At 64.6% G+C, this 56,173-nt stretch carries 54 protein-coding genes and 1 pseudogene (1 of these 55 only partly in view); 32 read left to right on the top strand and 23 right to left on the bottom strand.

Annotated elements, in window-relative coordinates:
• Nucleotides 1–25 precede the first annotated feature (25 nt).
• Nucleotides 26–613 (bottom strand): nitroreductase family protein, encoded by a 588-nt coding sequence (locus tag ACUXST_RS05225; RefSeq protein ID WP_458388872.1) that lies wholly within the window; start codon nt 611–613, stop codon nt 26–28.
• Between the two features lie 109 nt (nt 614–722).
• On the opposite strand from ACUXST_RS05225, the gene ACUXST_RS05220 reads away from it, so the two are divergent.
• The 6 genes and pseudogenes from ACUXST_RS05220 (at nt 723) to folP (ending at nt 8,264) form a co-directional block, all read left to right on the top strand.
• Nucleotides 723–2,528 (top strand): peptide MFS transporter, encoded by a 1,806-nt coding sequence (locus tag ACUXST_RS05220; RefSeq protein WP_458388871.1) that lies wholly within the window; start codon nt 723–725, stop codon nt 2,526–2,528.
• Between the two features lie 32 nt (nt 2,529–2,560).
• Nucleotides 2,561–3,901: a phosphoglucosamine mutase gene (gene glmM, locus ACUXST_RS05215; protein WP_458388870.1), complete on the top strand. Its 1,341-nt coding sequence runs from the start codon at nt 2,561–2,563 to the stop codon at nt 3,899–3,901.
• 43 nt (nt 3,902–3,944) lie between these two features.
• Nucleotides 3,945–5,165, top strand: coding sequence for a bifunctional hydroxymethylpyrimidine kinase/phosphomethylpyrimidine kinase (gene thiD, locus ACUXST_RS05210; RefSeq protein ID WP_458388869.1), 1,221 nt, complete (start codon nt 3,945–3,947; stop codon nt 5,163–5,165).
• A 59-nt stretch (nt 5,166–5,224) separates the two neighbouring features.
• Nucleotides 5,225–5,806: pseudogene (locus ACUXST_RS05205) on the top strand (ribonuclease HII); the annotation flags it as partial.
• A gap of 248 nt (nt 5,807–6,054) precedes the next feature.
• A complete protein-coding gene (locus ACUXST_RS05200; RefSeq protein ID WP_458388868.1) occupies nt 6,055–7,182 on the top strand; it encodes a DNA methyltransferase in 1,128 nt (375 codons plus the stop codon).
• 8 nt (nt 7,183–7,190) lie between these two features.
• Nucleotides 7,191–8,264: a dihydropteroate synthase gene (gene folP, locus ACUXST_RS05195; protein ID WP_458388867.1), complete on the top strand. Its 1,074-nt coding sequence runs from the start codon at nt 7,191–7,193 to the stop codon at nt 8,262–8,264.
• 4 nt (nt 8,265–8,268) lie between these two features.
• Here folP and ACUXST_RS05190 read toward each other — a convergent pair whose 3' ends face one another.
• Together ACUXST_RS05190 and ACUXST_RS05185 are read right to left on the bottom strand one after the other, a co-directional pair.
• Nucleotides 8,269–9,030: a phosphodiester glycosidase family protein gene (locus ACUXST_RS05190; protein WP_458389019.1), complete on the bottom strand. Its 762-nt coding sequence runs from the start codon at nt 9,028–9,030 to the stop codon at nt 8,269–8,271.
• 250 nt (nt 9,031–9,280) lie between these two features.
• Entirely contained in the window at nt 9,281–10,717 is a 1,437-nt protein-coding gene (locus tag ACUXST_RS05185; protein ID WP_458388866.1) for a sigma-54-dependent transcriptional regulator, read from the bottom strand.
• A gap of 136 nt (nt 10,718–10,853) precedes the next feature.
• Between ACUXST_RS05185 and ACUXST_RS05180 the strand changes: the two genes are divergently transcribed.
• From ACUXST_RS05180 to ACUXST_RS05170, 3 genes are read left to right on the top strand one after another with little or no spacing between them, the layout of a single operon-like run.
• The gene (locus tag ACUXST_RS05180; protein WP_458388865.1) at nt 10,854–10,997 is read left to right on the top strand and encodes a hypothetical protein; all 144 of its coding nucleotides are present in this window, start codon (nt 10,854–10,856) and stop codon (nt 10,995–10,997) included.
• A 5-nt stretch (nt 10,998–11,002) separates the two neighbouring features.
• On the top strand, nt 11,003–12,139 hold the full coding sequence (locus ACUXST_RS05175; RefSeq protein WP_458388864.1) for a Re/Si-specific NAD(P)(+) transhydrogenase subunit alpha: 1,137 nt from the start codon (nt 11,003–11,005) through the stop codon (nt 12,137–12,139).
• Between the two features lie 3 nt (nt 12,140–12,142).
• The gene (locus ACUXST_RS05170; protein WP_458388863.1) at nt 12,143–13,264 is read left to right on the top strand and encodes an NAD(P)/FAD-dependent oxidoreductase; all 1,122 of its coding nucleotides are present in this window, start codon (nt 12,143–12,145) and stop codon (nt 13,262–13,264) included.
• 24 nt (nt 13,265–13,288) lie between these two features.
• Here ACUXST_RS05170 and ACUXST_RS05165 read toward each other — a convergent pair whose 3' ends face one another.
• Nucleotides 13,289–13,705: a secondary thiamine-phosphate synthase enzyme YjbQ gene (locus tag ACUXST_RS05165; protein WP_458389018.1), complete on the bottom strand. Its 417-nt coding sequence runs from the start codon at nt 13,703–13,705 to the stop codon at nt 13,289–13,291.
• 488 nt (nt 13,706–14,193) lie between these two features.
• The gene (locus ACUXST_RS05160; protein ID WP_458388862.1) at nt 14,194–16,485 is read right to left on the bottom strand and encodes an EAL domain-containing protein; all 2,292 of its coding nucleotides are present in this window, start codon (nt 16,483–16,485) and stop codon (nt 14,194–14,196) included.
• A 228-nt stretch (nt 16,486–16,713) separates the two neighbouring features.
• On the opposite strand from ACUXST_RS05160, the gene ACUXST_RS05155 reads away from it, so the two are divergent.
• From ACUXST_RS05155 to ACUXST_RS05095, 13 genes are all read left to right on the top strand, one after another.
• A complete protein-coding gene (locus tag ACUXST_RS05155) occupies nt 16,714–17,004 on the top strand; it encodes an NAD(P) transhydrogenase subunit alpha (RefSeq protein ID WP_458388861.1) in 291 nt (96 codons plus the stop codon).
• Nucleotides 16,997–18,508, top strand: a complete 1,512-nt coding sequence (locus ACUXST_RS05150; protein WP_458388860.1) for an NAD(P)(+) transhydrogenase (Re/Si-specific) subunit beta — start codon at nt 16,997–16,999, stop codon at nt 18,506–18,508. Before ACUXST_RS05155 ends, ACUXST_RS05150 begins: the two co-directional genes overlap by 8 nt.
• A 97-nt stretch (nt 18,509–18,605) precedes the next feature.
• A complete protein-coding gene (locus ACUXST_RS05145; RefSeq protein WP_458388859.1) occupies nt 18,606–19,367 on the top strand; it encodes an aspartate/glutamate racemase family protein in 762 nt (253 codons plus the stop codon).
• Between the two features lie 44 nt (nt 19,368–19,411).
• On the top strand, nt 19,412–21,358 hold the full coding sequence (gene uvrC / locus ACUXST_RS05140) for an excinuclease ABC subunit UvrC (RefSeq protein WP_458388858.1): 1,947 nt from the start codon (nt 19,412–19,414) through the stop codon (nt 21,356–21,358).
• Nucleotides 21,355–22,092, top strand: coding sequence for a DNA repair protein RecO (recO, locus tag ACUXST_RS05135; RefSeq protein WP_458388857.1), 738 nt, complete (start codon nt 21,355–21,357; stop codon nt 22,090–22,092). Before uvrC ends, recO begins: the two co-directional genes overlap by 4 nt.
• A 29-nt stretch (nt 22,093–22,121) precedes the next feature.
• On the top strand, nt 22,122–22,502 hold the full coding sequence (gene apaG / locus ACUXST_RS05130) for a Co2+/Mg2+ efflux protein ApaG (protein ID WP_458389017.1): 381 nt from the start codon (nt 22,122–22,124) through the stop codon (nt 22,500–22,502).
• Nucleotides 22,503–23,633: a glycosyltransferase family 4 protein gene (locus ACUXST_RS05125; RefSeq protein WP_458389016.1), complete on the top strand. Its 1,131-nt coding sequence runs from the start codon at nt 22,503–22,505 to the stop codon at nt 23,631–23,633.
• A 7-nt stretch (nt 23,634–23,640) separates the two neighbouring features.
• Complete coding sequence (locus tag ACUXST_RS05120) at nt 23,641–24,420, top strand: metallophosphoesterase family protein (RefSeq protein ID WP_458388856.1); 780 nt, start codon at nt 23,641–23,643, stop codon at nt 24,418–24,420.
• A gap of 77 nt (nt 24,421–24,497) precedes the next feature.
• Nucleotides 24,498–25,205, top strand: coding sequence for a polysaccharide biosynthesis/export family protein (locus ACUXST_RS05115; protein ID WP_458388855.1), 708 nt, complete (start codon nt 24,498–24,500; stop codon nt 25,203–25,205).
• Between the two features lie 31 nt (nt 25,206–25,236).
• Nucleotides 25,237–27,459 carry a GumC family protein gene (locus ACUXST_RS05110; protein WP_458388854.1) on the top strand — a complete coding sequence of 741 codons (2,223 nt, stop codon included), beginning with the start codon at nt 25,237–25,239 and terminating at the stop codon, nt 27,457–27,459.
• Between the two features lie 82 nt (nt 27,460–27,541).
• Entirely contained in the window at nt 27,542–28,651 is a 1,110-nt protein-coding gene (locus ACUXST_RS05105) for a hypothetical protein (protein WP_458388853.1), read from the top strand.
• Nucleotides 28,644–30,017 (top strand): O-antigen ligase family protein, encoded by a 1,374-nt coding sequence (locus tag ACUXST_RS05100; RefSeq protein ID WP_458388852.1) that lies wholly within the window; start codon nt 28,644–28,646, stop codon nt 30,015–30,017. The genes ACUXST_RS05105 and ACUXST_RS05100 overlap by 8 nt, the downstream gene beginning before the upstream one ends.
• Nucleotides 30,018–30,044: 27 nt before the next feature.
• Nucleotides 30,045–30,461, top strand: a complete 417-nt coding sequence (locus ACUXST_RS05095; RefSeq protein ID WP_458388851.1) for a hypothetical protein — start codon at nt 30,045–30,047, stop codon at nt 30,459–30,461.
• Here ACUXST_RS05095 and ACUXST_RS05090 read toward each other — a convergent pair.
• From ACUXST_RS05090 to ACUXST_RS05065, 6 genes are all read right to left on the bottom strand, one after another.
• Entirely contained in the window at nt 30,415–31,461 is a 1,047-nt protein-coding gene (locus ACUXST_RS05090) for a nucleotidyltransferase domain-containing protein (protein ID WP_458389015.1), read from the bottom strand. The two genes, ACUXST_RS05095 and ACUXST_RS05090, sit on opposite strands and share 47 nt — an antisense overlap.
• A gap of 2 nt (nt 31,462–31,463) precedes the next feature.
• Nucleotides 31,464–33,392, bottom strand: a complete 1,929-nt coding sequence (locus ACUXST_RS05085) for an asparagine synthase-related protein (RefSeq protein WP_458388850.1) — start codon at nt 33,390–33,392, stop codon at nt 31,464–31,466.
• 80 nt (nt 33,393–33,472) lie between these two features.
• Nucleotides 33,473–33,595, bottom strand: coding sequence for a hypothetical protein (locus tag ACUXST_RS05080; RefSeq protein WP_458388849.1), 123 nt, complete (start codon nt 33,593–33,595; stop codon nt 33,473–33,475).
• A gap of 90 nt (nt 33,596–33,685) precedes the next feature.
• Nucleotides 33,686–34,132 carry a lasso peptide biosynthesis B2 protein gene (locus ACUXST_RS05075; protein ID WP_458388848.1) on the bottom strand — a complete coding sequence of 149 codons (447 nt, stop codon included), beginning with the start codon at nt 34,130–34,132 and terminating at the stop codon, nt 33,686–33,688.
• Nucleotides 34,119–34,400 carry a PqqD family protein gene (locus ACUXST_RS05070; protein WP_458388847.1) on the bottom strand — a complete coding sequence of 94 codons (282 nt, stop codon included), beginning with the start codon at nt 34,398–34,400 and terminating at the stop codon, nt 34,119–34,121. Before ACUXST_RS05070 ends, ACUXST_RS05075 begins: the two co-directional genes overlap by 14 nt.
• Nucleotides 34,387–35,226 (bottom strand): hypothetical protein, encoded by an 840-nt coding sequence (locus ACUXST_RS05065; protein WP_458388846.1) that lies wholly within the window; start codon nt 35,224–35,226, stop codon nt 34,387–34,389. The genes ACUXST_RS05070 and ACUXST_RS05065 overlap by 14 nt, the downstream gene beginning before the upstream one ends.
• Before the next feature lie 808 nt (nt 35,227–36,034).
• Between ACUXST_RS05065 and ACUXST_RS05060 the strand changes: the two genes are divergently transcribed.
• On the top strand, nt 36,035–36,325 hold the full coding sequence (locus tag ACUXST_RS05060; protein WP_458388845.1) for a hypothetical protein: 291 nt from the start codon (nt 36,035–36,037) through the stop codon (nt 36,323–36,325).
• A gap of 90 nt (nt 36,326–36,415) precedes the next feature.
• Here ACUXST_RS05060 and ACUXST_RS05055 read toward each other — a convergent pair whose 3' ends face one another.
• Nucleotides 36,416–36,865, bottom strand: coding sequence for a hypothetical protein (locus ACUXST_RS05055; RefSeq protein ID WP_458388844.1), 450 nt, complete (start codon nt 36,863–36,865; stop codon nt 36,416–36,418).
• A gap of 180 nt (nt 36,866–37,045) precedes the next feature.
• Nucleotides 37,046–37,537, bottom strand: a complete 492-nt coding sequence (gene folK, locus ACUXST_RS05050) for a 2-amino-4-hydroxy-6-hydroxymethyldihydropteridine diphosphokinase (RefSeq protein ID WP_458388843.1) — start codon at nt 37,535–37,537, stop codon at nt 37,046–37,048.
• 23 nt (nt 37,538–37,560) lie between these two features.
• Between folK and ACUXST_RS05045 the strand changes: the two genes are divergently transcribed.
• Entirely contained in the window at nt 37,561–38,235 is a 675-nt protein-coding gene (locus tag ACUXST_RS05045; RefSeq protein WP_458388842.1) for a uracil-DNA glycosylase, read from the top strand.
• A gap of 28 nt (nt 38,236–38,263) precedes the next feature.
• Here ACUXST_RS05045 and aguB read toward each other — a convergent pair whose 3' ends face one another.
• Nucleotides 38,264–39,115, bottom strand: a complete 852-nt coding sequence (gene aguB / locus ACUXST_RS05040) for an N-carbamoylputrescine amidase (RefSeq protein WP_458388841.1) — start codon at nt 39,113–39,115, stop codon at nt 38,264–38,266.
• Nucleotides 39,112–40,086 carry an agmatine deiminase family protein gene (locus tag ACUXST_RS05035; protein WP_458388840.1) on the bottom strand — a complete coding sequence of 325 codons (975 nt, stop codon included), beginning with the start codon at nt 40,084–40,086 and terminating at the stop codon, nt 39,112–39,114. Before ACUXST_RS05035 ends, aguB begins: the two co-directional genes overlap by 4 nt.
• Before the next feature lie 113 nt (nt 40,087–40,199).
• Here ACUXST_RS05035 and ACUXST_RS05030 point away from each other — a divergent pair, with 113 nt between their 5' ends.
• Together ACUXST_RS05030 and ACUXST_RS05025 are read left to right on the top strand one after the other, a co-directional pair.
• Entirely contained in the window at nt 40,200–41,975 is a 1,776-nt protein-coding gene (locus tag ACUXST_RS05030; protein WP_458388839.1) for a M61 family metallopeptidase, read from the top strand.
• A 10-nt stretch (nt 41,976–41,985) separates the two neighbouring features.
• Nucleotides 41,986–43,533 carry an alpha-N-arabinofuranosidase gene (locus ACUXST_RS05025; protein WP_458388838.1) on the top strand — a complete coding sequence of 516 codons (1,548 nt, stop codon included), beginning with the start codon at nt 41,986–41,988 and terminating at the stop codon, nt 43,531–43,533.
• Between the two features lie 58 nt (nt 43,534–43,591).
• Here the strand turns inward: ACUXST_RS05025 and rpsD are convergent, their stop codons facing one another.
• The 6 genes from rpsD to rpiB form a co-directional block, all read right to left on the bottom strand.
• Complete coding sequence (gene rpsD / locus ACUXST_RS05020; protein WP_458388837.1) at nt 43,592–44,206, bottom strand: 30S ribosomal protein S4; 615 nt, start codon at nt 44,204–44,206, stop codon at nt 43,592–43,594.
• 151 nt (nt 44,207–44,357) lie between these two features.
• Nucleotides 44,358–44,615, bottom strand: coding sequence for a hypothetical protein (locus ACUXST_RS05015; protein ID WP_458388836.1), 258 nt, complete (start codon nt 44,613–44,615; stop codon nt 44,358–44,360).
• A 61-nt stretch (nt 44,616–44,676) separates the two neighbouring features.
• Entirely contained in the window at nt 44,677–45,402 is a 726-nt protein-coding gene (locus tag ACUXST_RS05010) for an RNA methyltransferase (RefSeq protein ID WP_458388835.1), read from the bottom strand.
• Complete coding sequence (gene nrdR / locus ACUXST_RS05005; protein WP_458388834.1) at nt 45,399–45,881, bottom strand: transcriptional regulator NrdR; 483 nt, start codon at nt 45,879–45,881, stop codon at nt 45,399–45,401. The genes ACUXST_RS05010 and nrdR overlap by 4 nt, the downstream gene beginning before the upstream one ends.
• Before the next feature lie 3 nt (nt 45,882–45,884).
• On the bottom strand, nt 45,885–47,204 hold the full coding sequence (gene glyA, locus ACUXST_RS05000; protein ID WP_458388833.1) for a serine hydroxymethyltransferase: 1,320 nt from the start codon (nt 47,202–47,204) through the stop codon (nt 45,885–45,887).
• Nucleotides 47,204–47,650: a ribose 5-phosphate isomerase B gene (gene rpiB / locus ACUXST_RS04995; RefSeq protein ID WP_458388832.1), complete on the bottom strand. Its 447-nt coding sequence runs from the start codon at nt 47,648–47,650 to the stop codon at nt 47,204–47,206. The genes glyA and rpiB overlap by 1 nt, the downstream gene beginning before the upstream one ends.
• A gap of 126 nt (nt 47,651–47,776) precedes the next feature.
• Between rpiB and ACUXST_RS04990 the strand changes: the two genes are divergently transcribed.
• Nucleotides 47,777–49,249 carry a DUF389 domain-containing protein gene (locus ACUXST_RS04990; protein ID WP_458388831.1) on the top strand — a complete coding sequence of 491 codons (1,473 nt, stop codon included), beginning with the start codon at nt 47,777–47,779 and terminating at the stop codon, nt 49,247–49,249.
• A 12-nt stretch (nt 49,250–49,261) separates the two neighbouring features.
• Here ACUXST_RS04990 and hemA read toward each other — a convergent pair whose 3' ends face one another.
• Both hemA and murI read right to left on the bottom strand, forming a co-directional pair.
• A complete protein-coding gene (hemA, locus tag ACUXST_RS04985; protein ID WP_458388830.1) occupies nt 49,262–50,473 on the bottom strand; it encodes a 5-aminolevulinate synthase in 1,212 nt (403 codons plus the stop codon).
• Between the two features lie 73 nt (nt 50,474–50,546).
• Complete coding sequence (gene murI / locus ACUXST_RS04980) at nt 50,547–51,338, bottom strand: glutamate racemase (protein WP_458388829.1); 792 nt, start codon at nt 51,336–51,338, stop codon at nt 50,547–50,549.
• 86 nt (nt 51,339–51,424) lie between these two features.
• Between murI and plsY the strand changes: the two genes are divergently transcribed.
• The 5 genes in view from plsY to ACUXST_RS04955 are tightly spaced (at most 49 nt apart) and all read left to right on the top strand, a layout consistent with a single transcriptional unit that may run on beyond the window.
• A complete protein-coding gene (plsY, locus tag ACUXST_RS04975; protein ID WP_458388828.1) occupies nt 51,425–52,018 on the top strand; it encodes a glycerol-3-phosphate 1-O-acyltransferase PlsY in 594 nt (197 codons plus the stop codon).
• Entirely contained in the window at nt 52,015–53,100 is a 1,086-nt protein-coding gene (gene dprA, locus ACUXST_RS04970) for a DNA-processing protein DprA (protein ID WP_458388827.1), read from the top strand. The genes plsY and dprA overlap by 4 nt, the downstream gene beginning before the upstream one ends.
• 49 nt (nt 53,101–53,149) lie before the next feature.
• On the top strand, nt 53,150–55,630 hold the full coding sequence (topA, locus tag ACUXST_RS04965) for a type I DNA topoisomerase (protein ID WP_458388826.1): 2,481 nt from the start codon (nt 53,150–53,152) through the stop codon (nt 55,628–55,630).
• Nucleotides 55,627–56,064 carry a dUTP diphosphatase gene (dut, locus tag ACUXST_RS04960; RefSeq protein WP_458388825.1) on the top strand — a complete coding sequence of 146 codons (438 nt, stop codon included), beginning with the start codon at nt 55,627–55,629 and terminating at the stop codon, nt 56,062–56,064. Before topA ends, dut begins: the two co-directional genes overlap by 4 nt.
• Nucleotides 56,061–56,173, top strand: the 5' end (the start) of a protein-coding gene (locus ACUXST_RS04955) for a HesA/MoeB/ThiF family protein (protein ID WP_458388824.1). It continues 634 nt past the right edge of the window; only the first 113 of its 747 coding nucleotides appear in the window; the start codon lies at nt 56,061–56,063; the stop codon falls past the right edge of the window. The genes dut and ACUXST_RS04955 overlap by 4 nt, the downstream gene beginning before the upstream one ends.

Genomic DNA, 56,173 nt, shown 5'->3' with positions numbered 1-56,173 from the left:
CAGGTAAATTTCAAATGAAAACAGGTCAGAGCGCCGGTTGCTGCCATGCTCGCGTCACAGCGCTCACCGGCTCGCGCGGGCGCTCTTCGAGTTCGCGGCCGGGACGCCCGATGAAGATGAATCCTGCGAGGCGCTCGCCGGGTCCGCAAAAGGCGCTCCGCACCCGCTCCGAGTAGGTGCGCCAGCCGGTCACCCAGCCGCCGACATAGCCCAACGCATGGGCGCCCAGCAGGAGGTTCATCGCGGCTGCCCCGCACGACAGTTCCTGTTCCCAGACGGGGATCTTATGGTTCGCGACGGGAGCGGAGATCAGGACCACCAGCTTGCCCGCATAGTGCGCGAACTGATCTTCCTTCTCGTGGTGGGCGATGGTCGCGCAAGGATCCTGCTCGACGAGCGCCTGCCGCAAAATTGCACCGAAGGCGTCGCGCTGGTCGTCTCCGACAGTGACGAAGCGCCAGGGGAAGAGCTTGCCGTGGTCCGGGGTGCGGGCAGCGATGCCGAGGATGGTCTGCATCTCCTCGTCGCTCGGCCCCGGGCCGACCAGCTCACGCGGCTTGGCGGAGCGGCGGGATTGCAGCAGGGACAGGGCTGACGAGCGGTCGTTGAGCATCGCCGTCGCGATAGCGCGAGGGCCGTGAGGCAACAATCGGCTTCACATGGCGAAAATGCTCGTTACGGTCGCGGCGCCGAGTTTGGGCGTGTGAGGGGGGAGAATTCGAATGGTTGATACGCCGGGCGCAGAAGCACCGTCCTCGCCTGATATCACGCACGTTCAGCCCGCCGACGAGAAGACCTGGCTGGGCCACCCGCGTCAGCTTTCGCGCCTGTTCACGATCGAAATGTGGGAGCGGTTCGGCTTCTACGGAATGCGCGCGCTGCTGGTCCTCTATCTCACCAAGCACTTCCTGCTCCCCGACCATCAGGCCAGCGGCCTCGTCGGCGGCTTCCTCAGCCTCGTCTACTTGACGCCTGTCGTCGGTGGGCTGCTTGCCGACCGCTATCTTGGCTCGAAGCGCTCGGTGAAGTTCGGCGCGCTCGTCATGGCGCTTGGCTACTTCCTGCTCTGCTTCGGCGGTCAGCAAGGCCAGCCCTACGCAACCGTCAACGGTCAGCGGTTCGACGTGACGCAGGCCGCCCCCGCTTCGCCGCTGATGCCGAACGAAGCCCCGCAGACGATCGTGATGAACGGTCAGCAGCTGACCATCCATGGTCTGCCCGACGGTTCGGTCCAGCTTCTCGCGCCCGATGGTCACGCTGCTCAGACCGTCTCCGCCGCCGCGTTCAGCGCAGGCGCCGACCGCTCGACGTTCTACACCTCCCTCCTCCTAGCGGCGCTGAGCCTGATCGTCATCGGCAACGGCTTCTTCAAGCCGAACATCTCGACCATCGTCGGCTCGCTCTATGGCCAGGGCGACCGGCGCCGAGATGCCGGGTTCACCATCTTCTACGCTGGCATCAACCTGGGCTCGATCCTCGGCCAGGCAGCGTGCCCGTGGCTCGTCAATCACTTCGGCTGGTGGGCCGGCTTCCTGATCGTGTCGCTTGTGCTGCTGATCAGCTTCGCGCTTCTGCAGTTCGATAACGGCCGCCTGACCGGCTACGGCGAACCGCCCGAGCAGACCGGCCGCGACCGGGCGCCGCTCATCTACATCCTGTCCTTTGTGTCGGTGGTCGTGTTCTGGCTGATATTCCAGAACGTCATGAACACGCCTGAGGCGGCGGCAGGCTCCGGCATCGTCGCTTACCTGGTCGCGACCCCGCTGCTGGGCAAGGCGCTGCTGCTGATCTTCCTGGCGGCGGTGATCGGGATCCCGATCTGGTCGGCGAAGGTCGGCAACAAGGTCGAACGGCAGATGATGCTCGCCGCGATCATCCTCATCGTCTTCAACGTCACCTTCTGGGCCTTGTTCGAACAGGCTGCGTCGTCGCTCACTCTCTTCGCCGACCGCAACACGACGCTGGAGATCTTCGGTTTCCACATGTCGGCGGCGGCGACGCAGCAGTTCAACCCGCTTGTCGTGGTGTTGTTCGCTCCAGTGATGAGCTTCCTTTGGCTGGGCCTTGCGAAGCGCGGGCTGGAGCCGTCGATCCAGGTCAAGTTCGCGCTTGCGCTCATGCTTGTCGGACTTGGGTTCGTGGTGCTCTCCTGGTCCGGAGCAACCGCCAACGAAGCCGCGCGCGTGTCGCTTTGGTGGCTCGTGCTGACTTACTTCCTGCATTCGATCGCAGAGCTTTGCATTTCACCGGTGGGCCTCAGCATGATCACCAAGCTCTCGATTGCCCGGATCGTGGGGATGATGATGGGCACCTGGTTCCTGTCGATCTCGGTCGGTGAATATCTGGCTGGCGCGGCGGCGCAGGCAGCCGCCGTGCAGACGGTCGGGGGCGAGGTCACCAACCCGCAGCTCGCGCTGCAGACCTACACGCATACCTTCATGACCGGGGGTGAATTGACGATCGGTGCCGGCGTGCTCCTGTTGCTGATCTCGCCGTGGCTGAAGAAGCTGATGCACGGCGTGAACTAGGACGAGCGGCTGAGCGGGACTAAGGGACCGGCATGACACGCAAGTTCTTCGGGACCGACGGCATCCGCGGTCTCACCAACAGTGAGCCGATGACGGCGCAGATGGCGCTTTGCGTCGGAATGGCGGCCGGTGCTCACTTCGTGCGCGGTGACCACCGCCACCGCGTCGTTATCGGCAAGGATACGCGGTTGTCGGGCTACATGATGGAATCGGCCATGGTCGCCGGTTTCACCAGCGTCGGAATGGACGTCGTGCTTCTCGGGCCGATGCCGACGCCCGCCGTGGCGATGCTGACCCGCTCGATGCGCGCCGACATCGGGGTCATGATTTCCGCTTCCCACAACCCGTACTCGGACAACGGCATCAAGCTGTTCGGCCCAGACGGCTACAAGCTCAGCGATGAAGACGAGCGGGCGATCGAACAGCGGCTGGAGGGCAAGCCGAAGCTCGCCAGCGCCGACCAGATCGGCCGCGCCCGCCGCATCGACGATGCGCGGGGCCGCTACATCCATTTCGCCAAGGCGACCTTCCCGGAGCACCTCCGGCTGGATGGTCTCAAGGTCGTCGTCGATTGCGCGAATGGCGCCGCCTATCACGTAGCGCCCGAAGCGCTGTGGGAGCTTGGAGCCGACGTCATCCCACTGGGCGTCACGCCGAACGGCCTCAACATCAACGACCAGTGCGGATCGACGCACCCGCAGCTCCTCCAGGAAACCGTCGTCGCGAGCGGTGCGGACATCGGACTCGCGCTCGACGGTGACGCCGACCGGCTGATCGTCGTCGACGAAACCGGGCGACTGATCGACGGCGATCAGCTGATGGCGCTGATTGCACTCTCCTTGCAGCGCCGCGGCGAATTGCGCGGTGACGCCGTAGTTGCGACGGTGATGTCTAACCTTGGACTGGAGCGAAAACTCGGCGAATCCGGGCTCAAGCTCCTTCGTACGCAGGTCGGCGATCGCTACGTGCTGGAGCATATGCGCAAGACCGGCTGCAATCTTGGCGGCGAGCAGAGCGGCCACATCATCCTGGCGGATCATGCCACCACCGGGGACGGGCTCGTCGCCGGTCTCCAGGTGCTCGCCGCGCTCGTCGATGCGAAGGCGCCTGCAAGCTCCCTGCTGCACCAGTTCGAACCGGTGCCGCAGTTGCTCAAGAACGTGCGATTCAACGGCGGCGCTGCCCCGCTCGAGGCGGATAGTGTCCGCAAGCGGATCGCCGCCGCCGAAGCCGAACTCGAGGGCAGGGGCCGCCTGGTCATTCGCAAGTCAGGCACCGAGCCGCTCATCCGGGTCATGGCGGAAGGCGACGACCAGAAGCTGGTTGAACGCCTGGTCGACGGCATCTGCGAGGCGGTCCAGGCCGCCGCGTGAACCATTTCTTGGCATTTGTCGGCCACACGACGAAGCCGTGCACATGGACAAATTCGCCCCGGAACGGGGGTCGAAAGGCCGGCCGATGACCTCGACCGCCCGGATCCTCATCATCGCCGGTTCTGACTCGGGCGGCGGCGCGGGGATTCAGGCCGACATCAAGACGGTCACCATGTTGGGCGGCCATGCGACTACGGCCGTAACCGCAATCACTGCACAGAACACGCAAGGGGTGACGGCCGTTCACCCCGTGCCGGCCGAGATCGTGCTGGCGCAGATTGACGCAGTTGAGGGCGACATCGGCGTCGACGCGGTGAAAATCGGCATGATCGGCAGCGCTTTCACGGCTGAGCAGGTGGCCGCGAGGCTGGAGCGGCTTCGCGGCGAGCAGCCCGGTCTTCCCATCGTCTTCGATCCCGTGATGGTGGCAACCAGCGGGTCCGTCCTTGCGGACGAGCCGACGATCGCGGCGTTCGGCAGGCTGATGAGCATCGCGACCGTGGCGACGCCCAACCTTCCGGAACTCAAGGCGCTCACGTCGGAGGAAGACCCCGTGGCGGCCGCTCTCCACCTCGTGGGCCAGCACGGCTGCGCGGTCCTGATCAAGGGAGGGCACGAGGAGGGTGACGCGCTCGCCGACGCGCTGATCGAAGAAGACAATATGACGAGCTGGCAGGGCCAGCGGATCGACACGACCAGCACGCACGGTACCGGCTGCACGCTCGCAAGCGCGATGGCGCTCTTCCTCGCACGTGGGCACTCGCTGCCAGACGCCGTCGCGCGGGCTCGCGAATTCGTCCGCGTGGCGCTCAGGGAAGCTCCAGGGCTTGGCCAGGGCTCGGGCCCGCTCGGCCAGCAGAGCGTCCGCCTCGATGTCGGGACCGGGCCGCGCCTCAATCAGGTGACTGTCACCGGCACCGACTACGCGCGGTCGGTGGCCTTCTACCGCAAGCTCGGCCTCACTCAGATCGTCGACAACCCGCCTGACTACGCGCGCTTCGAAACGGAGGGTGGCGGTACTTTTTCCGTGCAGATCGATCCTGAGGAAAAGGTCGTCCCAACCACTGCCGTCTACTTCGAGTGCGACGACCTCGACGAACGCGTCGAGGAACTCGCGCGCAACGGCCTGGCGTTCGAGCACGGGCCCAGGAACCAGCCGTGGATGTGGCGCGAGGCGCGCCTTCGCGATCCCGATGGCAACATCATTTTCCTGTACAAGGCGGGCGAGGCTCGCCGCTTCCCGCCGTGGCGGATGACGGACTAGTCCACAATTATTACCGAGGGCCACTGGCGACTCGCGCGGCTGCTCCATAGGCTTGGCCGATGCCGCGCCGCTGTTCCTTCAAGATTGAGCTCGACTTCCCCCAGCCGCTTGCCGGCGTTGACGAGGCGGGCTGCGCCCCGCTTGCAGGGCCAGTGGTGGCCGGCGCGTGCATCCTCAACCGCGACAAATTTCCGCGCGGGATCGACGACAGCAAGAACCTGCCGCTTGAGAAGCGTGAGGCGATCTACGCCAAGCTGATCAAGGTCGCGGCGTGGGGCGTCGGCATCGCGACCGTCGAGGAAATCGACCGCATCAACATCTACTGGGCGCGCATGCTGGCAATGACCCGCGCCGTCGAAGCGCTCGGGCTGCAGCCGGCGTGGGTGCTGGTGGACGGCAACGCCTGCCCGCGGTGGGACCGTCCGTCGAAGGCGATCGTCGACGGCGATGCGAAGTGCCGCTCCATTGGGGCCGCGTCGATCATCGCCAAGGTCACACGTGACCGGATCATGGCCGACTATGCCCGGGAGTATCCCGGCTACGGATGGGAGACCAATCGTGGCTACGGCACGCCCGAGCACTACCGCGGTTTGCGCGAACATGGCCTTACGCCGCTGCACCGCCGGAGCTTCGCTCCGATCCGTGCAATCGAGGACCGCCAGGCGCAGTCGGAACTGCGGCTCGTCGAAATAGGGGCAGGCGAGTCCTCCGCGCCACACACACCACCCGTTGAGTCCGGGGATTCGTTCCGGACTCAACATGTTGTGGAAGAGCGCCGCTCAGCCGCCTGAACATTGTGCGTTAACCAGTGTCGTTAACCCTTGTTAGCTTGACCCCGAGTCCGGGCTGACTCACCCTCGTGGGGAAGGTTCAGGGGGACTTAGAGTTCATGAACGTTATCGCCCGCATCGCGGAGCCGCGGACACGGTTGCGCCAGTCGCTCAAGCGCGAGCTTCCGTTCGACGAGATCCTCATGGGCGACTGCATCGCCGAAATGGCGACTCTCCCGGACAAGAGCGTCGACATGATCTTCGCCGATCCGCCCTACAATCTGCAGCTTGGCGGTGATCTGTTCAGGCCGGAAGGCGGGCGGGTCGATGCGGTCGACGATGATTGGGACAAGTTCGACAGCCTCGCCGTCTATGACGAGTTCACGCGGGCCTGGCTCGCCGAAGCCCGCCGCGTCCTCAAGGACAATGGCACGATCTGGGTGATCGGCAGCTATCACAACATCTTCCGCGTCGGGACTTTGCTGCAGGACGCGAAGTTCTGGATCCTCAACGACATCGTTTGGCGCAAGTCGAACCCGATGCCGAACTTCCGCGGCACCCGTTTCACCAACGCGCATGAAACGCTGATCTGGTGCGCCAAGGACGAGAAGGCGCGCTACACCTTCAACTACCGCGCGATGAAGGCGCTCAACGACGATCTGCAGATGCGCTCCGACTGGCTGCTGCCGATCTGCAGTGGCTGGGAGCGTGAAAAGGACGATGAAGGCGCGAAGGCGCACCCGACGCAGAAGCCGGAGGCGCTGCTCTACCGGATCCTGCTCGCCTGCACCAAGCCGGGCGACGTCGTCCTCGACCCATTCTTCGGTACCGGCACCACCGGCGCCGTCGCGCACCGCCTGCGCCGCCGCTGGATCGGCATCGAGCGCGAACCAGCCTATGTGAAGGTCGCGCGCGAGCGAATCCGCTCTACGCTGCCGCTCGACGAAAGCGCGATGAAGACGGTGACCGAGCAACGCTCCAAGCCGCGCGTCGCGTTCGGGCTGCTGGTGGAAAGCGGCGTCGTCTCGGCCGGTTCGAAGCTCACCGACGCCAAGCGCCGCTGGACGGCAGCGGTGCGTGCCGACGGCTCCATCACCTGCGATCCGCATGCCGGATCGATCCACCAGGTCGGCGCCGCGCTACAGGGTGCGCCCTCGTGCAACGGCTGGACCTTCTGGCACGTAGAGGAGGGCGGGGCGCTCACGGCCATCGACGCCTTGCGGCAACAGCACCTCTCCGCGCTATAGCGCGGAGCATGCGCACGCTCATTCGCCCTACGGGGTTCGTCGACTCACCGTTCGGCCACGATGGAAAGGTCGCGCGCCTGGCCGGCGGTCTGAACTGGTTTTCGGCGCTCGAACTCCTGCAAGTGGACGGCCATCGCCGTACCGCTACCGAGCTGCTTCCGGTCGAGGCTGTCGAGGACAGGTTCGACGACGACATGGCAGCGCAGTGGAAAGCCCTCACCGGAGCTCGCGAGCCGCTGCAGCTCGGTGAGCGCATCGTCCGCCTCGATCAGCCGCAGGTCATCGGCATCGTCAACGCAACTCCGGACAGCTTCTCCGACGGCGGCCGGTTCGACAGTGCCGTCGCAGCAGCAGCAGCCGGAGCGGACATGGCCGGCGCGGGAGCCGCAATTATCGACGTCGGCGGCGAGTCGACCCGCCCTGGAGCAACGCCGGTCTGGGAAGGCGACGAGATTGAGCGGATCGAGCCGGTCATTCGCCAGCTCACTGCCGGCGGTGCAGCAGTTTCCGCGGACACCCGTAAGTCTGACGTTATGACCGCAGCAATCGCCGCCGGCGCGCGGATGATCAACGACGTTTCCGCGCTTACCTTCGACGATCGCTCCGCCGGAACGGTTGCCGCCGCCGGCGTAGCAGTCATTCTCATGCACCACCTCGGCGCGCCCGAGACGATGCAGGACAACCCGCGCTACGACGACGTGCTTGTCGAAGTGTATCTCTGGCTTGAAGAGCGCATCGAGGCGGCAGTGGCGGCGGGCGTATCTCGCGAGCGGATCGTGATCGATCCGGGCTTCGGCTTCGGCAAGACGGTCGCCCACAACCTCGAACTGATGAACGCACTTGCGATGTTCCACTCGCTTGGCTGCCCGGTCGTGGTGGGCGCCAGCCGCAAGCGCATCATCGGCGCCCTGTCAGCCGAAGCGGCGGCAGATCGGCGCCTCGGCGGCAGCATCGCTTTCGCGCTGAAGGCGGTGGAGCAGGGCGCGCAGCTCGTCCGCGTCCACGATGTGTTCGACACCGTGCAGGCATTGCGGGTGTGGCGCGGCCTTCGTGACCAAGCGCTCACTCCACGAATAGCCTGACGAGCTAGCGGATCGTCTTTTTCGGCACCGGCTTCAATGCGACGATGATCGGGCCCAGCGCCGCGTGCGAGTCCTGCCTGGCGTTCGCCGGGTCCCATAGAGAGCTCACCGATCCGTCGAAGAACAAGGCGTTCGGCGCCTTCAGGCCATCGCGAAAGAAGCGTGCAAACTTGCCAAACGACACCGGCCCGTCGGAGATCACGAACAGCGGCTTGCCGGACGCGATAACCCCAACGCCGTTCCGCACGAGCCGCGACTGCCCGTCCGCCTCGAATGCCGGGTGGAGCTTGCCGTTTATGACCAGCATTGGCCCCGACTGGATCTCCAGCTGTGGCGGCGCGCGAAACTGAGGAACGCGATCGCTTGGGACGACCATCGCACCCCCGTTCGCGGTGACGATGAACACACCGTTCGGCTTCATGTGGAAATTGCCGGGTCCGTCGCGGAGATTGACCTTGTGCTTCTGCCTTCCGCCCACCGACGCGAGCCCGATCGGCCGTCCGTCACCGTCGAACATGCCGGCATTCATGGCGAACGCGACCGTTGAGGTATCGACGGATTTTGCGAGCTCTGCGAAGCTCCGGACCGATGTCTCGGTCTTTCCGGCGGCCACCAGCATCAGCCTGCCGCCACGCGGATCGCAGACGGTGAACCGTGCATCCTCGAACATGCGAGCGGCGCAATAGGAGACGGGCAGCTGCGCCTGGGCATCACCCTTCGCGCATGCAGACAACAGCAGCACTGCAACGAATGCCAACAAACGCATGCCCACCAATTTCGCGCCTTTAGGCAGGATCAGGACGAAGCGAAAGTGGATGTAGCTTCGCTAAGGTCTCGCGCACGTAACCTCTCTTCGCCGCATTGGGGGCAGAAGCTATTCCGCCGCCTTCGTGAACAGCTTGGACACGTCCAACTCTCGGCCATGCGGACCCCGGAAGGGGTTTAGCATCTTTTTGGCGACGCCGCCTTGAATGCCAGCGGTATGTCCGAAGAAAACGCCGCGGCTGTCGAATGAGCTACGCCGCCGTGTCGATCCCGAGATCGCCGAGCTTGCGGTAAAGGGTCGAGCGGCCGATCCCGAGCCGCCTGGCAACTTCGGTCATGCGGCCGCGATAGTGACCGATGGCGAGGCGGATGATGTCGGCCTCGATTTCTTCGAGCGTGCGCAAATTCCCGTCGCTCGTGAACAAGGTGACCGATGGTGCACCCGCAATCGCCTGCTCGCTGCGCGACTGGCTAAGCTGCGGCGCGAAGTCGGTCCGCCTGCCGGAAAAGCGGGATTGAACGGTGATGTGCGGGAAGTGCTCGGCGTTAAGCGAATTCTCTTCGCAGTGCAGGCCGGCGCGGAAGAGCACGCCTGCAAGCTGGCGAACGTTGCCGGGCCAGCCGTAGCGCATCAGCACCGCCAGCGCGTCATTGCCGATCGACAAGGGCCGCACGGCGCCTTGCTCGGCGAAGCGCGTCAGCAGATGCCGGGCGAGGGAAGGGATGTCGCCGCTGCGGTCGCGGAGCGGCGGCAGGTTCACCGCCGTCGTTGCGATGCGCTCCGCGAGTCCCGGATGGAAGTCCTCCGGAAGCGTGTGGCTGATGGTGGCGATGATTCGCACATCCACCGAATGACTGCCGTTGAGGCCCACCGGACGGACTTCGCCAGTCGCGAGCATCCGGTCGAGCCGCTCCTGGGTTTCCGGCGGCAAGGCTCCGACCTCGTCGAGGAGCAAGGTGCCGCCGTCGGCAAGCACCAGCTTGCCGGTCTTCGGCGCGAAGGCACCCGGGAAGGCGCCCTTCTCATGACCGAACAATTCGCTGTCGATGATGTTCGCGGGTATCGCCTTGCAGTCCAAGGTCAGCAGCGGTCCCTTGGCGCGCAAGCTGGCGCCGTGGATGCCGCGGGCGACGGTCTCCTTGCCGGTGCCGGGCTCGCCCACGATCAGGATGGGCAGGCGATTGCGGGCGGCTTTCGCGGCAACTGCAAGGGCGGCGCGGAATTCGGGGGCGGCACCCACCAGCTGCTCAAGCGACAATTCCGGCGCCAGCTTCTCGGAAACTGGTGCCAGCTCGCCGGCAGCGCGGCGGCGGTCCGCATTGGCCGCGAGGGCTTCGACCAGGCGCTCCGGTGCGACGGGGCGCACCAAGAAGTCGCTTGCTCCGGAACGCATTGCTTCGACGGCAAGCGATACGCTGTCGCCAAGGCTGAGAACGATAACCGGGAGATTGGGACGATGTTCGCGCAGCGAATCGATGAGTTCGCGTCCGTGATCAGGACTCCACGAGCCGAGCAGCGCGGCCTGGACCTCACGGCCGTGTGGGCCTTGGAGCAGTGCAACGGCAGTCTCGGCATCGGCAGCACCAACGACGCTCCAGCCGGAACGGGCCGCGACGGCCGAGATCAACCGGCGCTCGTCGGCATCGGTTTCGATCAGCAATAGGGAACGCGTGCGCTCTTCGGACATCGGGCGGCTCCTGGCCCACCGGTCTAGCGCGCAGGAGTAAAGGTCCACTTAACCTCGCCTGGGGGCTTGGGGCGACGTGAAGCCCTTGTTATGGACGCCGCTAGGCGCCCGCATTGGAAGCGAAGAGAGGATCAGAATGGCCGACGAACAGCTGACCAGCCCGGTGGCCCACGACGTGACTGCGCACGTCAACGACTATGCCCGGTTCACGAGCATGTTCAAATGGGGCGCGGCAATCGCGTTCATCATCGCCATGATCGTCCTCGTGTTCGTCCTGTAACGGGCGTGCCGACCCGGATCGCCGTTCTCAAGGAAACTGCCGCCGGCGAGACCCGCTGTGCCGCGATCCCGGAGACGGTGAAGAAATTCGTTGCACTTGGTGCTGAAGTTGCCGTGGAAAGCGGCGCCGGAGAGAGCGCTTCAGTTCCCGACATGGAATTCGAAGCCGCGGGAGCGAAGACGGGCAGCCGCGGCGATATCTTGCGCGGCGCCGACGTCATCCTGTGCGTGGAGGGGCCGGACCCGCAGTCGCTCTCAGAGACTGCTCCGGGGGCCTTGCTCGTGGGCGGACTCGATCCTGCCGGGCGGACGGAAGCGATTTCCGGCTTTGCCGCCGCCGGTCTTCAGTCGCTGGCGATGGAGTGGATGCCGCGCATCACACGTGCTCAGTCCATGGACATCCTATCGTCACAGTCGAACCTCGCCGGCTACAAGGCAGTGATCGACGCCGCCGCGGCTTACGGTCGCGCCTTCCCAATGATGATGACCGCCGCTGGCACGATCAGCCCGGCCAAAGTCTTCGTGATGGGCGTCGGTGTTGCGGGGCTTCAGGCCATCGCGACGGCTCGGCGCCTCGGCGCGCAGGTCAGCGCCACGGACGTTCGCTCCGCGACCCGCGAGCAGATCCAGTCGCTCGGCGCCAAACCGATCTTCGTCGAGCAGGTTGCCGGCATCGAAGGCGAGGGTGCCGGTGGCTATGCGACGGAAATGTCGGACGAATACCGCAAGGCGCAAGCCGAGCTCGTCTCCGGTCACATCGCCAAGCAGGACATTGTCATCACGACCGCGCTGATCCCTGGCCGCCCGGCGCCACGCCTTATCACCGACGACCAGGTTTCAAGCATGCGGTCCGGCAGCGTGATAGTCGACCTCGCTGCAACGGCAGGCGGCAACGTCGAGGGAACTCTATCGGGCGAGCGCGTCCAGAAGCACGGCGTCACCATCATCGGTGCCGCCAATCTCGCCCGCAGCTTGCCCGCCGATGCTTCCGCATTGTTCGCCCGCAACCTCTACAACTTCCTGAGCGCTTTCTGGGACAAGGAGCATGGGCGTCCGGTGCTTCCCGACGACGATGAGATCGTGAAGGCCATCCGGCTGACCCGGGACGGCCAGGTCGTGCACGAGCTGCTGACCGCCGCCTGATCGGTGGCAACAACCACCGACATTCTCGTTATTGGTGGCGGCATTGCGGGCATCTCCGCCGCGGCCGCTCTGGCTCCTCATGCCAGAGTCCTCGTCCTCGAAGGCGAAACGCAGATCGGCTTCCATGCGTCCGGGCGCAGCGCGACGATGCTTCACTACGCGCTCGGCGACGCGCTCATCCGCGCGCTGACGCTCGCCAGCCGCCCATTCTTCGATGGGCCGCCCGACGCCTTCAGCGACGTTCCGCTCGGCCGGCGCATGGCCGTGCTGATCCACGCGCGCGAAGAGGAGCGCGCCGCCCTCGACGCTCTGGAAGCGGACATTTCCCAATTCGCCGAGCTGGATCGTCTCGACGCGGCCGCCGTGCATGACCTCTGCCCGCTATTGAAACCGGACGCGGTTCACGGGATTGCCGACCGTGACGGCATCCGGCTCGACCCGCACGCGCTGCTCCAAGGCTTCGCCCGCCAGCTTCGCCGCAATGGCGGGACAGTGCGCACGGATGCCCGCGTTGCGGCGATCTCGCGCCGAGACGGCGCATGGGAGGTCCGCACAGAAGCAGGTGACAGCTTCTCCGCGCCGGTAATCGTCAATGCAGCGGGGGCCTGGGCGGACGCGGTGGCCGAACTCGCCGGCGTGACCGCGCTCGGCATCAGGCCGAAGCGGCGCACCATCATCACCTTCGATGCGCCGGAGGGAACCGAGCTCGACCGGCTGCCCTTTGCCAAGACGGTTGGGGATGAACTCTATTTCGCGCCGGAGAGCGGCCGTCTGTTCGCCTCGCCGATGGACGAGGTGCCGAGCGATCCCTGCGACGCGCAGCCGGATGAATTCGAAATGGCGCTCGCGGCGCAGCGCATGGAGGACCGAACGATCATGAAGGTGGAGCGCATCCACAGCCGGTGGGCCGGCCTGCGCACCTTCGCTCCGGACGGCCACCCAGTAGTGGGCTTCGCGCCCGAAGCGGAGGGTTTCTTCTGGCTGGCGGGCCAGGGTGGGGCAGGCCTGCAGACTTCGCCTGCGATGTCGCAGGTTGCGGCGTCTCTGATTCTCGACACAAGCTGGCCCGTGCCCGACGTCAGCAACGCAGCGGTAAGCCCGGTTCGCTTCGGCGGACACGCTTAAGTAAGTAGACCGCCTTGCTCCGGGTCATTCGCCGATGAGGTGAAGCGCGATCTCCCGTTCCGGTGCCGCGCGGCGGTGTTCGAACAGGAAGACCCCCTGCCATCGGCCAAGCACCATCCGGCCGTCGCGTACGGGAATGCTCAGCTGTGTCTGCGTCAGCGCCGCGCGCAAGTGTGCCGGCATGTCATCCGGGCCTTCGTCGTCATGCTCGTACTCGCCCGATTCGGGCGCCAGCCCCGTGAAATAGCGCTGCAGATCGCGGGCAACGGCCGTTGCCGCATTCTCCTGGATGAGCAGGGAAGCCGACGTGTGACGGCAGAAAAGGGTAAGGAGGCCCTCCGGAATCCCCGTAGCCGAAACCCAGGATTCGACGTTTTCGGTAAATTCATGAAGCCCGGCGCGACTCGCGCGGAGCCGCAGGGAACCGGATGCCTGACGCAACATCGGGCGCTCGCTAGCCGATCGTTCCAGCGGACGAAAGCGGGGCCAAATACGACATCTGCGAAGCCCAAACAAAAAGCGCCCACCAAACGGCAGGCGCTTTGTAAACTACTGTTTTCGGGCTGGAATCATCCAGCCCGAAACGCAGTCTTAGCCGTTACCTCCAGCCGTGCTCCAGCCTGAGCCCATGAGCCAGCTCCAGAAGCCGACGCGGGTCTGAGTCTTTTTCATTGTCGTCCCCTGTCTTTCGTTACTGCGATTCGGCAGATGGGGAACTATTAACCCTAATAGATATGGTAATCAAACGATTTACCATGATGAGCGATGAGGCGCGAAGTTGCGCGTAGTTGCGGCGTCGAAATTCCAGGTTGTCGCCGGTAAATCGCAGCGGCTCGCGCTGGCGAATCGCGTGCATGCGCGAGTAACCCTCAGAAGGGCCGGGTTGCAGTTCTCAGGGGTGCGGAGAGCGGCTTAGCGCTCCGGGGAGATCAGGCGACGCCGCGCTTCCGCTCGGAGCCAATCCGCTTGGCGAGCGAATCCAGGCTCATCGGCCGGCCGACGACATAGCCCTGGGCGATATCGCATTCCATTTCGACGAGCAGGTCCAGGGTCGCATGCTGCTCGACGCCTTCCGCAACGACCTTGCGGCCGAGCGAGTGCGCTAGTCCAATCGTCGACTGGACCATCAGGCGGTCGCTACGATTCTCGACCATGCCTTTGACGAAGCTCTGGTCGATCTTGATCTCGTTAGCCGGCACCTTCTTGAGGTAGTCCAAAGTCGAGAGGCCCGTGCCGTAGTCGTCGATCGAAATCCGCACGCCGAGCTCGCGAAGACTGGCGATCATGTCGAGTCCTTCGCCGGAACCGGACAGGGCGGCGGTTTCGGTGAGTTCCAGCGTCAGGTGCGCAGGAGCCAAGCCGTGGCGGGCAAGGAGCGCGGAGACGCGCAGGATGAAGCCCTTGTCGGTCAGCAGGCGTGCCGAAAGGTTCACGGCGACGTCGAAATTCTCGCCGCGCTTGTTGATGGCGCTGGCCGCCGCAACCGCCTTCTCGAGCACGAAGTCGGTCAGTTTGGCGATGCGGTCGCTCTGCTCGGCTGCTGCCACAAACTCCGACGCCGCGATCGGACCCTTTTCAGGATGGGTCCAGCGCGCAAGCGCCTCGGCACCGATGATCCGGCGAGTGCGCAGCTCAAGCTTCGGCTGATAGGCGACCCATACCTGTCCCTTGTCGATTGCCTCGTCGAGCTGGCTGAGCATCGACAACTTCCAGGAGGCATCCTGCAGCGTGTCGGGGTCGTGGAATTTCCACTTCAGCCCGTCGTGCGCAGCATCGTCGGCTGCAACCAGCGCACTCGCCAGCCGATTCGGGAGCGAACGGCTGCTGCCGATCTCGACGCCGAACGAAATCGCGAGGTCGATCGGCATTCCGGCGATGCGGGCCGGGTTCCGGAACAGTGAGTAGAGGGCATCGAGGTGGTTCCCGAATGGCGCGCGCGATTTCTCGAACCATGCGAAGATGCCCCCGTCGCCCTGGTACAGGACGCGGTCCGAAGCACCCACGCTCAGCCGTGCAACGACCTGCTCGATGAGCTGGCTCTCGGTGTTGGGCGGAAGCGTCGAGAGGATCTCTTCATAGTTCAGGATGCGGGCGGCAATCAGTGCCTGGCTGCGCCCCTCGCGATTGACTCGGAGTGCGTTCAAGTTCGGAAGGTTGGAGACCGGATTGACGAGGCCGCGAGCACGGAAGCGCTGCGTCGTGAGCACTCCGACGACCACCAGCAGTACGAAGATGCCAGGCGTCACATCGACGAAGATCAACCGCGCCTCGAGGCTCGCGGGGACCCCGATCAAGGCGGCGATCGCACCGGCGATGGCCGGATAACGCTGCCGCCGCCGCCTGAACCGCAGCGCCACGTAGGCGCTGGCAAGGCCGAACAGAAGGCCTGGCACCCACCCGACGCCGACCGGACGGCCGTTCTTCAGCGTCTCCGCGCCGATGGCGTGGACGTGGACCCCGAATGCCTTTCCGTAGCCGGGGATGAAGTAGGAATCGCCGATCACGTCGGTGCCGATGCCGATGACGACGTCCTTGCCGGCAAGCTGTTTCGCGCTCACGCGGCCCGTGAGCACGTCGCCGGCGGGATAGGTCGGGATCGTCAGCAAGTCCGTCGAATAATCGAGCGGGAACCTGCTTCCGGGCGGGCCGCTCGTTCCGGCGAGCGAGGCTGCGAATGATTGAACCGAGCGGCCGCCTAGGGGTGCCGCATAGGGCAGCTCCCAAACCGCATTCTGGTAGTTGTAGTGAACGCTGGCGACGCCGAGCTTCGCATGCTTCGAGAACTGCTTGAGCGGCAGCGCGTCGATCAGGTTGGTGCTGCCATCCGGTCCGGCCTTCGTCCGCGCCAGCAGCGTTACGCGGCCGGAGCGCTCCAGGGACTTCGCGAATGCGCGGTCCTGCGCGGGTTCCGACGGGAAGGAGAAGTTCACGTCGAAATAGATGCGCTTGGCGCCTGCAGCGCTAAGGCGATCAACTAGTTCGGCATCGGTGCGCCGCGGCCACGGCCAGTTGCCGATCTCTCGGAGCGACTTGTCGTCGATCATCAACAGGACGATGTCGCCGCTGGCCTTGTGTTTGTGGAAGCTGTTGCGCGCCACGCGCAGCCAGTCCTCGGCAATCTCACCGAAGCCGATGAGGCCAAAGATCAGGCCTGCGATCGCGGTCCATAGAAGCATCTTCCACGGCGGCGATTGCGGCCTCTGTTGGCTGCGCTTCGACACTTGCGCACTATCCTCCTAGGTCGCGCAGCCACCCTTGCCTCGAAAAGGTTAGGAAATAGGAAACCCAATTGAGATGAATCGATCTGGCCGCCGTTCCACGACCCGTCCGCGGCATTGAGCTTTGCCTCTGTCCTCGGGCCCCTCACTTGTGCAAAAGTCCGGGCCGGTGGTCTCCGACGGGAGCGGCCGCTGCACGATCGTGAGTTAGAGGAGGGGCCGAGGCCGGACATGGACTTCATTTCGATCCTGTCGATCTTCGTTCTGGCCTGCTTCGTCGGCTATTACGTCGTCTGGTCGGTGACCCCGGCCCTCCACACACCGCTGATGAGCGTCACAAACGCAATCTCTTCCGTCATCATCGTTGGCGCACTCATCGCCGCCGCCGCGGCAGGGAGCGCATCGTCGAAGTGGCTCGGGCTGCTCGCGGTCGCCCTGGCCAGCGTGAATATCTTCGGCGGCTTCGCAGTCACGGCGCGAATGCTCGCGATGTACAAGAAGAAGGATCGCAAGAATGGCTGAGGCGGCCGCGCACGCGCAGCCCGCCTGGGTCCTGCTCGCCTATCTGATCGCCGGCGTTTGTTTCATCCTGGCGCTGCGCGGGCTGTCCAATCCCGAGAGCAGCCAGCGCGGCAACCGTCTGGGCATGATCGGCATGGCGATAGCGGTGCTGACAACCCTCATCACTCACATACCGCGCGATCCGATCATCGCCCGCTTTGGCATGGAGCAGCTCCCCCAAGTTCAAGGGCCGCTCCTTTACGACTGGGCGACGATCGCTGAAATCCTTGGCGCTATCATCATTGGTGCAGCCATTGGTCTGGTGACTGCTCGCAAGATCCAGATGACGGCAATGCCGCAGCTGGTCGCCGCATTCCACAGCCTGGTCGGCATGGCGGCGGTGCTGGTCGGAGCCGCGGCCTATCTCAATCCCGAGGCGTTCGGCATCGCCGTCCGGATCACGCCGATTTACGGCGCCTCAATCGTCAACATCCTGCCGGTCAGCCGGATCGAGATGGGGCTCGGCGTCGCCATCGGCGCGATCACCTTCTCCGGATCGGTGATCGCCTTCCTCAAGCTCAACGGCAACATGAGTGGCAAGCCGATCCTGCTGCCGCTTCGGCATGTGATCAATCTCGGCACGCTGGCCGCGATTCTGATCCTCATCGCCTACTTCACCCAGGACCAGTCGCCGATCGTCTTCGGCCTGATCGTCGCGCTCAGCTTCGCAATCGGTTTCCTGCTGATCATCCCGATCGGCGGCGCCGACATGCCCGTCGTGATCTCTATGCTGAACAGCTATTCCGGCTGGGCGGCGGCGGCGATGGGCTTCACGCTCCACAACAGCGCGATGATCATCACGGGGGCGCTGGTCGGAAGCTCCGGCGCGATCCTCAGCTACATCATGTGCCGGGCAATGAACCGCAGCTTCATCTCGGTCATCGCGGGGGGCTTCGGAGCGGTCGCCAGCAGCGGCGAGGCGGCGGCGATAGACCGACCGTACAAGCGCGGGTCGGCCGAGGACGCCGCCTTCCTGATGGCGCAGGCCGACCAGGTCATCATCGTGCCAGGCTACGGGATGGCAGTCAGCCAGGCCCAGCACGCGCTGCGCGAGATGGCGGACCAGCTCAAGGCCAAGGGCGTTCGCGTGAAATATGCGATCCACCCCGTGGCCGGCCGCATGCCCGGGCACATGAACGTCCTGCTCGCCGAGGCAAACGTCGCCTACGACGAGGTGTTCGAGCTCGAGGATATCAACAGCGAGTTCGCGCAAACCGACGTCGCCTTCGTGATCGGCGCCAACGACGTCACCAATCCGGCGGCCAAGACCGACAAGAGCTCGCCGATCTATGGAATGCCGGTGCTTGACGTAGAGAAGGCGCGCACGGTGCTGTTCGTGAAGCGCTCGATGGGCGGGGTGGGCTATGCGGGGGTCGATAATGAGCTGTTCTATCGCGACAATACGATGATGCTGCTCGCCGACGCAAAGAAGATGGTCGAGGAAATCGTCAAGGCGCTCGGCTGACTCGTACCCGGCACGGTTCACCGTGAAAGTGATTAACTCACGATAAAACAACGCATTCACCGCTTGTCAGAAGCGGTTGCGTTGAGTGACAACAAGGATGCTCCGCGCGATTCATCGCTGCGGTCAGGGGAAGGGCACGAACTTGCGCAAGCTGGGCATCATCGGGGGGACGAGCTGGTCGTCGACCGCGCTCTATTACGAGCACATCAACCGCGGGGTTGCCCAGCGGTTGGGCGGCTTGCACAGCGCCATTCTCGCGATGGAAAGCCTCGACCTCGCACCCTTCGCTGCGATGGAATTGTCGGGCGACTGGGACGGCGTTGCGCGCGTCACGCTCGAAGCGGCCAAGCGTCTCCAAGCGAGCGGTTCGGAAGGCGTGATCATTACTTCGAACACCGGTCACAAGGTCTATGACGCGGTGGCGCCGAAGATCGGCGTCCCGATGCTCCACATCGGCGACGCGGTGGCGGCGAAGCTCGTCGACGACCGCCGCAGCCGGGTTGCACTTCTCGGCACCCGCTTCACGATGAACGAGGGGCACATCCGCGACCGCCTGACCGAGCGCGGGATCACTCTGGCTCCGATTGAACCCGAATGGATCGCCGAGATCGACCGGATCATCTTCGAGGAACTCGCTGCAGGCCGGGTGGTCCGCGACAGCCAACGCAAGCTGAAGACGCTCATCACGGAGCTCGGCAAGCGCAAGGTCCAGGCCGTCGTGCTCGGCTGCACGGAGCTTGTTCTTGCCGTCGATGTGCGCGCCAACGTGCTGCCGGTCTACGACTGCACTGCCATCCACGCCCGCGCGTGCGTCGAGTGGATGCTTGCCGAGGAAGCGGAGACACGCGCGGCGGCCTGACGCCACGGCTGGATAGCTGCTCCCGTGAGCCCTAGATAAGGGGCATGGACCGCACCCCGGCCGACCGTCCCGACTTTCCCGGATCCGCCGATCGCTTCAACGAGGATCAGGCGACCTATACCGTGCGCGGCGCGGAGCAGCCGGACCTCGACAAGGGCGTGGCCGCGATCCGCGAAGTCCTGAAGACGCTGCCGGTGCGGCCCGGTGTCTACCGCATGCAGGATGCGCGAGGCGACGTGCTCTACGTCGGCAAGGCCCGCGCGTTGAAGAACCGGGTGACGAACTACACCCAAGTCAACAAGCTGCCGAAGCGTCTGCAGCGGATGGTCTCGCAGACCCGTTCGATGACCATCGTCACGACGCAGACGGAGGCCGAGGCGCTGCTGCTCGAAGCGCAGCTGATCAAGCGCTTCCGTCCGCCGTACAACGTGCTGCTGCGCGACGACAAAAGCTTCCCCTTCATCCTGCTGCGGGAGGACCATGCGTTCCCGCGAGTCCAGAAGCATCGCGGCGCGCGGCGCATCAAAGGCCAGTATTACGGTCCCTTCGCAAGCGCCGGCTCAGTCACGCGAACGCTTAACGCGCTTCAGAAGCTGTTCCTCCTAAGAAGCTGTTCCGACAGCTATTTCGAAAACCGCTCGCGGCCGTGCCTCCTCTACCAGATCAAGCGCTGTTCGGCTCCGTGCGTCGGGAGGATCGACGAGGCGAATTATGACGAGCTGGTCGATGACGCCAAGGCGTTCCTGGCCGGCAAGTCGACGGGCGTCCAGGCGCGGCTCAGCAAGCATATGGCCGAAGCAGCAGAGCGGCAGGATTTCGAGCTTGCCGCGGTTTATCGCGACCGTCTCCGCGCCCTAACCTACATCCAGGGCAGCCAGACGGTCCATGCGGAGGGCCTCGGCGATGCCGACGTGTTCGCGCTTGCCTGCAAGGGCGGCACCGTGTCCATCCAGGGCTTCTTCATCCGCGGCGGACAAAATTGGGGTCACCGCGCCTTCTTCCCGGCGCACACGAACGAGGTTCCGGAAGCCGAGGTGCTGTCAAGCTTCCTCGTGCAATTCTACGAAGACCTGCCGCCACCTCGGCGCATTCTGGTGGATCGTGATGTCGCCGACGCGGAAGTCTTGCAGGACGCGCTTTCCGAGCGGGCCGGCCACAAGGTGCTTATCGAGCGCCCGCAGCGCGGCGCCCGCCGCAAGCTGCTGGAGCAGGCCGCCCGCAACGCGGAGGAAGCACTCGACCGCCGGCTTGCCGAGGCGACCACGCAAGGCAAGATCCTGCGCGAGCTCGCGGACATGTTCGAGCTCGCCGACGTGCCGAAGCGCATCGAGGTCTACGACAACAGCCATATCATGGGCACGAATGCGACCGGAGCGATGATCGTCGCGGGGCCCGAGGGCTTTCGCAAGAACAGCTACCGCAAGTTCAACATTAAGTCTGGTGTGACGCCCGGCGATGATTTCGGGATGATGCGCGAAGTGCTGCAGCGGCGGTTCGCGCGGCTTGAGAAGGACGATCCGGACCGCGCGAGCGGGGAGTGGCCGGACCTGCTGCTGATCGACGGTGGCAAGGGGCAGCTGTCCGCGGTCTGCGAAGTGATGGAGGACTCCGGCGTCCACGACGTGCCGGTGGTTGGCGTCGCGAAAGGGCCGCACCACGGCCGCGAGGGTAGGGAGGTCTTCCATCTGCCGGGCGGCCGCGAGATCACGCTGCCGCCGAACTCGCCTGTCTTGTTCTACGTCCAGCGGCTGCGGGACGAGGCGCACCGCTTCGCCATCGGCACGCACCGCGCGAAAAGGGCGAAGAGTCTCACCACGTCCACACTGGACGAGGTGCCGGGGATCGGCCCAAACCGGAAGCGGGCGCTTCTCATGCACTTCGGCACAGCACGGGCGGTGAAAGGCGCGGCTCTCGAGGATCTCGAGAAGGCCCCAGGCATCAGCCGGACGACGGCGCGCCAGCTCTACGACTATTTCCATCCACGCGGATGAGGATCGAAACGCCGGCCATCGTCTGCGCCCTGCGCAATCACGGCGAGCATGGCGCCATTGTCCGGCTGATGACTCCCGAGGACGGGCTCCAGGCTGCCTATGTGCGGGGAGCGCGCGGCCGGCGCATGCGGCCGGTACTGATGGCCGGCAACGTCGTCGAGGCGCAGCTTGCGGCAAGGACGGACACGCAGCTGCCGCAGGCGATCGTGGAGCTGATCCATAGCCGGGGGCCGCTGCTGTCGGAGCCTCTGCCGGCAGCCGCGATCGAATGGGCCACGGTCCTGACAGCCACCGTGCTTCCGGAAGGACAGCCTTATCCGCATCTGTATCAGGCGCTTGCAGGCTTGCTTGATGCGATCGAGGCAGCACCATCGGCGGGCGGATGGGGCGCGGCGCTCGTGCGTTTCGAGCTCCTCCTACTGGCTGAGCTCGGATTTGGGCTGGATCTGCAAGGCTGTGCGGTCACCGGCACCAGCGACGATCTGGTCGCCGTCAGCCCCCGGTCGGGGCGCGCGGTCAGCGCGGCCGAGGCGGAGCCCTACGCCGGCAAGCTGCTGCCGCTTCCGCGGTTCGCACGCGATGGCGGCAGTGGCAGCTGGCGGGAGATCGTCGACGGTCTGGAGCTGACCGGCCACTTCCTCGACCGGGACCTGCTCACCGATCGCAAGCGGCCCATCGCGGATGCCCGTGCAAGGCTCGTGGACCGGTTGCGCCGGGCCGGTGGTCTCGCTTAGGTGAAGGCGTGACGACCGACGCGCTCGCCATGTTCTTCCCCAATGCCGAGGTAACTCGCGGCATCGCCATTCGCGTGGCCGTGACCTACCTGGTCGAACAGTCGGACCCCACCGCCGCGCGCTGGTTCTGGTCCTATCATGTGCGGATCGAGAATGGCTCCGACATCGCCGTCCAGCTGCTGTCGCGAAGCTGGCGGATCGTCGACGGCCGCGGCGCCATCCACGAAGTGACGGGCGAGGGCGTTGTCGGCGAAATGCCGCTCATCGCGCCCGGAGCAAGCTTCGACTACGTTTCCGGCTGCCCTCTCGATACGCCGAGCGGATCGATGAGCGGTACCTATCGCATGGTCGACGCCGACGGCACCGCTTTTGACGTCGCGATACCGCGGTTCCAGCTCCTTAGCTCCTGACTGGAATCCCAAATCCGCCCGGTCATCCTTTCGGCCAACAGTTCCTGGAACATCGTCAACTTCCGCGCGGAGCTGATCAGCGCGCTGGAGCAGGCGGGCTTCGAGCCAGTCGTTGTGGCCCCTGTGGATCCGCCGGCCGAGAAGCGGATGAAAGCTCTAGGTGTCCGCCGCTTCGAAGTGAACATCAGCCGCTCCGGTCTCAACCCCTTCAAGGATCTAGCGCTCCTGCTCAGCTACCGCAGGATCATCGCCGAAGTGCGACCCGCTGCCTATCTGGGCTTCACGATCAAGCCCAACATCTACGGTTGCCTTGCTGCGCGGTTCGCAGGCGTGCCGGCGATACCCAACATCAGTGGGCTGGGCACGGTCTTCATCCGCGGCGGCTTGCTCGGCACCGTCGTGAGCGCCCTGTACCGCATCGGGCTGAGCAGGGCGCCCGTGGTGTTCTTCCAGAACTCCGACGACCTGGCGGTGTTCATCGGCAGGAAGCTGGTGCGGCGTGATCAGGCCCGGCTGCTTCAGGGATCCGGCATCGACACGGATCGCTTCTCGCCCGCCCCACTGCCGCTTGGGCCGGTGCGATTTCTCTTCATCGGCCGCCTCCTCGTTGACAAAGGCGTGCGCGAGTTCGTCGAGGCGGCGCGCGTTCTCCGCGCCGGAGGCTCGGACGCACGCTTCCAGCTTCTGGGCGCCCTCGACGAAGGTAACCGCACGGCGATCTCTCGTGCGGAACTGGACTCGTGGGTGGCAGCCGGCGCGGTTGAGTATCTCGGCGAAGCCGAAGACGTCCGGCCATTCATCGCCGATAGCCACGTGGTCGTCCTGCCATCGTATCGGGAGGGGCTCCCCAGGTCCCTCCTGGAGGGCGCCGCAATGGGCCGGCCGCTCATTGCCGCGGATGTTCCAGGGTGCCGAGACGTCGTGGAGCGGGGCGTCAACGGCTTTCTTTGCGAGGCCCGGAACGCTGCGTCGCTGGCCGAGGCAATGCGCAAGATGCTGGGTTTGACTACCGAACAGCGTGCGGCGCTCGGTCATGCGGCGCGTGAAAGGGTTCAGGCGAAGTTTAACCTAAGCGGCGTAATTGCTGAATATCTCAGGGCGATCGCGGATGTCGCGCCCAGGCGGAGTTAGGGGTTCGATGTTCGGTTTGCTCAAACGGGAGCGCTCTGCCGCGAAAGGACCCAAGGGCCGCCGTGCGTACGTGATCGGCGACATCCACGGGCGGCTCGACCTCCTCGAGCAGCTGCTTGCCGAAATCGAGCGTGACATTGACCTGTCGCGCCCGGGGAAGACGCTTCTCGTGTTCCTCGGCGATCTGATCGACAGGGGGCCGCATTCCGCGCAAGTGATCGAGCGGCTTCGGACCTACCGTCGTGAGGGGGTCCAGACAGTGTTCCTCCTCGGCAACCACGAGGAGGTGCTGCTTCGCATTCTCGATGGTGACGCGCCGCTGATCGCGAAGTGGCGGTCCTTCGGCGGCGCCGAGTGCCTGGCGAGCTACGGTGTCAACCCAGCAACGATGGCCAGGCTGGACGACAATGAAGCACTTGCGGAGGTCCGCAGAGCGATCCCGGCGCAGCACATCGCCTTCCTGCGCAAGTTCGCCGACACCTGCCGCTTCGGAGACTACCTCTTCGTGCACGCCGGCATTCGTCCGGGTGTAGAACTCGACCGGCAGAAGCAGTCGGACCTGCGCTGGATTCGTGACCCGTTCCTCGGCGATGACGCCGACCACGGCTTTGTCGTCGTCCATGGTCATACGATCAGCAACGGGGTGGAGGATCGTCCGAACCGGATCGGCATCGACACCGGCGCCTACAGGACCGGCGTGCTGACCGCGCTCGTCATCGATGGAGAGCAGCGCCGCTTCCTGACCACCGGCCCTGCCGGCGCCGGCCGAGCCTCGGCAACGCATTGATTCACGCCGCTTTGGCGGGTAGTCACTACGGCTCATCCAGACGGGGGAACGTCACCGTTTTTTTGCGAGGTGGCTTCGTGCCTTCTGACCTGAGATTCCAGTTCCCGGCTCTGCGGATCATTGCGGCGGCAACGCTGTTGTTATCGCTGGGCGCCTGCGCCGATCGAGCGGGTGGGCCGATTGCCTACGCACCGCTTGCGGCGCCCGACGCTCCTTCGGTCGAAGGTGTCGGATCCGACTACAAGATCGCGCCGCTCGATACGGTTAGCGTGAAGGTGTTCAAGGCGGACGACCTCACCGGCGACTACCAGGTCGATCTGACCGGTCACATCTCGCTCCCGCTGGTCGGAGAGGTCGAGGCTGCCAACCTCACCACGGCCCAGCTCGATGATAAGCTCACCGAGAAGCTTGGCCAGAAGTATTTCGAGCATCCCGACGTCAGCGTTGGTCTCAAGGCATCGACGGCCCGGGCGGTCACAGTCGACGGTGCCGTCGCCAAGGCGGGCACGTTCCCGATCCTTGGCCGCACGTCGCTCATGCAGGCAGTTGCTCTTGCCGGCGGCACGACCGAAGACGCAAACACCCACCGCATCGCGATCTTCAGGACGATCAATGGCCAGCGCCAGGCGGCCGCGTTCGACCTGACTGCAATTCGTCACGGCCAGTCGACCGACCCGCAGGTCTATCCGGGAGACATCGTCGTAGTCGACGGCTCGTCAATCAAGCAGGGGTTCAAGCGGGTCATGCAGACCTTCCCCTTCTTCTCGATTTTCCGGCCCTTCTAGAGCCGCCGGCCAACGCTCGGAGACGTACGTCGTGAACAACAGCATCGCAGTGCCGAGCCAGGGCCAATGGCCACTGGGCCATTATAGGCCCGATCAAGCGACGAAGCTGCAACCGGGTCACCGCACCTATTCGGCTGCCCAGATCCTCGACTTTGCGGCCGTCGTCCGCATCATGCAGCACTGGCGCTGGCTGATTCTCGCCGCGATAGCGATTGGGCTTGCGGGCGCGATCATCATCACCTTGCTGACTGATCCCGTATATCGCGCCTCCGTCACCCTGGAGGCGAACCCCCCGACGGTGGCGATTTCCGACGAGCAATCCAAGGAACGTCAGGACACGACCCAGAACCCGTACGACTTCGTCGCGACGCAGGTGGGCCTCGTCTCCAGCAAGACGGTTGCTCAGAGGACCGCGCAGGAGCTGAACCTCGGCAACAATCCCGAGTTCATCCCGCAGACCGGCGACGCCTCCAGTCGGCTGAAGGCGGCAACGGCCAAGGTCCAGGGGGGCCTGAAAGTGGTGCCGCCGGTTGACGGCAGCCTCATCAAGTTCAGCTATGACTCGACGTCCCCGCAGCTTGCCGCGCTTGTGGCGAACGGCGTCGCGGACAGTTTCATCAACTCGACACTTCAGCGCCGCTACGAAGCGTCGGCTTACGCCCGCAACTTCCTCCAGCGGCAGATCGCGAAGACGAGGGGCGACCTAGAGCGGTCGGAACGGTCGCTCGTCGCTTATGCCCAGCGCGAGGGCATCATCTCGAGCGGCACAGGCGCGGACGGCAAGCCGGCGAGCGGTGACACGAACTCCCTGCAGGGCGAGTCCCTGATGTCGTTGAACAAGGCACTTGCGGACGCGACGGCTCGGCGGGTTGCGGCGGAGGGTGCCTATCGCGGTGCGCTTGCCACGGGACCGACGAGCGATGTTACCGCAAGCACTCAGGCGCTTCGTCAGCAGCGGGCCGCGCTCGCCGCGGATTATGAGCAGAAGCGCACGTTCATGAAGCCGGACCATCCGGAAATGCAGAGCTTGAAGGCGCAGATGGATGAACTCGACCGGCAGATCGCGGGCGAGAGCTCGCAGATGGCTGCTGGCCGAAACAACACGCTGCTTCAGGACTATCGTGCGTCTCTGGCTGCCGAGCGCGCACTTCAGTCGCGGGTCATGAGCCTGAAGGGCGACGTGCTGAACCTGCGTGGCCGGAGCATCCAGTACAACATCCTCCAGCGTGAGGTGGATACCAACCGCAGCCTGTATGATGCACTACTTCAGCGGTACAAGGAAATCGGCGTGGCCGGCGGAGTCGGCGTCGCTCCGGTCTCGATCGTCGACCATGCGGATACGCCGGCGTCCCCATACAAGCCGAACCTGCTGCTCAATCTACTGCTCGGCATCGCCGGCGGCGTGATCGTTGGATTGGCTGGCGCGATCGGCCTCGAGTTCCTCAACGACACGATCAAGACGCGGGAAGATGTACGCAGCAAGCTGGGCCTTCCCTGCTTCGGGACGGTGCCTAAAACCGGCGCCAAGGACTCGTTCGTCGACGACCTGAAGAACCCGGCCTCGATGGTTTCGGAAGCCTATTCCGCGATCGTCACCGCTCTCCGGTTCAGCACCGAGTCAGGGACACCCAAGCTGCTCCTCGTGACGAGCACGCAGCCCGGCGAGGGCAAGTCATCCACGGCGCTGGCGCTGGCACAGAACTTCGCGCGGCGGGACAAATCGGTGCTGCTGATCGACAGCGACCTCCGCAAGCCTGCGTTCCGCGCTGCATCCGATTCCATCGGCCTCACCAAGCTCCTGACCAACGAGGAGAAGATCGCCGGTCACGTCACCGCCACCCAGCACCGCAACCTGTGGCTGCTGGCGAGTGGGCCTATTCCGCCGAGTCCTGCCGATCTGCTCTCGACCGGGCGGATCCGGACCATCCTCGCCGAGGCCGCGGAGCGGTTCGACATCGTGGTCATCGACGCCCCGCCGACGCTTGGCCTCGCCGATGCGCCGCTGCTCGCTTCGGCTGCCAACTACGTCATGTTCGTTGTGCAGAGCGGCCGGACCCGGACCCGCGCGGCCATCGAGGCGCTCAACCGCATCGAAGCGACGGGAGCGAACGTGCTCGGGGTGACGCTCACCAAAGCGACCAGTGCTCTTGGCGGCTACGGCAAGAGCCAGGCTTATGGCTACGGCTATGGCTACGGAAAGCTGGACAAGAACCGCACCGAAATTCCGCTGATCCCGCAGTCGGCGGATCGCTGATGAGCGCGGGGGTAGGGGGCTGCCACTGATCGGCCGGGCAGTCGTCGCGGTTGCGGCCGCGCTCCTGATCGCGGTTGTGGTCGTGCGGAATGCGTTCGTCGCGCAATATGCCGAAACACGCCCTCAGCGGGCTCTTGCTGCCTGGCACAGCAATCCGCGGGCGGAGCTGTGGGCCAGCCTCACACAGATCGCAGCGGCAACTCGCGCTCAGCAGCAAGTCAGGCCCGATGTGCTCGAGGATGTCAGGGATGCAGCCCGCAAGGCGCCGCTTGCTGCCGAGCCCTTCCTCGTCCGCGGCGTGCAGGCGCGTGTCGCCGGGGACGAGAGCCTCGCGGCGAGGGCATTCCTCGCGGCCGAGTTGCGCGACGGCCGCTCGGTGCCTGCGCGCTACTTCCTGGCCGATCATTATCTGAGGACCGGTGATGCGCCGCGTGGTCTGCGTGAAGTTGCGGTGCTTGCACGCATGATTCCGGACGGGATTGCGGCCTTGTCACCCTACGTCGCCACTTATGCCCGCGAATCCCGGAACTTGCCCGAACTCCACGCCCTTTTCCGGTCCGATCCGCAGATCGAGGACGCCACTCTGGGTGTCCTCGCGACGGACCCCGCCAATAGCGACTTGATCCTTCAACTCGCCACGCCGCGGCGGACGGGCCAGGCTAGGCCGTGGGCTGACCGCCTGCTGCTGGCACTCGTCAAGTCCGGCGACTACGCCAAGGCCGCTGACGTCTGGACCAGTGTCGCCCAGGTGAAGCGCGCGCCGGGCGCCCTGATCTACGACACCGCGTTCAAGGATGCTGCAGCGCCCGCGCCCTTCAACTGGACACTCACCGCCTCTGCCGCGGGCTTGGCGGAGCGGCAGGGCGGCGGCAGGCTCCACGTCCTCTATTACGCCCAGGAAGATGGCGTCCTCGCCACCCAACTGTTGCGGCTGGCCCCGGGGAAATACCGCATTGCGATGCAGGTCTCCGGCCAAGCCGGAGGAACGCTTGGCTGGACCGTGACCTGTGCGAACGCGCAGACGCCGCTTCTCGGCGTTCGCCTCGCACCCAGAATTAACTCCTCGTTCGAGGTGCCAGCAGGCTGTACCGCGCAGTGGCTGCAACTTGCCGGGACTGCACCGGAGCTTCCCCAGAGCGTCGACGTGACGATCAGTGGCCTTCGCCTGACTCGGGAGCAGCCGGGTGGGTAGGCGCTGGGGCGAGGCGGGGGCGCCGATCTATCTCTTCCTCTGCCTCATCCTCGGCGGCAGCGCCCAGGGCGTGTTCGCCAACATGCTGCTGCAGTTGCTCGGCCTGGGGCTCCTCGCTTGGGCTGTCATCGCGCCGAGCGCCGAACCGCCGTCGGCGCGGGAGCGGCAGCTTTCGATCGTCATCCTGCTGGCGCTGGCACTCGTCGCGATTCAGCTCTTTCCACTCCCTGCCTCGCTCTGGCCGCACCTCGGAGGCCGGGCAGCCCTCGCGGCGGGCTATGGCGTTTTTGGCTTGCCGGTGCCGTCCATGCCGATTTCCGTCGCGCCCTACGACAGCATCGCGACCCTGCTAACCGTCATCCCGCCGCTCGCGCTATTGTTGGTGGTAGTGCGGATTGGAACGCGGCCGCTGTGGCTCGTTGCAGCGTTGCTCGCGGGGCTGTTCGCCGGAATCCTCCTCGGCGTCCTCCAGGTTAGCAGCCCATCGGCGTCGCAGTCGCCCTGGTATCTCTATCCGGAAACCAACGTCGGTGTAGCAACGGGCTTCTTCGCCAACGCCAACCACATGGCAACTTTGCTGGTCATCTCAATCCCGTTCCTGGCCGCGCTGATTGCGTCGGCACGCGAACGACGCAGCAGCCTGCAGCATTATTCAGGCGTGATCGCGCTGGTCGGCGCTGCGGCCCTAGTGGTCGTGGTCGGATTGGCGCTTAACGGCTCGCTTGCGGGCTACGGGCTTGCCATTCCAGTGGTACTCGCAAGTCTTGTCCTGTTGCTCCCACGGGGCTCACGAGCGCGGCCCTGGGTTTGGGCGGGCACGGGCGCACTTCTCGCGATCGCCGTCGCTGGATTGGTCCTGATGCCGATCGGCGGAAGCGTTCTCCGCAACGAGGCGACGACGTCGGTCACTTCCCGGCAGCAGATCCTCTCCACTTCACTCGCTGCGACCCGGGCGTTCATGCCGCTGGGCTCGGGGATCGGCACCTTTGCACGCGTCTATTCCCTGCACGAAGACCACGATCAGCTCGACCCCACCACCTCGATCAATCACGCGCACAACGACTATGTCGAGCTCGCGCTCGAAACTGGGCTGCCAGGTGTACTGCTGATTGCTCTGTTCTTGCTGTGGTGGGCACGGGCGACGCTTGGAACCTGGACCGCGCAGCATCCGGGGCCATTTGCGCGAGCCGCGGGGATCGCGTCTGCCGCCATCCTCGTTCACAGCATCGTCGATTTCCCGCTGCGCACTGCCGCTATCAGCAGTTGCTTTGCGATGTGCCTCGGACTGCTGATTCTGCGACGGACCTCAGAGCAGCAGCCGGAGCCACCGGAGCTCAGGCCGACCCGGCATGTCGTCATCGAGTAACCCGCCCGTCAGACGGCATTCTACCCGATGAGCTACGCAACTCGGGGCCATGCCATCGTGCACTTCGGCGAGCAGGGCATGCTATCCTGGTACAAGGCCAAGATGTTCATCGAACATGCGTCGGTGATCAGCAGCGACGCCTTGCACGTTCTCGCCGGGGTCGGCCTCTGGCTGGTCGCGGCAATGCTTCTGCGGAGGCGGCTCACGGACTGGCTGCCACTGATCGTGGTGCTTGCGGCGATCCTGTTCAATGAAGCCGTGGATCTCTGGATGGAGCAGTGGCCGAACGCGGCAGAGCAATATGGTGAGTCGGCGAAGGATTTGCTGCTGACGATGGTTGTTCCGGCCGTGTTGATGCTTGCAGCGCGAACTCGCCCAGAGCTTTTTGCGATGTCAGCTAGCGGATCGCGTCGCGGAGCTGGCGGACGACCTCGCCGGCCTTGAAGCCGATGCCATTCTTGAGCAGCAGCTGAGTCCAGTGAATGCGCCAGGTGCCGAGTGTCCGCTCGGTGGGCTCGGTGCTCTGCGCCAATTGCTGCAAGGCTGCATCCGCGAGGCGCTGCGTAGAGCGATCGATGGTGAAGCCAGACAACGCTGTCCCAAGGAGGTGGTGCGCAATCAGGAGCGCCTGACCCACCGCACGTCCGGCTCCGAGTTCCTGCGCTCGCTGGCGGAGCCGCTCGATGTCACCAACGGACCGACCCGCAATCATGCCCGCGAGATCGCTGATCCACTTCAATCGAAACCAGGCGCTGGAGGCGCCATGGACGCAAAGGTAGGCGAACAGCTCCTCGTCCGCGAGCGTCGGCAGCAAGGTTTGTCCGCCGATTTCGACTTTTTGGGATGGAGAGTGGACGGACAAGCTCGGGATCAAGGCCAGGTTGTCGGCGAGCCGCGTGTGAAGCTCGATATGCAGGCCGTCGGGCCGGCTCCAAACCGACTCCTTGGATCGGCGATGCCACCCATCCAGCTCGGCGAGCGTCTCCGGCACGGTAGGGGAGAAACCTCTCGCCTTCAGGATCTCTGCTGCAGCAGCCAGTTCCGCCGGATCGATCAGGATGTCGATATCCCAGGCCATCTTCAGCATCGGCGAACGGTAGGCGAGCGCCGCGACGCTGAGGCCCTTGATGAACAGGATGGCGATCCTCGCTCGCTCAAACGCGTGATTCAACTGAGCGCATTCGTGATGCACAGCCAGATTGGTGGCGGCGATCACACGCGCGTCCGCCGAAAGCGCGGCTGAAACATCGGAGGGGAGGGCTACCGAGTTCGCGGAAAGTGCGTTCCACGCGAGGCCCTGCGAGCGGTGAAAGCGGGCTATCTCCACGAACCTGGGCCAGTCGACGTCAGCCGGAACGTCAAATGCTCCGGGTTCAGAGCCCGCGAAATTCCATTGGCAGCAGCGCGAGAGCAGCGACAATTCCGCGCCTACGGCCGCAGCCATACTCACGGAGCATTCCGTGCTTCGACGTATTTGATGAACCGTGCAGTGAGCAGTGCGCGCGGCACAGTGAACTCGCGCGCGGCAATGTCCGCGTTCCGGGTCGGGGTTTGTTCCGGCCAGTCCTCCAGTGCCGAGCGAAGCCGGGGAATGTCGAGCATGCCTCGCAGGCGTGCGTCGTTCTGCAGCTTGTCCAATTCGGCAAGGAGGTCGTCGCGGCGCCGGCCGATACGCAAGTGCCAGTCGGAATCCCAGCGGCCGTTGAGGCGATTGGCGCGCTGCTCTTCGGGCATGATGCCCCTGGCAAGTTCCTTTGCCAGCCAGCGCATCACTCCGTCACGCATGAAAATCCTGGTTGGCAAGCTCCAGCAATATTCAACCAACGGTCGATAGGCGAGCGGGTCGCGCTGCGCGATGCCGTACATCTGTTCGAACCCCTGGTAGATCTCCGCGCTCTCGCCGTCGTCGTTCTGGAGCAGCAGTCGCCGCGCGTCGCGGGCGTTCCATGGCTGATACCGCTCAAACACGAGCCCGGATTCGGCGAGGCGCTGGTCCGCGCCGGAGTTGGCCCGATATTCGCGGGTGAGCGGCTGCATCAATTCCAGCATGGACGCCTCGCCCGGCAGCACCGCATCCCTCACACGGCGCCAAAGCCGATGTGGCAGTAGGGGCAGGACGCATTGCGCACCGAACCGCCACATCAATGATCTGCTCTGGATCGGAAACCTGCGCAGGGCGAGCCAGAGCTGGCGCCATCGGCCTTTCAGAAGATATTCGACGAACCCCCAGTAACCCTTGTCGCTAAATGCATTGTTGCCCCAGTCCGAGACGAGCAGGAGGTCACACCCACGCTTTGCGGCGCCGGCGAACAGGCCATGGAACACGTATAGGTTGCACAGCCCCGACGGGGCGCCACCCATCAGGTGGAAAAAGTCATTCCAGCGATGATCGTGCCCGTACCCCTCGTTTGCTGTGAAGTGCGGCTCGATCCTGGGGTGCATCGCGGCGAAGGCTTCGACGATAGGCCGTTCGTCGCCAATCGTTCCCTCTTGGACCCGGTTGTCGAAGCCTTCTTCCGGGCAGAAGGTGAAGGTCGGGAGCGTCTGATCGGCGGGCAGGGCAGCAAGCGCGCGAACGGCCACCTGACTGGAGTCGAGGCCGCCCGACAGGGTCGCCCCCGGCTGGCGAAATCCGACCAGACATGCGCGAACGGCCTCGTCGAGCAGTTCGCCTACGCGGCGAAGCGCCTGCGCGTCGTCAACGTTGATCGTCGAGATCGACTGCGCGTCGTAGTAACGGACGAGGCGTCGCTCGGCGCCACGATGAAGCTCCACCACGCTTCCTAGCGGCACGCGCGAGATCTGCTCGAACCAGCTCGCTTCCTGGTCGGAGAAATTGATCATCGCACTGTCGGCGACGCGAGCTTCGTTGAGCGTCTGGGTCAATCCCGCTGCGAAGAAGGTGCGTGGTACGGAGCCGGCCAACACGCGAGCCGCGTCGAACGAGTAGTAGAGCGGCGGAGCACGGAAAGGGCTTCGAGACAGTCGCAGGTGAGCGGCATCGGGCTGGACGACGAGCGCGCAATATTCGCCAATTACACGGAGGTCGGTTTCGTCGCCCCATGCTTCGACTGCCAGCGCGTACAGACGCGACAGATCGTTCGCGCTGGCGCCTAGCTCGGCTGCAACTTGCGCTGCATTGTCGAAATAGCCGTGGAAGACGGAAATTGCGCCGCTTGGCAGGATGGCGGGCCGCCAGGCCTTCGACCGCGCTGCAGTTGAGCGGAGCGGGCGGTAGGCGAACTGAAGATTGCCGATCTCGGCGATGCCTGCGTGTCCGCCAATCCCGGCGCAGAGGGAGGCGCCTAGCCTGAGCGCGAGTCCTCGGGAGGTCGAGCGCGCATCACCGGCCCACGCCCACGCGAAAGCCAGCATAGCAGCTTAGTGGTTCAAGTTGCTGAGAAGTTTACGCAAACGATGGTGTTGTTTTGCAGTTCTGGGCGGCAAAGGCCGGATCAGGTCTTCGCGCCGCCACCCTGGGCGCCAGCGCCCTGAGCTGCCGCGACATCCTTGATTTCGCCGAGACGCCGGAGTTCGGGCTTGGTCCACTCCTTAAGCGTAACCGTTTCCTTCGTCATCCCGAGCTCCCTACGCAAGCAGCGGCGCGCAGAGCGCCGCTCACAGCTGTAATGCGCAACTGGAGGTTAATTTGCAAGGCTGCAACCGCACTAAGCCTGTTTTTGACGCGGCTGAACCGAACTGTCGCCGAGCCGCAACGTTTCCACCCACGGTCCGGGCAAATCACCAAGAATCCTGACGCCGGCCAGGTCCACCCAGGCGTGCAGATCGTGGCTCGAGCCGCGATAATCAGAAGGCCGGACAGCGAAGACGACCGTGTGGCCGATAGCCTCGCGCCGTAATCTCCAACTGAGCGCCATCGCGCGCGGCAGGCACTTGGTTGGGAATGGCAATCGTTTCGCCGCCCACTCCACATCCGCCGCGAGCCGGCGGGCTCGGGCCAAATCTTCTTCGGAGAGCGGTTCAGCGTCAGCCCAGCCGAGCGAACGGCGCCAGCGGTGGAACGGTTGTGCCGACACCATTAGGCGCGCCCGACAAAGTGCGGCCATCGCGATCGCGGTGCGGAAACGCGACTGCCAGGGACTAGGTGGACGCAAGTAGACCAGCGCTCCTGAGCTGCTCGAGGAACTCGTCCACCTCCCCGGCAATCTCCTCCTGACTGGTTTGGTAATGGCCTGCGAGATCCAATATCAGCTTAGCTCGATCGCGCGATCCATCGATCAGGCGCCACGCAGCTGCAGCGGTCCCGGCCAGCGAAAAGAACTCGCCATTGTCGATCCTCATGACGACGATCTCCTGGTCGATGTCGGTTTCGGTGAAGCGGTCAGCCTGCTTCTGGATGGTGCTCATTTCATCGGACTTCACTGTCTGTTGCCGCCTTTGTGACGTGCTCCGCAGCCAGCGCAACGCCCGCCGCGAAACGGGTAGCATCGCGTGGCCTCGCGAACCGCGCCATCCTGATCTGCCTGGCCAAGCGGGCAAGGTGCGCAAATTGCTCTGTGCGATCGAATTGCCGTGCTCCCGCGAACAGGTGCGCGGTCTGGTGATCGTCCTGGATACGGACGAAACGCTCCGCCCCCACAATTGCCGTGAGTTCGGCCGTTGGCGCCTCTTCGAGGAAGATCAGCTCTCCGAGGGGAAGGGGAACGCCCACGTCCCCAGCATTCGGCAGTGCGTAGAATTTGTCGACCGTTTCCGAGACTTTCTCCTGCGGGCTCGCTCCGGTCAGCTGTAGCGCATCGGCTCGCAGTTTCAGCCGCTTGTGGCCTGGCAGGCACATGATGCGGTTCGGATCCGAAAGGTCGAGAACGAGCGTGTCGTCGCAAAACATCGGCAGATCATGGGCCGCCAGAGCGGCGACCAGCGTCGACTTGCCTGCGCCCGCAGGGCCGGTGAAAGCCGTCACGACGCCTCCGCACGCAACCGCTGATGCGTGGATCGGCAGCAGCCCGTTCATGCTGGCAATCGCAGAATAGACGCTGCCGTTCAGCCAGAGGGATTCTTCACTGACGTCGCTGCCCTCACCGCGCTCGACGGTAATGCCGTGGCCCTTGCGATACAGGAAGTAATGCTCGCCGGGCGTGCGGAGCAGGAAGCGATCTTCCTGCATGTGCCAACGCATCTCGTCCAGTGCGTCGCCGAACAGGCTGTGCGGCACCGTGCCGTAGGAGACCTTGGTTTCGCCATCCATGAGTAATTGCGAGGGAAGTTCCGACACCGGGTCGGCGCTCCCAGCCCCGCGCGGTGATACGATGGTCAAGTCTTCCTCGCGCGCTGTGGCCAACAGTTGAACTCGACGAGCTGCATCGATCACTCAGTAGACGCTGGCGGGACGATTGGTGAGCCCAGCTGGATTCGAACCAGCGACCTACTGATTAAAAGTCACTAGGCAATTAGGGAATTGAACCGCAGAAAGCTAGGATTTTCGCCATTCTCGTTAACGTCTTGGGGGACTGCAGGGGCGTTAGTGTGCGTATTGCGGATTGGAAAGTCGCACACTAGTCGCACACTAAAGCGCATTTCCGACGCGCCAGATCAGAACCTTGGCTCAGTTCGATAGGTTCTTCTGCCAACTGAGTTTTCTGCACACGCGATGGACGTTTCCGGACCAATCCTTGAAAGCATTGAAATCCACACGTAATGCGCGCGTTCGGTGGGCCGTTAGCTCAGTCGGTAGAGCAACTGACTTTCGGCGGAAGCCCAAGCAGGAAACTGCTTGGTGAACAGGTGTCAAATTCGGGGAACCCTTCCGCGTCGCGGCGATGGCAATCCCGAGCCAAGCCAGAGGAAACTCTGGAAGGTGTAGAGACTTGATGGCACCCGCCTAAACCAGCGCAAGCTGGCATGGTGAAGGGAAAGTCCAGACTCCAAACGCCCATTTGGGCGGCGGTGAAAACCGTGGTGGGTATGTAATCAGTAGGTCGCTGGTTCGAATCCAGCACGGCTCACCAGTCCCACGCGGCAGCATTGAGCCGCCCTGTAATGCGGAGAGGCTTGGAATGGACTTCCAGATCAAATCCATCCCGGAAAGCGCTTTCGAGGATCTGGTCGAGGAAATCAGAAAGTTTCAGGACAGCCTCTCCAAGGAAACGGAATTGGGCGTCGTAGCGAATGGCGGCGAACGCACGATCCACGTCGAAAGTTTTCGGATGGCCGGACAGATGGTCGTGTTCGAAGGCGTGGACGGCGAGGGCAGGGCGGCGCGTATCATCCAGCACTACACACAGGTCAGCGTGCAGATGATCGCAGTCAACAAATTGCAGTCGGAAGCCAAGCGGATCGGTTTCTGATAGGCTTCCAACTCAGTACGGCCCACTGTCATATATCCGGTCGTCACGGCACATCCCCGACGGCGCAGTCCAAGTTCCCCATATCGTCGATCAATTGCGTGAAGACAGCCCGGGTAGGTCGTTGGGAGTAAGGCCGACATCGAGACTGAGCGTCGTGCGCGCGCCGTCGATGTATGCCTCTCGGTTAAGATCACGCCAACGCTTTTGCCGCATATGCCGAATGGCTTGCTCGGCGAGAGTTGTGCCGCCAGCGGCGATGTATGCGGCATTCAACGCGGTCTCGACCGCAGATCGCGCGATGCCAAAACCATCGCGAATAGCCATGTCTGGTGTCCGCGTAAGCGCTATGACGCTGTGCAACGATACGACCGTCGCTTGGGCCATCAGTAATGGAATTCTGATCGTGGGTTGGTCCTTGTCATCATCAAGGACGTTCAATTCGTCGATCAACGCGTCCAGCGCTCGCGTTTGGTCATGGAGAAGGGTTAGTCCCCTCTGATGCAGTTCACTGAATTGCTTGGCTCGATCCGCTGAACTCATTGCGCCACTAGTGTGCGACTTTTGCTTTGCAGAAAAGTGCGGAAATCCGCACATCTTTCGCACACTGACTCACAAAAGAGAGTCGCGTGGTCACTAAGTCATTGAAAACCAATGAGTTAATGAAAGCTTTAAAAGTCAGTTGCTCTACCAACTGAGCTATGGGCCCACCTGCCGCGGCGGTTACCCGCGTGGCGCTCGGCGGGCAAGGCGCTCGGCAAGATGCCGTGCACTGAGGGCGCCGCGGACGCGCCAGCCCGGAGCGATTGCGGCGAGCGGGTCGAGCACGAAGCTGCGCTCCTCGATGCGGGGATGCGGCACCGTCAGGGTTCGCGAGCTGAAGCGGCCGCCGCTCCACAGGACGAGGTCGAGGTCGAGGACGCGCGGTCCCCAGCGGCGCCCAGGCCGGCGACCGAACTCTCGCTCCATGGCCTTCAGCCGGCGGAGCATCGGCAGGGGCTCAAGGCTGCTTTCGACGAGCGCAACCGCGTTGGCGAACTCGCGGCCGGCCCGACCGTGTGCTGCGTTGAGCATGATCGGCGAGGAAACGAACAGCCCGAAATCGTCATCCAGGCGTGCAATCGCTGCGGCAACGACGCCGGCGGGCCTGCCGAACCGGCCGTGGGGCCGGTTGGACCCGATTGCGATGGCGTAGAGGTGCGTTGCTTGTGCCACGGCTGCTCGCCTAGGTCAGTGCAATGACGTTCGCCACCCCAGCCGAGCTGTCGCCCGTTCCAGAGGCGGAGGCGCCGCGCGACTGCCCGTTGTGCCCGCGGCTCGTTCGCTTCCGGGAGGAGTGCCGGACCGAGTTCCCGATGTGGTGGAACGCACCAGTGCCGGCCTTCGGTGACCGCGGTGCGTGGCTGGCGATCGTTGGCCTGGCCCCAGGAAAGCACGGCGCGAACCGAACGGGACGGCCATTCACCGGCGATTACGCGGGCGACCTGCTCTACGCCACGCTTCTCAAGTTTGGGCTGGCTGAAGGCACCTATGCTGCCGATCCGGCCGACGGGCTGCGGCTGAAGGGCGCGATCATCCTGAACGCGGTCAAATGCCTGCCTCCGGCCAACAAGCCGGAGCCCGCCGAGATCAGGACTTGCCGGAATTACTTCGAAGCCGCGCTTGCGGTGCTGCCTACGACCCAGGTGCTGATTGCGCTCGGGCAGATCGCCCACGTCGCTGCTGCCCGTGCGCTTGGCCTTCCACCCTCATCGACCAAATTCGGTCATGGCGCGGAAGCTGTAGCGCCCGGCGGACGAGTCCTGCTCTCCAGCTATCATTGCTCACGATACAACCAGAACACCGGCCGATTGGACGATGCGATGTTCGAAAGCGTGTTCGAGCGGGCATTGGAACTGAGGTCGGCCGCTTAGATCACCAGCGACGAATGCCGGTCTTTGGCTATACGTCCTCGACGAGGCGGCCGTATAGCTCGGGCCGGCGGTCGCGGAAGAAGCCGAACGCAGCCCGGTGCTTCTTCGCCTGTGCGAGGTCGAGCGTGGCAACGAGAACGCCCGTGTCGTTGGCGCCGAACTCCGCGAGGATGTCGCCCCGCTCGTCGCAGATGAAGCTGTGGCCGTAGAAGCGCTGGCCGTGCTCGGTGCCGATGCGGTTGGCGGCGACAACGGGTACGACGTTCGACACCGCATGGCCGATCATCGCCCGCCGCCAAAGTCGTGATGTGTCGAGGTCGGGGTCGTGTGGCTCGGTGCCGATCGCTGTCGGATAGAAGAGTATTTCGGCGCCCATCAGCATCATCGCGCGCGCGGTCTCCGGGTACCACTGGTCCCAGCAAACGCCGACACCCAGCGTTGACCGCTCCGGACCCTGCCAGACCTTGAAACCCGTGTTACCAGGCCGGAAGTAGAACTTCTCCTCGTAGCCCGGTCCGTCAGGGATGTGGCTCTTCCGGTAGACGCCGGCGATCTTTCCGTCCGGACCGATCATCGCGAGGGAGTTGTAGTGGTGTGGTCCGTCCAGCTCGAAGAAGCTCGTCGGGATCGCGATCTTCAGCTCGTCGGCGAGCTTCTGCATCGCCAGCACGGATGGATGCTCGGCCGTCGGCTTGGCTGTCGCGAAGAGGCTCTCGTCCTCGACCCTGCAGAAGTACGGCCCTTCGAAGAGCTCCGGCGGCAGCACGACTTGCGCACCTTTGCCGGCGGCTTCTCGCACCAGCTCGGCCACGGAGCGGATGTTCGCGTCCGTGTCTTCGGTGAAGGCAAGCTGCAGTGCAGCGACGGTGAGCTCGGTCATTGAGGAACCTGTTGCGAGATGCAGTGGAAGCTTCCGCCGCCAGTCAGGATGTGGTCGGCGCGAAGGCCGATTGCAACGCGATCGGGAAAGAGCTCCTGAACGGCTGCGACGGCGGCGCTGTCGTTAGCGGCGCCGTACTGCGGCACCACCACGGCGGCGTTACCGATGTAGAAGTTCATGTAGCTTGCAGGGATGATGTCGCCTTCGTCGCTGAGGATGCGCCCGGGTGAGGGGAGCTCGACGACTTCAAGCTTCGCACCGAGCAGCCGCCGCCTTGCGTCGTCGTAAATCGCAGCGTTCGGGTCGTCGTCAGCGGGCGTGGGGATCGCCACCCGCCCTTCGGCAACAAACCGCGCTAGATTATCCACGTGGCCATCGGTGTGATCGTTCATGAGTCCGGAGCCGAGCCAGACCACCCGATTGAAGCCAAGTTCTTGCCCAAGCCGCTCCTCCACCTGAGTGCGTGTCAGGGCGTTCCGGTTCGGGTTGAGGAGGCACTGCTCCGTCGTCAGAACCGTGCCGGTGCCGTCGTGATCGATTGCGCCGCCCTCGAGCACCCAGTCCGCCATGGAGAAGGGCAGCCCCGCCTGGACGGCAAGCCGCTCGCCGATGTCCTCGTCGCCCTCCAGGTCGTACTTGCCGCCCCAGCCGTTGAAGCCGAAGCCCTGCGCCCGTTTGTCTTTGGCCGTCCCGAGGACGATCGGTCCGGTGTCGCGCAGCCAGATGTCTCCGAACTGCTCGACGATGACATCGGCGAAGGGAGCCAGACGCCGGGCGCTCTCGGCCGCCTCTTCATGTGCTGCGACAAGCCATACTTTCTCGCCGCTGCCGTCGGCATGCACTGCTTCGGCAAACGCAGCGACTTCGCGTTCCGCTTCCTTGAGGTCGGCGAGCCAGAGCGACGGGTCACTGGGAAAGCCGATCCAAACGGCTTCGTGCAGGGCCCATTCGGGAAGTGGGAGAGCTGTCATGCGGCATGCGCCTAATCGAGTGGGCCTGAGGTGGAAAGCCGCCGGTCGATCTGCCGTTCCGTTCGCGGCGTCCACTGCTAACAATAGGCACACACCGGGGAGAAGTTACATTGATGAGATATGTTCTTGCGTTTGGGTTGGTGGCTGCGGCGACGAGTGCCGATGCCACGGTGCGCTACGGGATCGACCTCAGCGCTCCCGAACATCACACCGGCCAGGTCACAGCAGTCTTCCCGGTAAGTTCAGGGCCATATCTGGACGTCAAGATGCCTGCCTGGCGGACCGGGCGCTACACGATCATGAACCTCGCCAACGGGGTGCGCTCCTTCAGCGCCGTCGATCCCCGGGGGCGACCGCTGCGCTGGGAGAAGACCGACAAGTCCACCTGGCGAATCTACCTGCAGCAGCCCGGTCCAGTGCAGATTTCGTACGAGCTCTACGCCAACGAGCTCCTGTCGCGCAGCCGGCACATCGACGACACCCACGCCTACCTCGATGCATCCGCCGTGTTCATGTACGCCGACCGTTACCGTGGCGAGGACGTGTCCGTCGCGCTCCAGGTCCCCAGCGGATGGGACAGTGTCTCGGGCATGGACTCGGCAGGCCGGAACCGCTTCGTCGCCAAGAACTGGGACACGCTGGTCGACTCTCCGATCGAGACTGGCATCCACCAGACCTATCACTTCAAGGAGGGGCAGCGGGACTACGACGTCGTGTTCTGGGGCGAGGGTAATTACGATGCGCCGAGCGCAGTCGCCGACCTGAAGAAGATCGTCGGGCAGGCGGGCACGATCTGGGGCGCTTACCCCTTCCGGCGCTATCTTTTCATCATCCACGCGCACGATGAGAACGGCGGCGGCGCCACCGAGCACCTGAATTCGACGGTGATGCAATTCCCGCGTTACATGTTCCACTCGCGGCGCGGCTATCTCGCGTTTCTGTCGACCGCTTCCCACGAGTTCATCCACACTTGGAACGTCAAGTCGTACCGGGGGGCTGGACTGGTGCCGTACGACTACGACAAGGAGAATTACTCCGACCTGCTATGGGTTGCGGAAGGGTCGACCAGCTACTTCGAGGATCAGCCGCTGCTGCAGACGGGGCTTATGAAGCCCCATGAGTATTTCGATGTGCTCGCCCAGACCATCGACCAGCACCGGCACACTCCCGGCGCGGCCGTGCAATCCGTCGCCGATGCCTCGTTCAACGAATGGATTTCGGTTTCGGGCGATCGTGCGAAGAACGCTTCGGTCGACATCTACACGCAAGGCTCGATCGTCTCGTGGATGCTCGACATCGCCTTGCTCCAGCAGACGCAGGGCAGGGTGTCCTATCGCGATGTCCACAAGGCGCTCTATCAGCGATTCCTGAGTGGCCGTGCGGGCTTCACGGACCGCGACATGCTCGACATTCTGCAGCAGTTGACCGGGACCTCATGGGAGCCCTGGTGGCGGCGCAGCGTCCAGGCGCCGGTGGCCGTCGACTTCGACGCACTGCTTGCACCGGTCGGGTTGAAGCTCGTCGACCCGGCGGGGAATGCGGCGTGGGCAGGCTGGACTGGCGACCAGGGCGAGGGCGGAATGCGATTGGCGACCGTCGAGAAGGGCAGCCCAGCCTGGAATGCGGGCTTCGTGCCGGATGACATCATCGTCGCACTGGACGGCCACCGCGCCGGCAAGGACAGGTTCGAGGCCGCGATTGACGAGCGTCGCGCGGGTGATACCGTCACCGTGACGTACTTCCGGCACGACAAACTGGCGCAGAAGACGATGAAGCTGGGGTCGACACCCGATGGGCCCCCGACGATCGTTCCGGTCGCCAGTCCCACGGCAGGGCAGAAGGCGCTTTTCCAACGCTGGCTGCAAATCCCGTACCCCGCTGCGAGTTAGGCGGCGCGCCGTGAAAAAGACGGTGACGATGAGGGTGCTTGGTTCGGCAACGGCCTTGGCGCTGACACTTTGCGCTGGCGTCGCTAACGCGCAGATCCGCGCCACGGCTACCTTGGACGTGGCCCACCCGGGACCTCGGATCGAGCCGGATATCTACGGTCAATTCGCGGAGCAGCTTGGCAAGGGGATCACCGGCGGCATCTGGGTCGGCGAGAACTCGCCGATACCAAATGTCCGAGGCTATCGGCGCGACGTCCTCCAGGCGCTGCAGGCGTTGCACGTGCCGGTGCTTCGCTGGCCGGGTGGCTGCTACGCCGACACCTATCATTGGCGCGACGGGATCGGCCCGCGCTCGCGGCGGCCGGTCACGCTCAATCGCTGGTGGGGCAATAACGAGGAATCGAATGCCTTCGGCACCGACGAATATTTCGACTTCGCCGAACTCATCGGGGCCCGAACGTTCCTCAGCGTCAACGTCGGGACCGGGTCCGCGGGCGAAGCCAAGGATTGGGTGGAATATGTAACCTCCCCAAGCCACTCCCGCCTCGCGGGCGAGCGCCGAGCTAACGGACGCGAGAAACCGTGGCGCATCGATTATGCCGGCATCGGCAACGAGAGCTGGGGTTGCGGCGGCAATTTGACCGCGGAGCAATACGCGCCACTGCTGCGCATATTCGGAACGTTCGTCCGCCAGGACGATGGTCCTAAGATCATCGCGGTCGGCCCGTCAGGCGACGATTACAGCTGGAGCAGCGAAATCGCGAAGTCCCACGACAAGTTCGACGCGTTGTCACTTCACTATTACACGCTTCCGACCGGCGACTGGGCGCACAAGGGAGCGGCGACGGGCTTCACCAAGGCCGAGTGGCTCCAGACCTTCGTTCAGACCCGCCGGATCGAGGAGATGATCGCCAAGCACTCGGCAATCCTCGACCGCGCGGACCCGGGCAAGAAGGCGGCACTTGCTGTCGACGAGTGGGGGACCTGGTACGACACGCCGGCCGGGGCACCGGCGCTCTGGCAGGAGAACACGCTTCGCGACGCGCTCGTGGCGGCGACCAACTTCCACATCTTCCAGCGCCACGCCGACAGGGTCCGGATGGCGAACATCGCCCAGATGGTGAACGTACTTCAGTCGGTCATCATGACCGATGGCGCCCAGATAATCCGGACGCCGACCTACTATGCCTTCCAGATGTATGCGCCCTTTCAGGGGGCGACTTCCGTACCGGTTCACGTCCAGACGCCGGAGCTTGCTAGCGGCAGCGCCAAGCTGCCCGCGCTTGACGTCACGGCCGCGAAGGGGACGGACGGCGCGACTTATGTCGGACTGGTCAACATCGATGTCGATGAAAGCGCGGAGATCGATCTCAACTTGGCAGCGGCGGGTCGCGCAACTGGTCAGATCCTCACAGCGTCAGCAATGGATTCGCGCAATCACTTCGGAGTCCCGGAAGACGTCCGTTCTCGCCCGTTCACAGGAGTGCGGCGGATCGCCAACGGCTGGCACGTGAAGATGCCGTCCAAGTCGATCGTGGTGCTGAAGATCGCCTCATGAAGAAAGGGCGGCTCCGGACTTGCCGGGCCGCCCTTGCTTGTTCCGCTAGCCGTTTGGATTAGCGGGAGTAGAACTCGATAACGAGGTTCGGCTCCATGCGCACCGGATAAGGCACTTCGTCGAGCTTCGGCACGCGGGTGTAGGTCACCTTGGTGTTGCCGTCGGGAACGACGTAATCGGGTACTTCGCGCTCTGCCAGGCTCTGCGCCTCGATCACGAGCGCCATCTCCTGCGCCTTGGTGCCGAGCTCGACGACGTCGCCGACGTTCACCCGACGAGACGCGATGTTGCACTTCACGCCGTTGACGCGGATGTGGCCGTGGCTGACGATCTGGCGAGCGGCCCAGATCGTCGGAGCGAACTTTGCGCGATACACGACCATGTCGAGGCGGCGCTCGAGCAGGCCAATCAGGTTCTGCGACGCGTCGCCCTTCATGCTGGTAGCGTCGAAATAGTTCTTCTTGAACTGCTTCTCGGTGATGTCGCCGTAATAGCCCTTGAGTTTCTGCTTGGCGCGCAACTGCACGCCGTAATCGGAAACCTTGCCCTTGCGGCGCTGGCCATGCTGGCCGGGGCCGTACTCGCGGCGGTTCACGGGGCTCTTGGGACGTCCGAAGACGTTCTCGCCCATGCGGCGGTCGAGCTTGTATTTGGCGCTGGTGCGCTTGGTCACGATCAATTCTCCAATTCGCTAAGTCGGATTGCCCGGAATCCACCACCAGGCCGTGCACCTGATGCGATCACCGCTTCACCGGACGTGCGGGATCAATTGCGAGGGGCGCACCTAGGGAACGCCGCTAGAAAAAGCAACCTGGAGGATGCGGTTAAGGGCGGTGACCCTCGGCGCGGCCCGGATCGAAGGAGTTGCGATCCCGCAGTGATTGAAGTTCTTTATGGGTCTGCTTCTCGACGATGTCCCAATCTGACCTCTTCATGCAGATCTTCTTGGGTTTCATGTGCGTGCCGACTTCAGAGGTGTTGTCGCGCTGGCAAATCACTGGATCGGCATCGACCGGGGTGGCTGGCGGTGTTGCGGCCTTTGCTTGGGCAGCTGCGGCCAGTCCGACAAAAAGCGTAATCATTTAACTACCTCACTGGGCTGCTCGCAGCATGCCACAGTTTTCCAGCGGACCCAAGCACTCCTCAGCGGTTCCGCGGCGGTCCGATCAGAGCTCGGATAATGCCGCGCACCGCTTTCACCTCTCGGGACGACCAGCCTGTCTTCATGAAAATCGTCCGGATCGTGTTCTTCGTCGCCTGGGTGCGGGACGGCGGATGGTAGTACCCTTTGGCGACCAGTTCCTCGTCGAGGTGGCCGATGAGCGCGTCGACTTCTGCGTTCACGGCAGGAGGCTCCGTCTCCTTGACAGTCGGCTGTGCGAGTTCGGTCCGCTTCGACCATTCGTAGGCGAGGAGGATTACCGCCTGCGCGAGGTTCAGCGACCCGAACTGCGGATTGATCGGCACGGTTACGATGGCGTTGGCTAGCGCGACGTCTTCAGTTTCGAGGCCGGACCGCTCGGGGCCGAAGAGGATCGCCGCGCGATGACCGGATGCGGCGATTGCATCGGCCATTCCATCAGGCCCCACGACCGGCATCACGAGATCCCGGCGGCGAACGGTCGACGCAAACACGGTTGCGCAGTCGGCGATCGCTTCCTGGACCGTCCCGAATACCTCCGCCTGCTCAAGCACGATGTCGGCACCGCTGGCACTCGGCCCGGCATCTGGGTTCGGCCAGCCGTCGCGTGGCGCTACCAGGCGCATCTCGGTCAGGCCAAAGTTCAGCATCGCCCGTGCCGCCTTGCCGATGTTCTGGCCGAGCTGGGGACGGACGAGGACGATGACCGGCTTCGAAGTCGCGCTCACAGCAGCTTGTCGTGGCCCGCCGGAGGAGTCGCCTCCTTTTCGACCCGCTCGGCAATCTCGGCGAAGTCGCCCGGGTCGCTGAAGTCCTTGTAGATGCTCGCGAACCGGATGTAGGCGACGTGGTCAAGCGCACGCAGACCGGCCATGACTGCCTCGCCGATGCGGACCGTCGAGACTTCGTCGCCTTGCGTCTCCATCTGCCGCTGAACTCCACTGACGAGCCGGTCGATCTTGCTCGCGTCGATCTCTCGCTTGCGGGTCGCGTGGCCGATGGCGCGGGCGAGCTTGTCCCGGTCGAACGGCTCGCGCTTGCCGTCCTTCTTCACGACCGTGAGCTCGCGCAACTGCACGCGCTCGAAAGTCGTGAAGCGAGCCCCGCAGGCCTCACACTGACGCCGGCGCCGGATCGCCGCTCCGTCTTCCGACGGGCGGCTGTCCTTCACCTGGCTGTCTTCATGCGCACAGAATGGGCAGCGCATTCCTTATCCCTGATAGATCGGGAACCGGGCGCAGAACTCGCGGACGCGCTCGGTGACTGCCCGCTCGACGCCTGAATTTCCCTCAAGGCCGTTGCCCTTGAGGCCGTCGAGCACGTCCGCGACCATGTCAGCGATGTCGCGGAACTCGGCCTGGCCGAACCCGCGGGTAGTGCCGGCGGGTGAGCCGACGCGGATGCCGCTGGTCTGCATAGGCGGCAGCGGGTCGAACGGCACGCCGTTCTTGTTGCAGGTGATGCCAGCGCGCTCCAGGCTCTCGTCGGCGTCCTTGCCGGTAAGGCCAAGCGGACGCAGGTCGACGAGGGCAAGATGCGTGTCGGTCCCGCCGGCAACCAGGTCGGCGCCGCGCTCCTTGAGGCGATTGGCGAGGGTCTGCGCGTTGGCGATGACGGCCTTGGCGTAGGCTTTGAACTCCGGCTGTAGGGCTTCGGCGAACGCGACTGCCTTGGCGGCGATGACGTGCATCAGCGGTCCGCCCTGAAGCCCTGGGAAAACGGCCGAGTTGATCTTCTTCGAAATAGCTTCGTCATCGGTCAGCACCATGCCGCCCCGGGGCCCTCGCAAGGTCTTGTGGGTGGTCGTGGTGACGACATGGGCATGGCCGAATGGAGATGGGTGCTCGCCCGCCGCGACGAGGCCGGCAAAGTGGGCCATGTCGACCATCAACAGAGCGCCAACCTCATCCGCAATGTTGCGAAAACGTTTGAAGTCGAAGTGGCGCGGGTAGGCCGAGCCGCCCGTGATGATCATCTTCGGCCGGTGTTCCTTGGCGAGACGCTCCACTTCGTCAAAATCGACGAGGTGATCGTCCTGGCGGACTCCATACTGGATCGCGTTGAACCACTTGCCGGACTGCGCCGGCGGCGCCCCGTGCGTCAGGTGCCCGCCAGCCGCGAGGCTGAGGCCCATGATGGTGTCGCCAGGCTTCAGCAGCGCCATCATCACGGCGCCATTGGCCTGCGCCCCGGAGTGCGGCTGAACATTGGCAAAGCCGCAGCCGAACAGCTTCTTCGCACGCTCGATCGCCAGCGTTTCCACTGCGTCCGACGGAGCGCAGCCCTGATAGTAGCGACGGCCGGGGTAGCCTTCGGCATATTTGTTGGTGAGGACCGAGCCCTGTGCTTCGAGCACCGCCTTGCTGACGATGTTTTCCGAAGCGATCAGTTCGATCTGCGTCTGCTCGCGATGAAGTTCGGAACGGATCGCGTCCTCCACGGCAGAGTCGTTCTCTGCGAGCCCGTTGGTGAAGAAGCCCGGCGGGACGCGGTAGTTCTGGTCGTGATCGAGTTCGGCGGCGGTGGCCATCAGTCGCTTTCCTGCAGTTCGCGTGAGAGTTGGTCGACGCGGCGCCCGTGGCGACCGCCGGCGAAGTCGGTTTCGAGGAACGCCTGGACGCACGCCTTCGCCAAGTCTGGCCCAATCAGGCGAGCGCCCAAAGCGAGCACGTTCGCGTCGTTGTGCTCGCGGGCAAGCTGCGCCGAAAGCGGCTCGTCGACGCGAGCGCAGCGGCATTCCATGTTGCGGTTCACGGCGATGGAGATGCCAATGCCCGACCCGCAGACAGCGATTCCCCGATCCGCTTTGCCAAGTCCGATGAACGACCCGAGCTTGGCGCCGTATTCGGGATAATCGACGCTTTCGGGTCCATTGGTGCCGAGGTCTGTAACCTCATGCCCTTGGTCGCGCAGCCATTGCGCGAGTTCGTCCTTGAGGAGGTAGCCGGCGTGATCCGCCGCGAGTGCGATGCGCATGTCGAACCTCTAGCGGTCAACCGAGGGCTTTGCCACCGCGGCAAATGTCTCCCGACCATAAACTCGGAGGAACCCTCTGTTCTGGCGAATTGCGGTCGTTGGGCAACTTCCGTAGCCAGCGAGGCAATGATTACTCGCCCGCAGCAGCCTTTGCCATTCCGCCACTGGTGGGCGGAGCACGTGCTGGCGAACGTCGATCACCGGACCGTGGTCGATCAGGTTCGCTCCGACGCTGGGTGGTCGAGCCATTTCGCTTTCATGACCCTGATGTCCGCAGGCATCGCCATTCTCGGACTTCTGCTGTCCTCGCCCGCGGTGGTGATCGGGGCGATGCTGATCTCGCCGCTGATGGGACCGATCGTCGGGCTCGGCTTCGCAGTTGCAACCTTCGATTCCGCGGAGATCCGGCGCACTGCAATCCCCCTCGTGGCGGGGAGCGTCCTGGCCGTCCTGTTCTGCGCGCTCGTCGTTCTGTTTTCGCCGCTACAGACCGTCACCAGCGAAATCGCGTCGCGAACGCGGCCGAACCTCTTCGATCTTCTCGTCGCGCTGTTCGCCGGCCTTGCCGGCACCTATGCCGTGATCAGGGGGCGCCATGGCACCATCGTCGGCGTGGCTATCGCGACCGCCCTGATGCCGCCACTCGCCGCTATGGGTTTCGGCTTGGCAACAACCAATTGGCCGGTTCTCGGCGGATCGACCTTGCTGTTCTTCACGAACCTCATGACGATAGCCGCGGCTGCAGCCGTCCTGGCTCGGCTCTATGGGTTCGCGCCGAACCTTTCGCCTCACCAGACGGGGCTCCAGGTCGCGTTGATTACAGTGATCCTGATCGCCCTGGCGATCCCGTTGGCGCTGTCACTGCACCGGATCGCCTGGGAAGCGCTTGCCGGCCGGCAGGTGAGCGACGTGATCGCTGCCGAGTTCCCGAAGGAGGCGCGAGTTGGAGAGTTCCAGATCGACTTCCACGCCAAGCCGGTAGAAGTGACCGCGACCGTCCTCACGCCCGAGTACCGCGAGTCGGCGGAGCGTGATTTGCAGGCCAAGCTTGCGGCGCTGCTCGCGCAAAGGGTGAACCTGTCGCTTGACCAGATCCGTATGGCAGACGGTGCCGACCAGTCCGTGCAGGCAACCGCAGGCGGCTCGATCTCTCAGCGCAGCGCCTCGAAAATGGCGGAGCGGGTCGCGATTGTCGCCGGAGTGCCGGTGCAAAATGTGCTCGTCGACGCCCAATCCAAGCGCGTGGTCGTACGTGCTGCCCCGCTGGCCGGAGCGGACCTTAGTACTTATCGCGAACTCGAAAACCGGCTCGCCGCCGCGGACGCGGGCTGGAGCGTCAGCCTGGTGCCGCCGCCAATGCCGCTGCCACAAGTGAAGCTGGTTGACGGCAAGCCGGATGCCGAGGCTCTTGGAACGGCAATCTGGGCCGCGCGGCGGCTTGCAATACCTGTCGCGGTAAGCGGCGGACCGGCAGCCAAGGACGTTGCAACTTCCCTCACGAACGCGGGGGTGAAGGTCACCGAGGAGGCAAACGGCGGACGAAAAGATGCAGTGCGCCTGAAGTGGCTCGTCCCCGGGGAATCTCCAGCCGCGCCCTAGCGCGCTTGCGGCTCAAGCGGCCAGACGGATCTCGTCCCGAGTCCAGATCTCGACGAGGGCGTTCGTGAGCTCGTCCATCATCTCGGCGCTGTGGATCGGCCCGGGCGTGAAGCGCAGGCGCTCTGTGCCGCGTGGGACCGTCGGGAAATTGATCGGCTGAACGTAAAGGCCGTATTCGGCGAGCAGGATGTCGCTGACACGCTTGGCCTTGACGGGGCAGCCGATCAGCAGCGGGACGATGTGCGTGACGCTCGGCATCAGCGGCAGTCCGGCGGCCGTGAACTTGGCCTTGAGCGTCGCCGCCGCTTCCTGTTGCGCACGGCGTTCCTCGCCGGATCGCTTCAGGTGACGGACGCTGGCGAGGGCGCCGGCGACCAGCACCGGTGACAAGGAGGTCGTGAAGATGAATCCCGGCGCATAGCTGCGGATGCAATCGATGATCGTCCGGTCCGCGGCGATGTAGCCGCCCATCACTCCAAAGGCTTTGCCGAGCGTGCCCTCGATGATCGTCAAGCGGTGCGCCAAGGCATCCCGCTCGGAAATCCCGCCGCCGTGGTCGCCGTACATGCCGACGGCGTGGACTTCATCGAGGTAGGTCAGCGCATTGTACTTCTCGGCCAGGTCGCAGATCGCGGCGATGGGCGCGATGTCGCCGTCCATCGAATATACGCTTTCAAACGCGATCAGCTTCGGTGTGTCGGCGTCCTCAGCCGCAAGCAGCTCTTCGAGATGAGCGAGGTCGTTGTGCCGGAAGACCCGCTTCTCACATCCGGAGCTCTTGATGCCCGCGATCATGGAGGCGTGGTTGAGCTCGTCGGAGAAGATTACGCAGCCGGGCAGCAACTTGCCGAGCGTGCTCAGCGCCGCCTCGTTCGAGACATAGCCGGAGGTGAAGAGGAGGGCCGCTTCCTTGCCGTGCAGGTCGGCGAGCTCGGCCTCAAGCTGGGTATGGAAGTGAGTGTTGCCGCTGATGTTGCGGGTGCCGCCGGAGCCCGCGCCGACTTCGTGGAGCGCCTGCTCCATGGCCTCTACCACCGCGGGATGCTGGCCCATTCCGAGATAGTCATTCGAGCACCACACGGTGACCGGCTTGGGGCCGTTGCCGCCGAAACAGCGGGCGTTCGGATAGTTGCCCTTGGTGCGCAGGATATCGATGAAGACGCGGTACCGGCCTTCGTCGTGGAGGCGATCGATCGCCGATTTGAAGATGCGGTCGTAATCCAAGGGCCCAACTCTCGCTTGCCGGCCCTTTAGCTCTGCCCCTCTGCGTTTTCCATTGCGAACGACTCGCAACAAGTCAGAGCGTGTCAATCTGGCCGATGCCGAACTTCGCAAGGACGCTCTCAAGAGGTCGGCGGGCTGCAGGTCCGGTGAAGATCAGCGTGCCGTCGCTTGGAAGGCTGGGCCAGGTTTGCTCGCGGGTGAGATGGGCGATGCGCCGTGCGATACCCGCGCCGCCGTCCACAAGAGTTACGCCAGGGAACGCCTGCTCGAGCTCCTCCGCAAGAAGAGGAAAGTGGGTACAGGCGAGGACAACGGTATCGATACGACCGCCGCTGGAAGCAGCGAACATCGGCTCGGTTGCCGCCCGGACGGCGTCGAGAGTCACCGGTTCGCCAGCGAGCTTCGCCTCGGCGAGTTCGACCAGTTCCGGAGACCCATGGCGGACGATGATGCAATCTGCGGCGAATTTCGCTGCAAGGTCATCGACATAGGGCTGCCGGACAGTGGCTTCGGTGCCGAGAACTCCAATGACTCGGCTCTTCGACATCTCGGCTGCCGGCTTGATGGCGGGCACGGTGCCCACGACGGGCAGGTCGAGGGCCGAGCGCACGTGCTGAAGCGCTATCGTGGAGGCCGTGTTGCAAGCGATGACGACGAGTCGGGGACGATAGCGCTCGACCAGCCGGCCGAGCAGCGCCGGCACCCGGGCTGCCAGTTCGGCCTCGCTCTTGGTGCCGTAGGGGAAGCCGGCGCTGTCGGCGGCGTAGACGATGCGTGCGGTGGCCAGCAGCGCCCGCGTAGGCCCGAGCACGGACAGACCGCCGACACCGGAATCGAAGAAGAGCAGGGGAGCGGACGGGTCCATTCGGCGCCTGTGGTTAGGTGGTCGCTCAATGCCGCGCAATCGGCAGGTGTGTTGCGTCCGCGTTCGGGTTTGCTACTCAACCTGCCATGACCCGTGAGATGCTCCTTGCGCTGGCGCTCGGCTACCTGCTCGGGTCCATTCCGTTCGGACTGGTGCTGACGCGTCTCAGCGGCAAGGGCGACCTGCGCGCAATCGGTTCGGGCAACATTGGCGCGACGAACGTGCTTCGAACCGGAAGCAAGCCCCTCGCGGCCCTGACGCTGGTGCTCGATCTCCTCAAAGGCACTGCTGCAGTCATGCTTGCGCGTCAGATGTTCGGTCCGGACGTCGCCGCCGTGGCCGCGGCCGGGGCGATGGTCGGGCACCTCTACCCGGTCTGGCTGAAGTTCCAGGGCGGCAAGGGGGCCGCCACCTTCATGGGCGTGCTGATTGCGCTGCTTTGGCCGGCGGCAATCGTCTACGCCGTGGTCTGGCTTACCCTACTGCTGACGTTCCGAATCTCGTCGGTTGCAGGCATGGCGGCGGCGACCAGCGCCCCCGTCAGTGCCGTCGTATTCAAAGACCAATCGCTTGTCCCAATGCTGCTCGGTTTCGCGTTGCTCGTCATCTGGAAGCACCGTGAGAACATCACCCGCCTCGCGCGGGGGGCCGAGCCACGCATTGGGAGATCGAAGGCTTGAACGACGATCTTGTTGACAGGCTGAGGCTGCGGCGGACGGCGGGCATCGGCCCAGTGACGTTCCGCCAGCTCATTGCACGGTTCGGAACTGCGGCGGAGGCACTGGCGGCGGTGCCCGACCTTGCGCGGCGTGGCGGTGGCAAGGCGCCGCTGCTGCGGACGCGAGACGATGCAGAGCGCGAGATCGCCCGCGTCGAGAAGCTCGGAGCAAGGTTCCTCGTGCTTGGGCAGGGGCTCTATCCGCGCTTGCTGGCACAGATGGAAGACGCGCCTCCGCTGCTGATCGCCAAGGGCAACCCGAACCTGCTCGACAAGCCCGCGGTGGCGATGGTCGGCGCGCGCAATGCGTCGGCCGCGGCTTGCCGCTTCGCCCGGGGACTGGCGCACGACCTTGGCCGGCAGGGGATGGTCGTCGTGTCCGGACTGGCGAGAGGGATCGACACCGCCGCCCACGATGGAGCCCTCGAGACCGGCACGGTCGGCGTGATCGCCGGCGGGATCGACGTCTTCTATCCGCCGCAGAATGAGGAGCGGCAGCGGGCGCTGTTCGAGCGCGGACTGGTCCTCGCGGAAATGCCGCCCGGTACCGAACCGAGGGCACGGCACTTCCCCTATCGCAACCGCATCATCGCGGGGCTTGCTGCCGGAACAATCGTCGTCGAAGCAGCCCCACGCTCCGGGTCGCTGATCACTGCCAGGCTGGCAGCCGAGGCCGGGCGCGAAGTGATGGCGGTGCCCGGCTCGCCGCTTGATCCGCGGGCCCAGGGCTGCAACCAACTGATCCGCGACGGGGCGACGCTTATCCAGACTGCGCATGACGTGCTGGAGAGTGTGGCGCCGGCTCAGCCGCGGCTCGCGTCTGGCGCAGAAAGCTATGTTGCGGCCCCTCCGCCATCAAAATGCAGTGAAGACGCGGTTGGCATCGTCGAGCAACTGCTTGGGCCCTCTCCGGCGCCAGTGGATGAGATCATCCGGCTTTCAGGGGCGTCGCCGGGCGCGGTGCAGATGGCGTTGCTCGAACTTGACCTGGCCCGCCGCCTCGACCGCCATGCCGGGGGCAAGGTGAGTTTGCGCACCGCTTGACGGCTGGAATCAGGAGACCCCACCTTACGCGTATGCGTGAGGAACTCCATTGAAGCTGGTCGTCGTCGAATCGCCGGCCAAAGCGAAAACCATCGAGAAGTACCTGGGGAGCGGGCATCGCGTGCTCGCTTCCTTCGGTCACGTGCGGGACCTGCCGCCCAAGGACGGTTCGGTCGATCCGGAGCGGGCGTTCGACATGCTTTGGCAGGTCTCGCCGGATCGGGCCAAGCAGCTCAAGGCCATCACGGATGAGGCCAAGGGCGCCGACACACTGATCCTCGCGACCGATCCCGACCGGGAAGGAGAGGCAATCAGCTGGCACGTCCAGGAAGTGCTGCGAGCCAAGAAAGCACTGCCCAAGGACGTCCAGCGGGTGACCTTCAACGCCATCACGAACTCGGCGGTGACCGAGGCGATGAAGAAGCCGCGCGGTCTCGATCATGACCTGATCGATGCCTACCGGGCTCGCCGGGCGCTCGACTACCTCGTCGGGTTCACGCTGTCGCCGATCCTGTGGCGCAAGCTGCCGGGCGCCAAGTCCGCCGGGCGCGTCCAGTCCGTGGCGCTGCGGCTGATTGTCGACCGTGAGCGCGAGATCGAAGTCTTCAAGCCGCAGGAATATTGGCAGGTCAGCGCCACGTTCGAGAAGGACGGCCAGAGCTTCACGGCGCGGCTCGCCGATATCGACGGCAAAAAGATCGACCGGCTGACCATCGGCAATGTCGGGGAGGCGGACGCCGCCAAGGCGGTCATCGAGGCCGGGCGTTTCAACGTCTCCTCCGTCGAGACGAAGCCGTTCGCCAGGAACCCTCCGCCCCCCTTCACGACGTCGACCCTGCAGCAGGAGGCTGCGCGCAAGCTCGGATTCGCGGCAAGCCACACGATGCGGGTGGCGCAAGGCCTCTACGAGGACGGGCTGATCACCTACATGCGGACGGACGGTGTCGACATGGCGCCGGAAGCGATCAGCGCCGCACGCAGGGCAATCACGACGCGCTACGATGCCGGGTTCGTTCCCGACAAGCCGCGCCACTACACGAGCAAGGCGAAGAACGCGCAGGAGGCCCACGAGGCGATCCGCCCGACGGACTTCTCCAAGGCGCGCGCCGCGTCCGGCGACCACGCGAGGCTTTACGAGCTCGTCTACAACCGCGCGCTGGCGAGCCAGATGGCGTCGGCTCGGCTGGAGCGGACTACGGTGGAGCTGACCGACGGAGCCGGGCGCGCAATGCTGCGGGCGTCTGGGCAGGTCGTGCTCTTCCCGGGCTACCTCGCCCTCTATGAAGAAGGGCGTGACGAGAAAGGCGACGATGAGGAAAGTGCGCGGATGCCGCATCTCCAGCGTGGCGATGCTCCGCGGAAGACGGGCGTTGAGTCTACACAACACTTCACCCAGCCCCCGCCGCGCTATTCGGAGGCGAGCCTCGTCAAGCGGCTGGAGGAGCTAGGGATCGGGCGTCCCTCGACCTATGCGGCGACTTTGCAGACCCTCAAGGACCGCGAGTATGTGCGGGTCGAGAAGAACCGCTTCATCCCCGAGGAGAGCGGGCGGCTGGTGACGGCGTTCCTCGAACGCTTCTTCGAAAAGTACGTCAGCTACGACTACACGGCAGTGCTGGAGGAAGAGCTGGACGACGTGTCCGGCGGGCGCCTCGACTGGCAGAAGCTGCTCGATGCGTTCTGGCGGGACTTCAAGCCGAAGGCCGGCGAGGTCATGGACCAGAAGCCTTCCGAGATCACCCAGGCGCTCGACGAGTTCCTGGCGCCATGGCTGTACCCGCCGAAGGAGGACGGGAGCGACCCAAGGCTGTGTCCGAATTGCGGTAACGGCCGTCTGAGCCTGCGCGGCGGCAAGTTCGGGGCTTTCGTGGCTTGCTCCAACTATCCCGAGTGCCGCTACACGCAGAAGTTCGGGCAGACCGGGGGCGAGCAGGCCAGTGATGGACCGCAGGACCTCGGCGAAGGGATCCAGCTCAAGAGCGGGCGCTTCGGACCGTATGTCGAGCGTGGCGAAAAGCGCGCATCGATCCCGAAGGATGTGCCGCTTGAGGACGTGACAACCGAGGTCGCCGAGCGGTTGCTGTCGCTTCCGCGGGAGATTGGCGCGCATCCGGAGACCGGCAAGCCGATCACCGCTTCCATCGGGCGTTACGGCCCGTACCTCGCACATGATGGCAAGTACGCGAAGCTGGGTTCGACCGCCGAGGTGTTCGAGACGGGCATGAATGCGGCGGTGGCCAAGCTCGCCGACGCGGCGTCTGGCGCGGGCCGCGGGCGCGGTGCGGCGCGTGAGCCGATCGCGGTGCTCGGCGAGCATCCGGGCACCGGCAAGGAGCTCAAGGTGCTGGAAGGCCGCTATGGTCCTTACGTCAGCGACGGCACGACCCATGCGACGCTACCCAAGGGGGCAGACCCGAAGACCGTCACGCTGGAGGAAGGCGTGCGGCTGATCGACGAGCGCGCTGCCAAGGGGCCCGCCAAGAAGAAGGGCGGGCGCAAGGCCCCGGCCAAAAAGAAGAAGGCGAAATGATCGAGATCGAGCTGCAGCGGCTGCCGCATGGCGAAGGCCTGCCGGCGCCCAGCTACGCAACCGCCGGGGCAGCTGGCCTTGACGTTGTTGCGGCGGAGGATCTGACGCTTGCGCCTGGTCAGCGGCATGCCGTTGCAACGGGGTTCGCGATCGCCATCCCGCCGGGATACGAGGTCCAGGTGCGCCCGCGCTCCGGCCTCGCTCTCAAGCACGGGATCACCTGCCTGAACACACCCGGTACGATCGACGAGGACTATCGCGGCGAGGTGAAGGTGATCCTCGCCAACCTCGGCAGCGAAGACTTCGCGGTCCGGCGCGGCGAGCGCATCGCGCAGCTGGTGCCCGCGCCGGTGCTCAAGGCCAGCTTCCGCGAGGTCGAGGCACTCGGCGAAACGAGCCGCGGAGCGGGGGGCTTCGGCTCTACGGGACGGTGAGCCTCTCCGACCAGGAGCTGGAGCGCTACGCCCGGCACATCGTGCTGCCGCAGGTCGGCGGCGTCGGACAGAACAAGCTGAAAGCGGCGTCGATGGTCGTCGTCGGAGC

Source organism: Sphingomonas sp. F9_3S_D5_B_2 (assembly GCF_054263715.1).
Note: the sequence above shows the minus strand (reverse complement) of the source record. Positions and strands in the feature narration are given on the sequence as shown.

Excerpts from the sequence above, each read along its gene's own strand:
- ACUXST_RS05085 (WP_458388850.1), bottom strand. The coding sequence starts at position 33,392 with ATGCTGGCTTTCGCGTGGGCGTGGGCCGGTGATGCGCGCTCGACCTCC.
- glyA (WP_458388833.1), bottom strand. The coding sequence starts at position 47,204 with ATGGCCACCGCCGCCGAACTCGATCACGACCAGAACTACCGCGTCCCG.
- dut (WP_458388825.1), top strand. The coding sequence starts at position 55,627 with ATGATCGAGATCGAGCTGCAGCGGCTGCCGCATGGCGAAGGCCTGCCG.
- ACUXST_RS05095 (WP_458388851.1), top strand. The coding sequence starts at position 30,045 with ATGAGCTACGCAACTCGGGGCCATGCCATCGTGCACTTCGGCGAGCAG.
- ACUXST_RS05190 (WP_458389019.1), bottom strand. The coding sequence starts at position 9,030 with ATGCGTTTGTTGGCATTCGTTGCAGTGCTGCTGTTGTCTGCATGCGCG.
- ACUXST_RS05015 (WP_458388836.1), bottom strand. The coding sequence starts at position 44,615 with ATGATTACGCTTTTTGTCGGACTGGCCGCAGCTGCCCAAGCAAAGGCC.
- ACUXST_RS05145 (WP_458388859.1), top strand. The coding sequence starts at position 18,606 with ATGCTCCGCGCGATTCATCGCTGCGGTCAGGGGAAGGGCACGAACTTG.
- ACUXST_RS05080 (WP_458388849.1), bottom strand. The coding sequence starts at position 33,595 with ATGACGAAGGAAACGGTTACGCTTAAGGAGTGGACCAAGCCCGAACTC.
- ACUXST_RS05185 (WP_458388866.1), bottom strand. The coding sequence starts at position 10,717 with ATGTCCGAAGAGCGCACGCGTTCCCTATTGCTGATCGAAACCGATGCC.
- uvrC (WP_458388858.1), top strand. The coding sequence starts at position 19,412 with ATGGACCGCACCCCGGCCGACCGTCCCGACTTTCCCGGATCCGCCGAT.
- ACUXST_RS04990 (WP_458388831.1), top strand. The coding sequence starts at position 47,777 with ATGATTACTCGCCCGCAGCAGCCTTTGCCATTCCGCCACTGGTGGGCG.
- ACUXST_RS05120 (WP_458388856.1), top strand. The coding sequence starts at position 23,641 with ATGTTCGGTTTGCTCAAACGGGAGCGCTCTGCCGCGAAAGGACCCAAG.
- glmM (WP_458388870.1), top strand. The coding sequence starts at position 2,561 with ATGACACGCAAGTTCTTCGGGACCGACGGCATCCGCGGTCTCACCAAC.
- murI (WP_458388829.1), bottom strand. The coding sequence starts at position 51,338 with ATGGACCCGTCCGCTCCCCTGCTCTTCTTCGATTCCGGTGTCGGCGGT.
- recO (WP_458388857.1), top strand. The coding sequence starts at position 21,355 with ATGAGGATCGAAACGCCGGCCATCGTCTGCGCCCTGCGCAATCACGGC.
- ACUXST_RS05180 (WP_458388865.1), top strand. The coding sequence starts at position 10,854 with ATGGCCGACGAACAGCTGACCAGCCCGGTGGCCCACGACGTGACTGCG.
- aguB (WP_458388841.1), bottom strand. The coding sequence starts at position 39,115 with ATGACCGAGCTCACCGTCGCTGCACTGCAGCTTGCCTTCACCGAAGAC.
- rpiB (WP_458388832.1), bottom strand. The coding sequence starts at position 47,650 with ATGCGCATCGCACTCGCGGCGGATCACGCCGGCTACCTCCTCAAGGAC.
- ACUXST_RS05220 (WP_458388871.1), top strand. The coding sequence starts at position 723 with ATGGTTGATACGCCGGGCGCAGAAGCACCGTCCTCGCCTGATATCACG.
- ACUXST_RS05060 (WP_458388845.1), top strand. The coding sequence starts at position 36,035 with ATGGACTTCCAGATCAAATCCATCCCGGAAAGCGCTTTCGAGGATCTG.
- apaG (WP_458389017.1), top strand. The coding sequence starts at position 22,122 with ATGTTCTTCCCCAATGCCGAGGTAACTCGCGGCATCGCCATTCGCGTG.
- ACUXST_RS05055 (WP_458388844.1), bottom strand. The coding sequence starts at position 36,865 with ATGAGTTCAGCGGATCGAGCCAAGCAATTCAGTGAACTGCATCAGAGG.
- ACUXST_RS05045 (WP_458388842.1), top strand. The coding sequence starts at position 37,561 with ATGACGTTCGCCACCCCAGCCGAGCTGTCGCCCGTTCCAGAGGCGGAG.
- ACUXST_RS05030 (WP_458388839.1), top strand. The coding sequence starts at position 40,200 with ATGAGATATGTTCTTGCGTTTGGGTTGGTGGCTGCGGCGACGAGTGCC.
- ACUXST_RS05225 (WP_458388872.1), bottom strand. The coding sequence starts at position 613 with ATGCTCAACGACCGCTCGTCAGCCCTGTCCCTGCTGCAATCCCGCCGC.
- folP (WP_458388867.1), top strand. The coding sequence starts at position 7,191 with ATGCGCACGCTCATTCGCCCTACGGGGTTCGTCGACTCACCGTTCGGC.
- ACUXST_RS05065 (WP_458388846.1), bottom strand. The coding sequence starts at position 35,226 with ATGGATGGCGAAACCAAGGTCTCCTACGGCACGGTGCCGCACAGCCTG.
- thiD (WP_458388869.1), top strand. The coding sequence starts at position 3,945 with ATGGACAAATTCGCCCCGGAACGGGGGTCGAAAGGCCGGCCGATGACC.
- ACUXST_RS05090 (WP_458389015.1), bottom strand. The coding sequence starts at position 31,461 with ATGGCTGCGGCCGTAGGCGCGGAATTGTCGCTGCTCTCGCGCTGCTGC.
- ACUXST_RS05155 (WP_458388861.1), top strand. The coding sequence starts at position 16,714 with ATGGACTTCATTTCGATCCTGTCGATCTTCGTTCTGGCCTGCTTCGTC.
- ACUXST_RS05035 (WP_458388840.1), bottom strand. The coding sequence starts at position 40,086 with ATGACAGCTCTCCCACTTCCCGAATGGGCCCTGCACGAAGCCGTTTGG.
- plsY (WP_458388828.1), top strand. The coding sequence starts at position 51,425 with ATGACCCGTGAGATGCTCCTTGCGCTGGCGCTCGGCTACCTGCTCGGG.
- ACUXST_RS05150 (WP_458388860.1), top strand. The coding sequence starts at position 16,997 with ATGGCTGAGGCGGCCGCGCACGCGCAGCCCGCCTGGGTCCTGCTCGCC.
- ACUXST_RS05200 (WP_458388868.1), top strand. The coding sequence starts at position 6,055 with ATGAACGTTATCGCCCGCATCGCGGAGCCGCGGACACGGTTGCGCCAG.
- nrdR (WP_458388834.1), bottom strand. The coding sequence starts at position 45,881 with ATGCGCTGCCCATTCTGTGCGCATGAAGACAGCCAGGTGAAGGACAGC.